The organism is Pseudovibrio sp. JE062 (assembly GCF_000156235.1).
In the GTDB taxonomy this organism is placed as follows: domain Bacteria; phylum Pseudomonadota; class Alphaproteobacteria; order Rhizobiales; family Stappiaceae; genus Pseudovibrio.
Map to the genome: position 1 here is coordinate 581,793 of NZ_DS996806.1, position 57,671 is coordinate 639,463.

Sequence of the window (57,671 nt, forward strand, 5' to 3'; positions counted from 1 at the left end):
CCGCCCGGCAGGCCGATCTGACCCAGCATAGAAGCCAGTGTGACCAGCATCCAGTGTGGCTGTTCGCCGTGGTGCTGACGTTGCAGGGACCAGCCGCTGGTGAGCATGGTGCGGTTGCCCATGAACAGGCGTGCCAGTTCCTTGATCTTATCAGCTGGAACACCGCAGATTTCTGAGGCCCATTCAGCAGATTTTGGTGTCTGATCTGTCTCACCAGTCAGATATGGGAGGAATTTGTCGAAACCTGCGGTGTATTCGTCCATGAAGTCGACGTCATACAGCTCTTCAACAAAGAGCGTGTGTGCCATGCCGAGCATCAATGCAACATCGGTCTGTGGTTTGACCTGTACCCATTCTGCATCCATGAACTCGGCGGTTTTGGATTTAAGTGGGTCGATGCAGATGACCTTTTTGCCAGTCTTCTTGAACTCTTCAAGATAGGTGTAGCTGTCGTGGTCTGCGATGAGCCAGTCGATCTGGTTGGTCTTGATTGGGTCTGCGCCCCAAACAACCAGCACTTCTGTATTCTCGACAACAACAGGCCAGACCGTCTGCTGTTCATAGACCTCCAGCGTGCCCATGACGTGCGGCATGATCACCTGAGAGGCGCCGGTTGAGTAGTCGCCGGTGTGGGTGACGTTTGGCATTTGCAGGCCGCGGTTGATCAGGCGGCGTAGCAGGCTGCGGCTGTTATGGATTTTGCCTGCGCTCTTCCAGCCGTATGTGCCGGTGAAGACGCTGCGTGGGCCATGCGTTGCCTTGGCGTATTTGAGTTCCTGAGCTACCAGATCCAACGCTTTGTCCCAGCTGACGCGGACAAAATCGTTGCTGCCACGGTCTTCAACGTCTGCACCACGACCTTTTTCAAGATAAGCGCGGCGAACCATCGGATACTTGATGCGTGATGGTGAGTAGACGGAGTCCATAACACCTGCCAGCTGGTGGCTAGGATGCGGATCCTGCTCCCAAGGTTTTACTTCTGTCCAGCGACCATCTTTGACCACTGCGCGGAAAGCACCCCAGTGACAACCGGAGAGAACTTCCCCGTTGACTGCTGCTTGCGCGAAGCGTGGTGAGAAGATGGATGGAGCCAGTACACCCAGAGCGCCCAGTGCGGAAGCGCCCTTCAGGAAGCTACGACGAGACGTATAGTTTGCAATGATTTTCGACATCTCTGCTGTCCCTTTATTTTGGCAGAACAAATCGATGAGTTGAGCAAGTAGCCCGATGAAAACAGCCTGTTTTCTCTGAGTGTTACCGTAATCACAGCGTGTAAACGTGGTTCGCGCGTTGATTGAACGGGATGTAAAATCGAGTAAACAGGTTGTAAATGGAGAGGGTCAGGTGGTCGTGCCTGCTTCGTTCAAACGTGCCAGATCCATGCTGAGCCAGGTGTTGAGGGCAGCAGCCAGCTGCTCATAAAAGCCCGAGGGATCAAAGCGTTTGCAGCCTTCGCAGAAGGAAGGCACCCAGTTGAGCAGATGGTTTGACAGGAACCAGATCTGATTTTCATGCAGTGATTGAGCTGATGCCTGATCGCCATTGGCTTCTGCCAGAGCTTCCCTGTCGATGTATTCCGCCAACACGTTGAGCTGTACACCCAGGTGGTCTGCTGGCTCTTTCAAAGAGCTTTCAATGGATATGCCGAGGTCCTGCAGGAGTTTGTTCATATCCGCTGTCGGCTTTTGGAAGAGCGTGCCTTTTTCGTTGTAATAGGCTGACTCGTAGGGAGGTGCAGAGTGTGAACCACCAGCACCTAGAAACAGGCGGGAGTAGGCGGTTGCCAGATCTAGCACCTGTGTCTGGTAATCTTCTTTTGGAAGCTGCGCCATTTGAGACAGCTGGTTGGTGAAAGAGGAGAGTTCAGGTGCCAATGCAAACACATCCAGCAGGGCTTTGCCCTCTGGAGAGCTGTAGCTCTCCAGAGTTTCGATTTTCACTTCGCTGGTGAAGAAGCTTGCCAGCCAGCGGTAGACCAGAGATCTGTCACTGTTGGAAAAGTTGATGGTTTCGTGCTTACCCATGAGCTTCGCTCCCACCTGTGTCTTTGGCATTGAGCTGCAGGTATTTCTGCAGGATGCGGTATTGCTCTTTGTCCAGTGAGATGAAGCGCTTCATAGCTTTGAGAGAGCCGATCCACTGGTTGGCGAGGAAATGCTCGGGATCACGCAGGCCATGACATGTGGAGCAGGCTGCGGTGTACATTTCCTTGGTGTATGCCCAGAGCTGATCACCCTGTGAGATCAGATTTTCCTTGGAAACCCAGGTGTCGATCTGAACCTGATGCCAGGTCAGTTCGGTGTCCGGATCCACTTCTGTCTTCAGGCGCTCGATCTTGTCGACGACCTTTTTCCCGACAGTTGCGGAGAAGATGCGCTGTCCTCTGAGAGCGTAGATCACGCGATCAACTTCATCCTGCTGCCAACCTGCAATGCGGACTTTCAGGAGATCACCACTGCGCTCAAGTACAGTTACATCCGTGCCACCCATCAGGCGCCCATCGCTCTTGCCGTTGCTTTCTGCTTTGGCCTGCTCAACGAAGAATGGCTTGCTGGTAATGGCGTAGAGATGATCGGAGGTTGCGCCTTCGTTTGCGGAGAGGGCCTGCAACTCGTCGTACATGGCTTTGTAGCCCTGAGACATATCCGGCAGTTTGTGGGCGATGCCTTTGTGGCAGGAGATGCAGGTCTCGCCATCCTTGAAGCCTTTCTGCATGGTTTCAGAGGCTTTTGGATGCTGTTTTGCGAAATCCATAGAGTCTTGCTTATGGCAGTTGCGGCATTGCTGGGAGTCGTTGGCTTCCATCTCAGCCCAGACACTCTTGGCCATGGTCAGGCGGTGTGCTTCAAACTTCTCTTTTGTTTCGATCTTACCGGTGAGCTTGGAGTAGACCTCTTTGGCTGCTTTGATTTTGCGGAGGATCTTTGGATAAGTTTCCTTGGGTACATGGCAATCTGAACAGACCGCCTGAACACCGGATGCGTTCGAGAAGTGCGGAGACTTCTTGTACTCCTCATAGACCGTGCTGCGCATTTCATGGCAGGAGACGCAGAAGTCCAACGTGTTGGTGTAATCCATCGCGGTGTGAAAGCCGCCCCAGAACACAATGCCACCCGCAAATGCGCCGATGAGTAATAAGCTTATTGGAAAAATTGCGGTTTTCGTCCGCAGGAGTCGCCAGATTTTCATCTTTTATCTCTTTTGCACTCTCGGACAAGCTGGTCCGTTTAATGCTCAGAGAATTAGACTAAGGTTGTAAATAGCGTTTGGAGGAAATATGAACGGGGTGTAGAATGGTGTAAACATGATGTAAACACACAAGCCGACAACAAGCATATGACAAACAAGGCACATATACTGGTCGTTGATGATGACCTGACCAGCCGCGTCGCTCTTTCCGGATATTTTGAGACTGAAGGATACCGTGTTTCTGAAGCAGAAGACGGGGCGCAGATGCGTTCGGTGTTTGCGGGTGGTGATGTTGACCTGATCATGCTTGATATCCGGCTGCCGGATGATGATGGCCTGACCTTGCTGAAGGAAGTGCGCAAGCAGTCCGATGTAGGGATCATCATGGTGACGGGCCGCACAGATGAAGTGGACCGTATTGTTGCGCTTGAAATGGAAGCGGACGATTATGTGATCAAGCCGTTCAGTCCGCGCGAGTTGCTGGCTCGTTCCAAGAACCTGCTGCGCCGGGTGAAAGCTGCGCGGGTACCGGTTGTTGCTGATGAGCGTGTGTTGAGCTTTGCGGGCTGGTCTCTTGACTTGGATAAACGTGGGCTGCAGTCGCCGGAAGGGGAGGATGTGCGCCTGACACGCGGCGAGTTTGAGCTTCTTTCCGCGTTGGTCGAGAACAAAGGCCGCGTGCTGACCCGAGATAACCTGCTGGATCACCTGAACCACCGGGAGTGGGACCCAAGTGATCGCACGGTTGACGTGCTGATTGGCCGGCTACGTCGGAAAATTGAGGTGACCCCCAAAGACCCGAGCTTGATCAGGACGGTGCATGGGGTTGGTTACGTGTTTACGGGTGCGCTCTGACGCCGAGCTTAGGCTGACGCTTCTGTGAGGCAGCTGAGCCAGGTTTCATTCAGCTTGTGTTTTGAGGCCGTGTAACTGACCTCCAGAGCGCTGAAAATCTCCATGACTTTATGCTTCTCTTCCTTTTGAGCGGCGTGTTCCAGCTGCTCGGAGAGCTTTGCGACATGAGTGAGGCCTACATTGTAAGAAGCTCCCTTCATGCTATGCGCTTTATCTCTGATCTTGGGCAGATTTTGTGTTGCGATGAGGTTGCGTAGCTCTGGAATGAAGTAGCGCGATGTTTGCATATATGCATCGACAATGCGTTTTGCGCGGTTTTCTCCCAACATGTCGAAATGACCACGTAACACTGCTGTATCAATGAGTTCTGTTGGTTGCTCCTGCAGGCTCTGTCGGGATTTGCGTGCGAACATGGCTCTGTCGGAAAGGCAGGAGGCAATGGCGTCTTCCAGATCTTCCTGAGAGTAGGGCTTGCCGAGGAAACCATCCGCGCCAGCGGTGAAGCTCTTTTCAATATCTGCCAGGAAGATACAGGCGCTTTGAACGATGACAGGAATGCTGGAGATATGGTGGTAGTGGGATGCGCGAATGCGGGCGATGGTGTCTGTCCCACTCAAGCCAGGCATGCGGTTGTCCATCAGTACCAAATCAAAGCGATGTTCATGCAGCTGGGACAGAGCCTCTTCACCGCTCGCGACGGTGAAGCAGGTGTGGCCTGCCTTCTCTAAGAAACCTTCTGTTACAAGCTGATTGACCTTGTTGTCTTCCACCAGAAGGATCTTCAGCTTCTTGGGCTTCCAGGTGTCCTGCTTATCCTCGATGATGCTAACAGTCTGATCTGCTTCGTAAAACGGTACTGTAAAGTGGAAGACTGCACCTTGCGTCTGGTTTGCTTTGCAGCCGATCTCACCACCCATGGCATTCACGAGGCGTTTCGATATGGCAAGGCCGAGGCCTGTTCCGCCATAAAGCCGGTTGGTGGCCGCGTTTTGTTGCACAAACGGTTCAAACAGGTAGCTGTGATCACCTTCCGGCAGCCCCACGCCTGTGTCTTTCACCATGATCTGCAAACAACGAGCACGCCTGATCTGGCTTATGGGGATGTGCACGCTGATTGTGATGGAGCCTTCATTGGTGAACTTGATGGCATTGCTGACGAAATTCAGCAGGACTTGCCGGATTTTGGTCGGATCGGCGCGCAGGATTTCAGGCACGTGTGGGTGGACGTCGATCAGCAGTTCAAGGCCTTTGTCTTCGGCCTGCTGTCTTGTCAGATCCACCACTTGCTTGATGACTTGCCGGATTTTGAAGTCGACCGTCTCCAGCTCCAGTGAGCCTGCTTCCACCTTGGAGTAGTCCAGTACATCGTTGAGAATGGAACGTAGCATCTCACTTGAGGATATAATGCCATCCAGGTAACGATGCTGCTCCGGCTTAAGGCCTGTATCCTTCAGGAGATCTGCCAGTCCAAGAACCCCATTCAAAGGTGTTCTGATTTCGTGGCTCATGGACGCGAGGAAGGTGGACTTGGCGCTGTTGGCCGCTTCGGCTTCTTCCTTTGCCTTTTTATGATCGGTGACATCGTTGAGGATGAGGATCATGCCGGGAAACTTGCGGCTGAAATCAACGATGTGCTGGGCACGGATGTCGAAGACGCGTGGACCAACGGCGGTGTCCAGCGTGACATCTGTGAAACAGCTTTCCAGTTCCTGAGGTAGGTAAGGCTGCAACTGATTGGTCAGCACATCGCGCGTTGCTTCGTTGACGTATTTGATCTTGGTATTCTGCAGACCGCAAAACACCGCCTGAGCTGCATAGTTGAGGTCGTTGACCTTGCCATTCTCATCCATCAACACGATAGGATCGCTCAGGCTCTCCAGAATGGTGAGGTACTTGTTTTTCTCATTGGTGATGCGACGGTTTTCTTCGTAGGCTTCATGCAGCTTTCTCTCTTCTGCAACGCCACTCCATTCGGTCGAAAAACCGAGTTCCATGAAATCAAAGTAGCGAAGCAGATAAGATCGGTACTGAGTTTTCTCAGTCTCTGAAAAGCTTTGAGATTCAATGAGATCCATATAAGCACTACGGTAGTACTTTGTCAGACCGAGGAAGTAACCTAATGTAACACCTCTGGATCGATGGCTTCTGGCTTGCTCCACGCCAAATGCCGCGAAGGGGTGGCTGGAGAAGTCTGAGCTGACATCTATTTCCGGAGGAGTGTCGTAGGCTTCCATTGCTTTCACAATGGATCTTGAAAGCCCCTCTACAGATACGCGCCATGCTTCCCGAAGTGTTGCGGTGTATTGGGTATAGCCCTGATTTTTAGCATAATAGAAGATGCGATCGATCAGGGTGTTTTCGTTTTCTAAAATCAGATCTCGCAGCACATGCATGGCGGCCTCCGCGTCCTGCTTTTAGGCATGATACGAAGGGCAGGGATGGTCAATCTGAAACCGCAGTGCTACGTGCTGGGTCGTACGCGGCACTGCCTATTCTGTGTGTGCTTAGTTGAGGTAACGGGAACCGAAGCGGTTGAGCGCGTCTCTCAGGGTTTCCTGTTCATCCAAATGGCGGTTACTTTCCATCTCGTGATGGTCCAGCTGTGGGCTTTCCTCCGTCATGCGCAGATGATCACCTGAGTTCTCCTGAAGCTCTTCCAGGATGTGTTCAAAGACTTGCAGTCGTTCTTTTAGTGAATGCTCACCGCTGTGTTCCAAATAGTCTTTCAGTTTGGCTAGCTCAGCCTGCAAAATGGTGTTGTCTCTAATCTCTGACTGATAGGTGCTCATGATCCCCTCAAGAGCATTGACGTCTTCACCAGCATTTGGATTTTCTAAGCTCATTACAGGCCTCCTCATTTGGGGGAGCGTATGTTTATGCCTTGGGCGTACTTGTAAATATTATCTACCCAAAAAATGCAGTTGTTGGCGTTGCCTCTTGAAGTTTGGGTAAGTCTGTACCTAAGCAGAACCTGAGAGTTCTCAGAGAGTTTTAGCGGTTTCCATTCCTATTACCGGCGTTCTCCTAGGGCTCTACTTTGAGTTCTTTAACCATGATCGGCGTCTTGCTGATACTTTGCCTCACGGAGCAGTCTAGCTCCCGTCTTTCCTCACATGATGTCTAATGCAGATACTGCGAGGAAGTTGACGTGAGAAAAACAATAGGAGCACATGAGCTGGATGCTGCCACGTTGGAGTTTGGGCTTCTTGTCGGTCTGTTGATCCCGGAGGGCAAAGACCCAAAAGAGTATAAGCTCAACAAAGACTGGCTAAAAGACCCCGTTGCGCAGCTTCGCAAGCAATTGAAAACAATCAATAAAGACCTCAATACCTGTTTGAAGGATGCCTTGCACGCGCTGAGAACAGATACTGGTAAGACCGTGGATGATCCTGCTGAAATACTCAGCGAATGGAACCCGCTTCTCTTTCCAGCGATCGGCTTTGGTGGCCATGTCGGCGATCTGGGAGAGGTGCCAGCCATCGACTGGCTGTCTCTCATCACGAACGGCGGAGATGTGCCTGAAACCATCGCAGACTGGATGCAAAAAGTGGCTGGCAATCGCAAGACCCTTATGGCCTGGGGCGCAGCACTCGTTGGGCTCGTCACCGGGAAAATTGATCACCCAACTGGGAAAGGAACTTCAGAGAATCCTTATCTTTTTGAGATCAGAGAGATTGGTTCACTTGGAACTCTCTATCTCTCACTGGCTGGGAAGAAGGACAAAGACGGCAACGCGACATTGGTTCCCGGCCTCTCGTTCGATAGCGAACCGATTGATTTGGATGATGAGAGATAGTGTGAGGGAAGCTGTTTGCGTTTGAAAAAGTACTAAGCCAGAAAAGTAAAAAACTCCCGGAGGAGGCTTTGAAATTCTCTTATAAAATCAAGAGCGAAGGTGGTGCCGGCAGCAGGGATCGAACCCGCGCCCCCCTGATTACAAGTTGCAATTTGCAACTCACGTCCACTTACACTCTACTACGATTCAGTACTATGAATCAATGAGTTGTAGAAAATTATTTGCTCCTGCCTACCTTGCATTTCGCCGTGAAACTCGTACATTTGCTTACAATATGCTGACAAGAAACGGTAGGCATAGCGCAAGCGATCTATAAGGGGATGAGGCCTTGTTTTGCACAGGGCCATGAGAGAAGCCCAAAAGGTCGTCACAAGCTGTCAGGCCGTCAGAAACAGCAGCATTCGGGAAATACTTTTAACTTCTATTTTCGCATGTGGGGCGGCTCTTGTCATGGGCCGTCAGCGGGAGAGTTTTGTCTGATGCCCAATGTCACAAAACGGACGGTCGATGCAGCCAAGCCAACAGCGAAGAAGTACTTCGTGTGGGATGGCAAACTCTCGGGATTTGGGCTGCAGGTGATGCCAACCGGGCGCAAAACCTTCATTGTTCAATATCGCACCCTAGAAGGGCGTTCGTGCCGTCTGACCCTTGGGAAGTACGGCGAGCTGACACCGGATCAGGCGAGGGGGCTGGCTGTCGATGTTCTGGCTAAGGTGCGTAATGGAGAAGACCCGACCGTTAATCGCAAGATCATCCGCAACGCGCCAACGGTTGATGATCTGCTGGATATGTATTTGAGCGAGCATGTCGAGGTGCATAACAAGCCAAAGTCAGCTGTTGAGATCCGGCGGATTCTTGAGCGCTGTGTGCGGAAGCCCTTAGGCAAGGCGAAACTAGCTTCTGTTACACGGCAGGATATCTCCAAGCTTCATCGCTCCATGCGCAGAACTCCGCGACAAGCAAACCATGTGCTGGCGATCATCTCCAAGGCGTTCAACTTGGCTGAAATATGGGGCTTGAGGCCTGAACACAGTAACCCGGTTCGGTTGGTGAAGCGCTATAAGGAGAACGAGCGCGATCGGTTTCTAACTGGAGATGAGTTGCAGCGCTTGGGTAAGACGCTGGAGCTTGCGGAGAAAGAGGGGCTTCCATGGATCATCAAGGCTAAGCCTGAGAACCGCAAGCACTTGCGTCATGATATTGAAAAGCGCCGGACACCTGTGAACCCCATGGCGCTTTATTGCCTCAAATTGCTGCTCTATACGGGTGCACGGCTCATGGAGATCGCCTCACTCGAATGGAAGCATGTGGACTTTGAAGAAGGGGCTATTGCCTTGCCTTCCAAGAAAGGGGATGGCCGCAAACCTCATCCGGTCAGTGGGAATGTGCTGGACATCCTCTCCGACATACCGCGCTTGGATGGTTCCCCCTATGTGCTTGCCCGCATCAATGATCCAACACGGCATATTACCAAGGAGCTGGTGGAGAACGCATGGCAACGGGTGCGCCACCACGCAGACATACCTGATGTGCGCATTCATGACCTGCGCCACACAGTTGGCACCTTTGCCGCACAGTCAGGAAGCAATGCATTTCTGATTAGCCACCTGTTACGCCATCGCAACGTGACAATTACAAACCGTTATGTGAACCACGATGCGCACCCTATACGGGTGTTGTCAGAGACAGTTGGGGAGCGGATCGAGGCGGGGTTGAAGGGAGAGTGATTGTGAGTTTAGTCAAATTTGCAATAATAGGTTGTGGATCGTGATTGGGTGCAATAATCTATATTATTGATTCATATTCAGTTTTTGGCGCTCATGATGTCACAGTCAAATTTTCTTCATCTAAAAGCACTCAACTCGGATCTTTGTCGTCTTGGTATGGTTGCCGAGCAAGTGTTTTCTCTGGATGCAAATACCTGCCTTATCAAAACACGGCAATATACAGAGTTTATGGTCAAGGATGTAGCAGCACGTGCTGCTGCCTATCGAGCAGAAGACAAAGAAACTGCTTTTGCGCTCCTTAACCGATTGAGCCGCGATGGGATTTTGCCCAAGCAAGTTGCTGATATTTTCCATGCCGTTCGAAAGCCTGGGAATGATGCTGCCCATGGCGTTGAGGGAACGTCTAGCCAAGCGCTCACTTCGCTTAAATTCTGTATGGTGCTAGGGGTCTGGTATCAACGCAGCTACGGGCCTGATGTAAATTTTGAGCCACCGCCATTCATCGTACCCAAAGCACCAAAGGTATTATCTGTCGAGCTTGCTGCAGAAATCGCCGACTATAAAGAACAATCGAAGCTGTTTGAGGATCGCCTAAAAAAATTGGCGAAGAGCGACGAAGAAAGAGCAGCGGAGCTTGATCAAGTTCGACAAGAGGCTGAGCGAGCGGTCAGGTCTCTTAGTGATCTTGAAAAGCAAAATTCTGAACTCGAAAAAGCTATTGCAAAGCTTCAAGCAGAAGCTGAAGAGCAAACCGAGCAACAGTTGCAAAAGCTTAAGACGCTTGCGCAGAACGCAGCTGCGAAGCTTGAGCTAAACGAGAATGATACACGCAAGTTGATTGATCGTCAGTTGCAGGATGCTGGCTGGGAAGCTGATACTTCTATTCTTCGCTATTCATCTGGTGCTCGACCAGAAAAAGGACGGAACCAAGCAATTGCTGAGTGGCCAACTGAGGGCGGGCGCGTTGATTATGCTTTATTCGTTGGCCTTGAATGCGTTGGGGTCATTGAGGCAAAACGGCAATCTGCTGATGTCCCCAGTGTATTACAACAGGCTGATGAATACGCGCACAAGATCAAACTAGAGGCCAAGCAACTGCTTATAGATGCGCCTTGGCAGCATGGGCTTGATGAACCCTACCGAGTGCCCTTCATCTTTGCGAGTAATGGTCGTCCTTTTGTCCGGCAGTTCAAGACTAAATCTGGTATCTGGTTTAGAGATGTTCGCTTGCACACCAATCATGCAAATGCGTTGCCTAGTTGGTTTTCACCCGACGATTTAGCCGGAAAGTTAAAGCAGGATACTGAGCAGGCTAATAATGCGCTCGCCGAAGAGGCTTTTGGGCAGACTAGCCTGCGCCCTTACCAAGAAGAAGCTATTGATGCGGTTGAGAAAGAAATAGCAGGTGGCAAACGCTCTGTGCTGGTTGCAATGGCAACAGGTACTGGCAAAACGCGAACCTGTATCGCGCTTATGTATCGCCTGCTGAAAACCAAGCGTTTCAAGCGTATACTTTTTCTGGTTGATCGCACCGCCTTGGGAGATCAGACGACTGACGCCCTCAATACAACAGAGTTCGAGGGCTTTTATAAGTTCTCTCAGATTTATAATGTGGCTGGGCTTGATCAAAAACTACCTGATGATGCCACTCAAATACACGTCGCTACGGTACAATCGCTTGTGGCTCGCATTAACAATACAGAAGACCCCAAGGAGCGCCTTACTCCGGGGATGTATGATTGCATTGTTATTGATGAAGCGCACAGAGGCTACACGCTGGATGCAGATCTGAAAGAGGGCGAGGAAAACTATCGTGATGTTTCTGCCTATGAATCTGCTTATCGTAATGTGCTCAGCTATTTTGATGCAGTGAAAATTGGCCTGACTGCAACACCAGCGTTGCATACGTTGCAGATATTTGACTGCGAAAAGCCCTCATATTCCTATGGGTATCGTCAGGCTGTGGTTGAAGGCTTCTTGATTGATCACCTACCACCCAAGCGCATCACCACTGCGCTAGCAGAAGCTGGCATTACGTTTAATGGTGGTGAAGACGTGGAAATTGTGGATCGTCACACGGGCGAAGTCACACTTCATAATCTACCTGATGAAGTTGAACTGGAGTACGATCTCGCCAAATTCAATCGCCGCGTTTACTCAGAGAATTTCAACCGGATTGTCTGCCAGACCATTGCCAATGAAATTGCCCCTGATGCACCGGGCAAAACATTGATTTTTGCCGCAACGGATACTCATGCCGATGACATTGTGCGATTGCTGAAAGAAGAATTACGCGAGGAATACGGCGACCTTCACAATGATATGGTGATGAAAATTACCGGCTCTGTGCGCGACGCTAAAGGGCTTATCAAGAAATTCCGTAATGATCCGCTGCCTAAATATGTCGTCACAGTAGATCTTCTCACCACTGGCGTTGATATCCCTGTTCTTGCTAATCTGGTGTTTGTGCGCCGGGTGAAAAGCCGCATTCTGTATGATCAGATGATTGGCCGCGCTACGCGCCTATGCCCTGAAATCGGCAAGCAGAACTTCCGCATATTTGATGCGGTGGATCTTTATGCCGAGCTACAGCAAATGAGTGATATGCGTCCGGTTGTTGTAAAACCCAACATGCCATTGGTTGAGCTGATTGCAGATTTGGATCGTGCACCCAATGCGGAAGAAGAGAACTGGGTTGCTGGGCAGGTTGTGGTGAAGATGCGCGCACTTGCAAAACGCATGGATGAAGCGGGGCGAGAGGCGTTAGATAGTGCTATGGGCGGTGACGCTGATACCGTTATTAATGACCTATCGCGTAAAACAGGCGCGGAGGTAAAAGACTGGCTGAGCAAACACCCTCGCGCATTGGAAAATCTCGTTCGTGCTCTGGCGAAGAAAGATCCGCTTAAGAATGGCGTTGCCATTTCTTATCATGAAGATCAGCTGCTTCATATTCGTGAAGTGTTTGGAGACAACGCTACACCGGAAAGCTATATCGAGAGCTTTGAAGAATTTGTGCGAGAGAATATGAACAGTATTCCAGCAATGGTGGCTGTCACGCAAAAACCGCGCAATCTCACGCGCAAGGAGCTGACAGACTTAGCAGCTCAATTGGATGAAGCGCATTTTTCTGAGGCTATGCTCAGGGCTGCTTATGGTCGTGCTCGCAATGCGGATATTGCTGCCCACATCATCGGGTATGTACGCCAAGCCGCGCTAGGTGATCCGTTGGTGCCATATGCTAGTCGGGTGGAAAACGCTATTGAGAAGATTATTGGCTCGCGAGATTGGAAATCTAACCAAATTCAGTGGTTGCGGCGCATTGGCAGAGCGCTGAAAGATAAGCCGGTTGCTGACCCGTCCTTGCTGAATCAGGGCGTGTTTCAGGATAAAGGCGGGTTTAAACGTATCTCGAAAGAATTTGACGGGAAACTTGGTGATGTCCTTGAAGAAATCAACGAGGCGATCTGGACTTCTTCGGCTGCATAATCAATCTGCATAGCAAAATAAAATACGCTCCAACTGGAAGCCATACCCTATGAATACCAATAGTATCGTCCAGAAGCTCTGGCGTTTGTGTTCCGTTCTGCGCAAAGACGGCATCACCTATCAGCAATATGTGACAGAGCTGACCTATCTTCTTTTCCTTAAAATGATGCAGGAAAAGGAGAAGGAGGAGGGAGCAATACCAAGTGGTATGCGTTGGAACGATCTGGTGAAAACGGATGGCTTGCCTCAACTGGAGCTTTACCGTGATCTGCTTACCACGCTTGGCACCACTTCTTCCCGGTTGGGCAAAGATGATGAGCTTCTTCGTAAGCCGCACGAAACAGCCGTAGATGCCGAAAAAGCTACTTATAAGGACGGTAAGAGAATCCCGAAGATGGTGCAGGATATTTTTGAGAATTCTGCCACCTTCCTGCGTGATCCGGTAAACCTGAATAAGCTGGTAACAGAGATTGATAAGCTGGACTGGTACGATATTGAGCGTGATCAGTTTGGTGACCTTTATGAAGGTCTTTTGCAAAAGAACGCGGAAGAGACCAAAAAAGGGGCTGGGCAGTATTTCACACCGCGTGTGCTTATTGATGTGATTGTTGACTTGATGCAGCCGCAACCGGGCGAGCGTATTCAGGACCCGGCTACAGGTACAGGTGGCTTTTTGATTGCCGCTGACCGCTACATGAAAGCTCGCACAGACGGTTATTATGATCTGGGTGAAGAGGGCGCGAAGTTTCAAAAAGAGCAGGCCTTCCACGGCATGGAAAACGTGCGAGACACCTATCGCCTTTTGCTCATGAACCTTTATCTGCACGACTTTGATACTAGCCATATTCTGGCAGGTGATACGCTTTCTCCCAAAGGCGAAGGTATGGAAAAGGTGGATGTGATCCTCACCAATCCACCGTTTGGTCCGGCTGGTGGCAAGCCGACACGGGATGATCTTTCTGAGACAGCCAATGTTTCCAGCTATCAGCTGCCGTTTGTGGAACACTGCATCAGAGGTTTAAAGCCCGGTGGTCGTGCGGCCATCGTTATTCCTGATAATGTGTTGTTTGAAGATGGTAGGGGCAAAGCCCTGCGCCAAAAAATGATGCGGGAATGTGACGTGCACACCATCCTGCGCCTGCCGACGGGTATCTTCTATGCCCAAGGGGTGAAGACCAATGTGATCTTTCTTAAGAAAAGCACGACGGTCGAGCTTGCCAGCCTGAAAACTGATGAGACGAAGAAGCTCTGGGTTTATGACCTGCGCAGCCAGATGCCTCAGTTTGGCAAAACCAGTCCGTTGACTGAAGAGCATTTTGCCGAGTTTGTGAAAGCCTATGGGGCTGATGCAAATGGTGGTGCAAAGCGCACGGATGAAGGCGAGGAAGGCCGTTTCCGTTACTTTTCCCGTGATGAAATTACAGCGCGTGGCGATAATCTGGATATCACATGGCTGCGGGATGATGAGGAAGAGCAGGAAGAAGGCCTGAGTGAGCCGGAAGATATTGCTGCTGCAATCCTCGGGCATCTCACGGCTGCTATGAGCGAAGTTGAAGCGCTTTCCGTTGAGCTGGAGGAAACTGCTGAAGCAGTGGAGGCAGAGCAATGAGTGAGCTTCCAGAGGGGTGGGTTGAGACTGAGATAGAAAATATCTATGAAGTTGCAAGAGGTGGATCTCCACGTCCGATCAAAAGTTATCTCACTGCAGATGATGATGGTTTAAATTGGATCAAGATCTCTGATGCGACATCTGGTGGATATCGTATTGAGTCAACAGAACAGAAAATAACATCTGAAGGTCTACATAAAACGAGGCTAATTTATCCAGGTGATTTGCTTCTTTCAAACTCGATGAGTTTTGGTAAGCCTTATATTTCTGCGATTGAAGGATGCATCCACGATGGTTGGTTAGTTCTTGGTGGCTTTGGAAAAAAATGTGTCGATACGAGGTATATGCATCTCGCCTTAAGTAGTGAAGGAGTTCAAAAACAGTTTGACGAAAAAGCTTCAGGCTCAACTGTAAGGAACTTAAACACGGGAATAGTCAACTCTGTTAGAGTTCCACTTGCTCCCCTTGCTGAGCAAAAGCGGATTGTGGCGAAGATCGAGAGCCTGACGGCAAAATCCCGTATAGCGCGGGAGAACCTTGCCCGCATCGACACCCTCACCAAACGCTACAAACAGGCCATCCTCAAAAAGGCGTTTAGCGGGGAGCTGACGGCTGATTGGCGTGAGAAAAGCAGTAAAGATTGCTTAATCGATCTCAACGATGTTCTAAAAGAGCACGAAGTGATCTGGCAAAATAATATAGCAAAAAAAGGCAAATATGCGCGACCTAATGTTAAGCCTGCTGATGATTTAAGATCTTGGCATGAACTTTCATTGGAAGGGCTGGCATACGTAGTCGATCCTCACCCTAGTCATCGGACGCCACCAAAGGAAATAGGCGGCATTCCTTACGTTGGAGTTGGCGATGTGAAACTCGATGGGAAACTAGATTTTGCCGGTGCGAGGAAAGTTTCTCCTAAGGTTTTGAAAGACCACTTAAAGCGATATAGCCTGAAACGTGGTGACTTTGCGTATGGTAAAATTGGAACCATTGGTCAACCTTTTTTGTTGCCAGAAGCTCAAGAGTACGCATTATCTGCAAACGTCATTCTGATCCAACCTCGAAGCAAGTTTGCTACTGCTGAGTTCCTATACTACTTTTTTTTGTCACCGGTCGTTACACAGAAGATTTTGGGAGCATCTGTAGCAACATCTCAGGCGGCATTTGGAATTAAGAAAATGCGAGAGGTTTTGACGCCTCTTCCCTCTCTCTCTGAACAAAATGAAATCGTCACTCGCATTGAAAAAGCCTTTGCCAAGATTGATAAGCTAGCTGAGGAAGCCAAGCGAGCGCTGCATTCGGTGGATAGATTGGATGAAAAAATCCTTGCCAAAGCGTTCCGCGGTGAACTTGTGCCGCAGGACCCTGATGACGAGCCAGCCTCTGTTCTTCTTGAGCGCATCAAAGCAGAGCGGGCTGCGCAGCCCAAGGTGAAGCGGGCACGTAAACCCAGAAAAGCAAAAGAGGTGGCCTGATGGCGGCAAAGCTGTTCTTCTCTTATTCTCACAAAGATGAAGCCTTGCGGGATGAACTGGAAGTTCAGCTTGCCATGATGAAGCGCAGAAGCGAAATTGAGAACTGGCATGATCGCTGTATCATGCCCGGTGCTTCTTTCGATAAAAGCATAGATGAGAACCTGAATGCAGCTGATATCATCCTGATGCTGGTCAGCCCGGATTTTCTCGCTTCTGATTATTGCTATGATATTGAAGTGCAACGGGCATTAGAACGCCATAATGAAGGTTCTGCCCACGCAGTGGCGGTTATTTTGCGCCCTTGTGACTGGCAGCACCCACCGCTTTCGCAGTATCTGGCATTGCCGCAGGATGGAAAGCCCGTCACCAAATGGGCGGATAGGGATGAGGTGCTGCTGCACATCGTGAAAGAGCTGCGGCGGTTGATTGACACTATGCCCGCCAAGAGCAGTGCTGCGGCAGAAATAGTCATTCCTGATGAGCTTGAGATTAAGAGTGCTGAAGCTGCCATTTTAGCCCCTTTGCGCTCAGCGCGTTCTTCCAATCTTCGCGTTGCAAAGACGTTTAGTGAAGCAGATATTGATGGGTTTGTAGATGAGGCTTTTGAGTATCTCTTAAGCTACTTTCAGAACTCCCTATCAGAGCTGGAGGCTCGCTATCCGCAGATAAGCTCTCGCTTGCGCCGCATTGATGCCAACGTGTTTACTGCAACGCTCTATGAAAACGGGCAAAAGGTATCTGCGTGTAGTATCTTCCGAAACAGTTTTATGGGCAACAAGACCATTGCGTTGAACAATAGCGACAATGGTGACAATTCTAGCCTAAACCATTGGTTTTCTGCACAAACAGATAAACACAATATTTATTTTCAGTCCTCCGGTTTCTCTGGTGGGCAAGCGCAGAAGTTAACCATGGAAGGCGTCGCGGAAGATTGTTGGGCCGGGCTAATAAGTGTGTTGCAGTAGAGCAGTTTAGAGTACTTATTGGATATTTTGTGGGGTTTTTAGGGGATGGCGCAGGAATTATACTATAAGGACTACTTGATTGAATTTGCGTCTGTTCGTGGACTGGGGGTCGCCCAAATTTCATTGGGATCCCAGAAGCTTAAAGAAGCAGGCATATTTAAGGCAAAAACAGCTGGAGAAGCCCGCGATCAGGCCCTGTCTTGGTTGAAGCAGCGCGAAGAAAAAAGACGTTCTATGCGTACGGAAGCGCATATCGCTAGTTCTGAAGAGTACGCTGAAGCGTTTGGGCTTTCTGGTTTCCTTAGCGACTATCAAAAGAACTACCTTATTGAACACGCCAAGATGGGACGTGTGCGCATCACTGATGTAGCAGAAGCTGTAAAAGGCGACCTGTCTCATCAAGATGCACCATGGGCACCTGTGAACGCTGCCTATGGAAAGCTTGGAGTGAAACTTCGTGATCGCTTTGGCCTTACTCCAAAACTACGAAATGATGATTCTAAGATTTTTATTTCGCATCTTTTGTCTTGGGATGGAGATTATAAGGAAAAGAGCGAGTTTTGCTGTGAGTTGCTGCCTGAGGTGTTGCAAGGCATGGTGTTGGCCGGGTTGATTGATGAAGAGCACAGCGGTCAGATAGCTAACAAAACTGCTGTGATAGAAGCAGAAAAAGAGCTGGAACTAGAAGGGCGTAAAGCTCTTGTTGCGAATTTTGGTCGGGGCAATTTCTTGTGGGATGAGTGTTTAGAACGCTCCGCTATTGAAACATTCCACAGTGAGGACCTGTTTCAGCCTTGGAAGGAGCAGGATGAAGCTGCTTTCTATCGAAACGCGCACAGTAAAAAACGTCGTGATGGGACATTTCCAAATAGAGGAACTGTCACACGCTGGTATCGCCATATGACGGTACTTTCTCAGAGCTGTGGGGAAATTTGGTTTCATACTGCAGATGATAACATCTGGTGGACGATTACCACGGAAGAGGAAGCCACCTATGAAAATTCGATAGATCCAGACGGTAACAGAATTGTCGTTTGCTATAAACCATGCAGACCATGGTCTTGTCATGCTTTGAACGGCAAGGAGTTATTGAAATCTGCACTCAGCGATGATGCACAAAACAAGCTCGTTTGTCAGGGCACACTTATCAGAATGAGAGAACAGAACCTCTCCATGGCTTATGCTTTGATTGAAGGCGCTGACCTTTCAGGTTGGTCTGGTTCTCCTAATGAGCAAAATACTGGTTCTAAATCGGCTGACCGAAATGAAAGTCGACGCGATTCTATATCAGAAATGGTTAAGAACACGCTGGAGACAGTAAAACACTCGAATGGCCAACAGGTCTCGCAAACGAAGAGAAACAAAGAACTTCGTATGTCGAGACAGGAGCTTGAAGAACATATTTCTGAGTTGATCGAGAAACAGGATGACAAATGCGCAATCAGCGATTTAGCGCTTCAATATAGGGGACAGGAAACAGACAAGAACATGCTGGCGTCTTTAGATCGTATTGATAGCGATGGGCATTATGAGAAAGGAAACCTGCAAGTTGTCTGCCGTTTTATTAACTTTTGGAAGAAAGATAGTGAAAACGAAGAATTCTGCCGCCTCCTAAAGCTCCTTCGAGGACAAGCGGAATCCTTTGTGAACGGCGAAATGCTATGACTATTCCTGACTACCAAACCCTAATGCTTCCAGTTCTTCGACTTGCTGCTAACGAGGCTGTTCGCGTCGTTGATCTGGTAAAGCCAATTGCTACTGAGTTTTTGCTGTCTGATGATGACCTCGAAGAGCTATTGCCGAGTGGAAAAGGCAAACGGCTGAATAATCGTATTCATTGGGCAAAAACGTATCTCAGTAAGGCCGGATTACTGGAAAATCCTAGCCGAGGGTATTTTCTGGCAACAGACGAGGGGCACAAAGTCCTCGTGAGTTCGCCAGAGCGTATCGATAATGCATTCTTAACCCGCTATGAGAAGTTTCAGGAGTTTCGGGCTGGGGGCAAAGAAACGGATGAAAGCATTGGGACCCTCCATCTCTCGGGTACTGATGATAAAGCCACACCTGAAGAGCAGATAGACAATGCTTATGAGACGCTGAGAGCATCTCTAGGTACCGACCTGCTTGAAAGAATTTCACAGAACTCTCCGAGTTTCTTCGAGGGGCTGATCATCGATCTGATGATGTCTATGGGGTACGGTGGCTCCCATGCATCCGCCGCGCGTCAGTTGGGCCGCTCTGGTGATGGTGGTGTTGATGGTGTGATTGATGAGGATCGGTTGGGGCTTGACCGTGTGTATCTTCAAGCCAAGCGCTACAAGGCAGAGAATGTCGTCGGACGTCCTGAGGTTCAGGGTTTCGTAGGCTCACTTGTCGGCCTTGGGGCGACTAAAGGCATTTTTGTCACCACATCCAGTTTTAGTAAACAGGCACGAGACTACGCTGAAGGTCTGGTTCAGCGGATTATTCTGATTGATGGTGCTTTGCTAACTAAGCTCATGGTTGAGCATGGCGTGGGTGTGCGTACCAGCCGGACTATTTCGATCCAACGGATTGATGAAGATTTCTTTGCTGAAGAGCTGTGAGAATTAGACTAGCCTTCAATGTAGCTCTTAGAGGTAAGGAGAAGGTGGTTGATGGATGAAGAGTGCCAAGAACTTTTGGGTCTGCACGACTTGTCTTTTAGACAGGCGTTTGTGAGATTTGTTTGCCAAGCACCTGAAGTTCTTGAAGCCGTAAACTCTGTTCAAGTTGAAGCGCCAAGCTTTGGGCCTAGCGCAGAAACAATCATTCGTTATTGGACCTATAACAAGCATCCAAGATGGCCTGTCATTGCTGAGCCTCGAAAATGGGCATTCGATTTAACACGTGAAATCAAAGCCAAGTATACTCGTGTAAGAGGTAAGACGCGGGTTGTTCGAAAAGCGCGGAAGGCATTCTCGCCAGAAATGCAAGAGTATTATTTGGCGGTGTTCGGGCGATATGAAACGCTTATCTCTCATTTGGCTACGGGCAAACTGATTGCGAAAGGGCGAGATAGGCCGATTGCTGAAGAGATACTCATTCCCCCGGACCTTTGGACCTATACTCATACCCGGGTTGGAATAGAGAGTTGCACCTTAGGCCGCATAAATACGTGCAAGTGGGTGCAGGTCGCAGAAGGTTTGAAGATCTATCATCCGAGTAAACTGAAGGATGAGGCGTGCTTGCCAAAACAGGCAGGTTCAGGGCGTCCCAAAAAGTATCTATGGGATGAAGCCTACGATGTTCTTGTTCTCAGACTTGGACAAGAAGGCTTTCCAGAAAATGGTACTGAACTTGTTTCTATGTTTCTTGACTGCTTTCAGTGTATGCGAGGCGCATCTGTTCCAGATGCGGAGCAAGCCAGAACATGGCTGAAGAAAAAGAAGACTCAACTCTGGCGCAGGGTAGTTGATGGAGATGGGTAAAATAGTTTTATCTCCTTTTAACTGCTAGGGCTGCTGATACCTCGTCATGATCCCATCATCGCAAATGAGCGGAGATGATGGTTATGAGGACGGAACTGAACAGCGTTGAGAACGCTTTGATTACAGAAGCGGCGGCAGCGGATTATCTTGGAATTTCTATAAGGACCATACAGGCGTGGCGGGTGCGTGGTGGTGGGCCTAGTTTTGTGAAGATGGGAAAATCGGTAAGGTATCGGCCATCTGATATTCAGGCTTGGATTGAATCTCATTTGGCCAGCTCCACGAGTGAAGTGGAGGCAAGGTCATGAGACGGATTCGTAGACCAAAGCCTAGCATAGATTTCCAGCGCATAGCCAGAGCTGCTTTATTGCATGGGGATACCATCTGCAGGCAGTGGCTCCCCGGTGGGCGACTTTGTGGCTGCGAGTATACCGTGAAAAACCCGCGCCGGATGGATCGGCGGGCCGGTTCCTTCAAGATCAACATTGCTTCGGGCTTGTGGTGTGATTTTGCCACCGGCGAGGGTGGGCGTGATTTTATCAGCCTTGGAGCCTACTTGTTTTCGCTTTCGCAGAAGCAAGCTGCATGCAATCTGGCGGATATGATTGGAGTGGATGCTTATGAGTGATCCGTTTGCGCCAATCAAAACAGACCAAGCTACCAAATCTAATCGAACGCTGCCACAAAAGGCGATTGTGATACCGGTGCCAGGTGGGGCACCGGAGCCACCTGCTTTCCATCCTAAGCTTGGGGTGCCGTCGCATCGATGGACCTACCGAGATACAAGTGGTGCAGTGCTTGGCTATATCTGCCGTTTTGATATCGAAGGGGAGGCTAAGAGCTTTCGCCCGCTGTGTTTGTTTCAAGTTGGAGAACAGTTGAAATGGCGGTGGGAAACGTGGCCTCAACCGAGGCCGCTGTATGGTTTGGATCTTCTGGCAAAGGCTCCAGATGCGCCCATTGTTATTGTTGAGGGGGAGAAGGTCGCAGATGCTGCAAGGCAGTTGTTTCTGAGACATGTTTGTATCAGCTCTCCCGGTGGATCGAATGCGGCCAAGAAAGCGGACTGGTCAGCTCTTGAAAGGCGTCATGTCGTCATCTGGCCTGATGCGGATGAGGCTGGGCTAAAATTTGCTAATGATGTTGTTGGTTGCCTTGAGGAGATCGGGGTTGCATCTTTAACGGTTCTTGCGCTGCCGGATGATGTTCCTAAAGGCTGGGATGCGGCTGACGCCTTGGCGGATGGATGGACGCTAGAACAAGCTGAGGCCTTCGTGTTGTCTTCTCAGGCAGTGGACGCGCCGGAACCGGAAGCCAAGCCACGTGCGCGTGGTGTAAACTTGCTTTCAGTTGCGGAGGATCTGGAGCTTTGGCATTCGCCGCAAAAGGACGCCTTTGCCACCGTGTTGGTGAATGATCACTATGAGCATTGGCTGGTTGAGAGCCAAAGTTTCAAACGTTGGTTGGTGGGGCGGTATTATGAGAAGACCGGGCTTGCACCTTCAACACAGAACCTAGGTGACGCTTTGCGGGTGTTTGAGGTGCGGGCGTTGGAGCAAGGTGCCTGTCATGTGCCGTATATGCGGACTGGCTGGCAGGACGGAGAAAGCTGGCTCGATCTGGCAGATGAGAACTGGCGAGCAGTCCGTATCACCCGTGACGGTTGGGAGGTGGTGGGCAATCCTCCCGTAAAATTCATCCGCAAGCAGACTATGTCGCCGTTACCCGTGCCTGAAAAAGGGCACCAGATTGAGGAGATGCACCATCTTATCAATGCCGAGGAAGAAGACTGTAAGCTTATCCTTGGCTGGATGGTGGCGTCGTTGTGGGGGCGTAGTCGGAGTTATCCGGTTTTAGCGCTTGGTGGAGAGCAAGGCAGCGGCAAGAGTACTATGGCGCGACTGTTGCGGTCTATTACTGATCCCTGCGCGGTTTCGGCGTCCTCGCTTCCCAAAGATGAACGCGACCTGATGGTGATGGCACAAAACGGGCATGTGCTTAATTTCGATAATGTCTCTAAAATGGAAGGCTGGCTCTCTGATGCGATCTGCCGGATGGCGACGGGGAGTGGGTTTATCTCTCGCAAGCTGCACACGGATGGTGATGCCTATTGGTTTCAAGGGGCGCGGCCTGTGCTGCTTAATGGCATTCCTGCGCTAACTGAGCGGGCTGATCTGGCAGAGCGTGCGCTTTCTGTTCGTCTCAAGCGTATTGATGAGGTAGGCCGTCAGCCTGAAGAGTTGTTCTGGCAAGAGTGGGAGCAGCTCAAACCGCGTATGCTTGGTGCTCTACTAGATGCATTGAGCACAGCTATCCGCAACATTGAGAGTGTGCATCTGGATCGTCATCCACGCATGGCGGACTTTGCGCGGTTGATGGTGGCTGCGTCTTCTGGTCTTGGCTGGGAAGAGGGCGAGTTTCTGGAGGCTTATGAAAGCAATCGTAGGGGCACAGCAGAAGCTGTGTTTGAGGGTGATCCGGTTGCGGTGGCTCTTCATGAGTTTCTCATGGTTCGGCAAGGTGGTGAGAGCTGGGTGGGGACCGCAACTGAGTTGTTGGCAGAGCTGAACATGATTGTGAGTGATCAGATCAGGTCCTCACGGTTCTGGCCAACAAAGGTGAATGCGTTTGGCAATGCGGTAGATCGGGCAGCACCGCTGCTGAGGCAGAAGCGAATACAGGTAACCAAGAAAGCAACAGGTTCAAGGCGGTTGATTTATCTGGATGTGATTTGATCTGGGAAGCTAGCTGACATCATTGTAAGAATTGCTCTGATCTGTTGATTGCACGCTAGAGGTTTCACGAGTGATTTTAGAAGTTCAAAACCGTCCTAAGCAAAATATAGAGAGTTTTGTTGATGTGGATGGCGCAGTAAGGGCGCTGAAGAGCTATGGCCCTCATTCATATTTGTCTCTGACAAAAGCAAACGGCGACTATTTGCAAGTGGCAGGTGGAGGTCAAACTTGTGTGCTTGAGTGGGGTAAACAAGTTCCCAAATCACATCAACGTGCTGTGTTGGCCAAAGCGCGTGTTCCGTTTGTAGGGACGCAAACACTTATGTTTGGCGGCGGTGAACTCAAAGTTGAGCCAGAAGAGTTTTTGTCGACAACAGATGTTTTAAGCGTGTTGCATGCCTTTTGGGAGGGTGCTGAGTTTCCCTCTAATTTAAGTTGGCGCGATATGTCGAATGTCATTGGCTAAGTTCAGTGATACATGAAACCTATCGGTATCTCTGATCTAACAAGTTCTTTCGTGCTCGAAGGTCTGTGGGTCCTTCGCAGGCCTTTGTCTGCCTACGGGTAGTTCGGGACCACGGTGCAAGCGGCTATGTGATTTTCGCGAGGGCTTGATGTTTATGTTCATGTTGTTGTTCTCCCTTTTTAGCCCCGCTAATCCCATGGGTTTGTGGAGGAATTCGGTTTCCTTGCATTGACACCTTGCGTTGTTCATCGCATGGTCAGTTTGAGGCGTCAGAACCTCTTTTCAAGTAGCGGTCACCGCAGCCGTTAGTCAGCGGTCTTTTGTGTTTGGGGGTAAGTCTTCAAACGCAAACTCTCGCTTATGGGCGGGAGGGCGGTGAATACAATACCCTTTGCGGGGGAATAAACCCGCCTGTCTACTTGCAGGTTCTGAACCTCCCGCTCACCAGTGGGCCGTCAGAAGCCTTCTGCTGAGTGGTTCTTCAAAACCTAAAGTAGAGGGCTTGAAATGACTGATACTGGTAAAGAGAAATGTGCCCATACATCCCTTCGCAATGAAGTGGGTCAACTTAGCCTTTCCAGCAACCACCTCAAAAATCTGGTTTATTCTATGAGTGTGGTTCTGAGCGAGCGCATGGAGCACACACAGGAATATGAAGCGTTGCTGACGCTGTTTGATACTGTGCGCAATCACATTGAAGACGTGCAGGGTAGTAGCGAGAAGATTTCTGAGCTGCTTGATCCTTGTGCGCTGGAAATCTCAAAAGACGAATAGTATGGAATGAAGAGAGGCTTTGCCTCTCACGGAATATTCTGGCTTGGGAAGCGTGATGCTTCTCAGGCCTTTTTTTGGGGGGAGATGCAGGTCCAATAGATTTGGTTAAAGGACGAGTAAGGAGGTAATTTATGTTTTGCTCGAAGCCCGACATGCATCATCATTGGATTGGGAGGACTATTTTTCAGATACTACTATAGTGTTAAGGTGCTGCGACTGAGTGTAATGTTTCGAGTTGCTAGGGCGGAATATTTGCCGATTAGTGGCAGATTTCACCTCCCATATATACACCTGATAGTGTTTTCTTTTAGGGTTTTCTGGACTTGGTGCTGTGCGCCGTGTGTGAAGCTTATGAGGAAACTCAAAGTCTTGCATCTTCTCAAAGAGGCTTCGAAGTATAGGGATTCTTGAACTCACAGTTGGGACTAATGAAGTGGCGTGAATAATGTTGTTATCGATCCTTAATAGCGGCCTCTTCATAGTAGGTGAGTTAGCGTCAGTAAAATCCTTACGATCAAAAATTTGGTCTAAACGTTCCTTCTTGCCAGCCAATAGAAAGAAGCATCTTGCTTGATTGTGATGAGCTATCAGCTCTAATCTAATCAGATCCCATAAAATGTCCTTAGTTGATGGAAGAGTGCGGCCTGCCCATTTGGTCTCTACTGCTATAGGAAGCTCATCCGCTCTGCCTTTAACATAGAAGTCTACTTCTGGCCGCCTTCCTGGACCTTGGCCTGTGTTTGATAGGACTGGATGTTTCCACTCAGCTTCCGTGCGATTCCCGCTTCTTGCGCTTAGAATTTGTCCGACCGGTGCCGTAAGATATTTCTCATTGAAAAGTCCGCTCCTGTTGCACGCAGTCTCAAAATGTAACCAAGAAGAGACGCCATAAGAAAGTATTTTTGCTAAATCCATTTCTGGTTTATTCCCTAACGATTGACTTTAACAAGCTAGAGGCATCGCCTGTTGTTGGTGGTGACAAAATTGGTACAATCAAACCATGGATGCTAGCTTTGTTAATAGTCTTTTTGTCTAGAGAGCGATTGCAAGTTGACCTTTTTCACCGAGTGAAAGCTGGTCATGACAACCTCTGACAACTGACTGTCAGCTCCAACCTCTCCAACCCCCGCAGAAAGCCTAGTCTCTGACAGCTAGTGACGGCATTCACAGCTTTTCCAGTATTAAGTTGAAAGAGAATTTAGAGGGGGTGGGAGGGGCGAAATCCTGCTTACCAAAACGCCCATTTGCTTACCATATGCTGACAAAAGCCAGAAAAGCAAAAAGCCTCCCGGAGGAGGCTTTGAAATTCTCTTGTAAAATCAAGAGCGAAGGTGGTGCCGGCAGCAGGGATCGAACCCGCGACCCCCTGATTACAAGTCAGGTGCTCTACCATCTGAGCTATACCGGCGTCGCCTTCGTTGGAGGGGTATTTACGGGCGCTGGCGGGGTTTGTAAATCCCAAAAATGCAAAAATTTGGAAGAATTCACAGGGGATGGAATTTTTCGGGCTAATTTGGGCTTGATCTGGTGGATTTGAGAGTTCTTTTCCACATGTGGCGGGTGCAGCCTATTGATATTGATAGAAAAATTAGTGGGATGCGCGTTTGCGTTGTTTTGTGCGTTTGTTTGCGTTGATTGCGATTTTTCTGCGTTTGTGTGTGAGGGACCTCTGAATTTTGGTGCGTGTTCGGCTGAAGCTGGAGGGAGTGGTTTGCTGAAGGGGAGCTGTGCACTTATTCCCCTGTGGTGCAGGTGGAGCGGTGTCAGTGTTCAGTGCCGACTATTGCCTTTCAAGAGTAGGGGGCATGCATATGCGAAATCGTAATGCCGGATTGATTGAGCGAGATTGCCGCTTAGACGGGATTGTCGTTAGCCGGGAACAGCGTTTGGATGAGGTCGCCGGTTGGTAGGGAGTATCATTTGATTGGAGACGGGGTGTTGCTGTGATGGTGGGTTCATGTCTTTCGGATTTAAGTGTGGCGCTGTGGTGATTGGCGCAAGTCTTTTAGGTGTGGGGGTATTGCAGCGGGGCGGCTCCAGTCTTTCGAGTGTGAGAGTGTTGCAGTGGTGGTCGGCCAAGTCTTGCGGATGTGTGTTTTGCTGCGGTGGTCTGCTCAGGTCTGACTGACGTGAGTGGGGTAGTCCGGGGCTTTTTTGTGAGGCGGTATGGCAGTGGAGTTCACGGAGTTGGGGGGAATGCAATACTGCGGTGTTGCTGGTGAAGTTTTAGTGGGATGCGGCATGCTTAGCTGGGCTGAAAAGGGATGTCGCTTTGATGGTGGTGCGGTGAGATAGGTCTTGACGGGGCGGGTGGCCTGTTGGATTGCAAGCTCGATAGCTCGATAGCTCGATAGCTCGATAGCTCGATAGCTCGATAGCTCGATAGCTCGATAGCTCGATAGCTCGATAGCTCGATAGCTCGATAGCTCGATAGCTCGATAGCTCGATAGCTCGATAGCTCGATAGCTCGATAGCTCGATAGCTCGATAGCTCGATAGCTCGATAGCTCGATAGCTCGATAGCTCGATAGCTCGATAGCTCGATAGCTCGATAGCTCGATAGCTCGATAGCTCGATAGCTCGATAGCTCGATAGCTCGATAGCTCGATAGCTCGATAGCTCGATAGCTCGATAGCTCGATAGCTCGATAGCTCGATAGCTCGATAGCTCGATAGCTCGATAGCTCGATAGCTCGATAGCTCGATAGCTCGATAGCTCGATAGCTCGATAGCTCGATGAGTTTCTTCTTCTTAAATACTCCAGCTTCTTTCAGCGTGAGAGGGCTTGCCTTGTGGCGTGTGGTCAGCCGCGGGTCAGAGGTATGAAATGCTCGTCTGTACAGGAAGATACTTACAAGTTATATTTCCGAGTGAATTTGATTAAATATGGCATAATTAAGATTATTCATCTTATATGCTCTGTATAAGTTATATGAATTCAAATATTATTGGGATTAGTGTGTAGATATATATATTATCTAAAATGCAATTAAAAAACTTTCATAGAGACATGTTCTTTGAGTCAAGTAATGGCTCTGACTATACTTGAAGACTCTCCGGGACTCCGAGTATGTCCGCCAGATATATCAGAAAATGATATGCTTGGCGGAGAATAGAATATGACTAATGAAACTGGTACACCGGATGAGTTTGAGCCGACTGTACTTGAAAATCACCCTGATGGTTGCGGTTGTTCATGCTGTTCTGAGAATGTTTCAGAAAATGAAGATGGTGCGACTGGCTCAGGGACTGCCAGAGTCAAAAGAGCTGGCACACTGAATGAGCTTTCCGATTTTTTGGAGAGAGGCTATTGGGGAACGCCCAATTACTTCAACTTAAGCGATACTGGCGATAACGCTAAGTCTGGCAGACTCACTTACAATGTAACGGGCAACTTTAAAGATGCAGACGGCTTGGGTGAGCTGGCTGCAGAGCGGGTTCGCGAAGCGATGGACTATGTCGCGTCCGTAACCGGTATTGAAATTGTTGAAACAACAGATCAGGTTGCTGAATTCAACTTTAAAGATAATGGCAAAGGTGCAGGTGCAGGCCACGGCGGGTATGCGTATCAGCGCGACCTTGATGCCTGGTACTCGGATTATACGGTCATCAACCTGCCTGCAGGCAACGGGCATGGACGACATGATAGTGATACAGGGCATTTCGTTCATACAGTCCTTCATGAGATCGGCCACGCGCTTGGCTTGGGTCATCAGGGTCCGTACAATGGAGCGAGACCTAACTATCCAAATGGTGTGAGGTTCCTGAATGACTCCCGGCATGTTTCTGTCATGTCCTATCTCGCTCAGGAGAAGAACTACACATCAGGCGCTTCAAACGCGTATCCGCAAACTTTTGCTGCTGCTGACCTGTTGGCGCTGGATAAGATTTACGGTGATCAAAGCTATAACGGCAAAACCTTTGGCACCCACAATGCGTTCCTTGGTGATACCGTCTACGGCTTTAACACCAACATCTCAGATGAAAACAACTTCCGAATGGTCAATCTGGCCAAGTATGGAGATAACAACTCCTACACGCTTGTAGATGGAGGTGGCAATGACACCTTGGATCTGTCTGGCTTCAGAAAGGCAACGATAGATCTGCGCGTCACTCAGGCCGATGACACCATGCCATATTCCTCCTCTGTTGACGGAGAGCGAAAGAACATCAGCATTGCGGTGGGCACTGTCATTGAAAATGCAGTAGGAACCCGCGGTAATGACAAGATTACCGGCAACCATGCGGATAACCATCTGTGGGGTGGTCGCGGTAATAACAAGATGTATGGCCTTGAGGGGGATGATCACTTCTACCTTGAAGCTGGCAACGATGTCATGGACGGCGGCGAAGGCTCTGACTGGCTGCATATCGATACTGATAGGGATATGACCATCGACCTTAATAAGGAGGAACTGGTCTCTTCATTCGGTCGTGACAAGATCATCAGCATCGAGAATGTTGATAGTGGGTCCGGTGATGACCGTATTATCGGCAATGAGGCTGCCAACGAGCTGGAAGGCAATGATGGCGATGATACCCTTTATGGTAATGGCGGCAACGACTACCTGAAGGGCGGCAACGGCAATGATGAGCTGCATGGTGGTGCCGGCAATGATCGTTTTGATCTGGATGCGGGTGATGATCAGATTCACGGCGGTGAAGGAACGGATACCATCTACTTCTATGGTCGTCAGGATGCGCGTGTTGATCTGACTGAAAACACCATCGAAACTGCGTATGGCAACGACACAATCTCCGGGATTGAGAGCATTTCTGCTGGTCATGGCAATGACTATCTTCGTGGCAATGCAGAGGACAACAGCATTCGCGGTAACGGCGGTGATGACATCATCCTTGGTGAAGCCGGTGATGATTATCTCAGCGGCTCCCATGGCAATGATGAGCTTTACGGCGGAACCGGGAACGACACCTTGAACGAAGGTTCTGGTGATGATCTGGTTGAAGCTGGTGAGGGCAATGACCGCATTATCCTTGGAGATGGCAATGACATTCTCGATGGTGGTGCTGGTAATGACCGGATTACCATCAATAGCAAGAAAGGTGCTCGTATCGATCTGGCTGTGACGGATGCGCAGGATACCGGCTACGGTATGGACAAGATCACCAATGTGGAGAACATTACCGGCAACAAGCATGATGATGTGTTTGCAGGCACAGATGGTTCCAACTCTCTGCGTGGCATGGGCGGCGATGATGTGATCGATGGCCGTGGCGGCGATGATAAGCTGGAAGGCAATGACGGGAACGACAAAATCAACGGCGGTGCCGGAGATGATATCATCTTTGGTGGTTCGGGCGATGATGAGCTGACCGGTGGGGATGGCAAAGACCTGCTTTATGGCGGCAGCGGTGATGATGTCTTCATTATAGGGCAGGGCAAAGACCTGCTGGACGGTGGCGCTGGACATGACATTGTGCGGGCGTCCAATGATGAAGCTCTGGTCGTTGATCTGAAACATACCCGTCTTGTCACAGCTTCTGGCGTTAAAATCCTGCGCGGCATTGAGGGCTTTGAAGCTGGCGGTGGTGATGACCGGCTGATCGGTACAGAGGGTGATAACACTCTGATCGGTAATGCAGGCAATGATGTGCTGTCCGGTCTGGGTGGCAATGACCTTCTTGATGGCGGTGAGGGTGACGACAAGCTCTACGGCGGTGCTGGTGACGACACCCTTGTTGGCGGTGCTGGGGATGACATTCTTGAAGCTGCGGAAGGCAATAATGTGCTGCATGGAGATGCGGGCAATGATCTGCTGACCACAGGCGATGGGGATGATGAGCTGCATGGCGGCGCCGGTGAAGACAAGCTGACCTCAGGTGCAGGCAACGACAGGCTGTTTGGTGATAATGGTTCTGATGAACTGCGCGCCGGTGCGGGGGATGATGAGCTGCACGGCGGGGCTGGTGAAGATCAGCTTTATGGCGAAGATGGAAATGACACGCTGCATGGCGGGGATGGCGACGACATTCTGCGCGGTGAAGCTGGAGATGATGAGCTGCATGGTGATGCAGGCAATGACAACCTGATCGACACTGAAGGGAACAACGCCCTGTTTGGTGGTGATGGGGATGATTATCTTGAAGCTGGTGACGGCAAAGACATTCTTGATGGTGGTGCCGGCAATGACACCATTCTTCTCTCCCGAGGCCGCGACACCATTCGTGGTGGCGACGGGGTTGATCATCTGATTGCTGATTATGAAGAGAACCTGTCGATTAATCTGTCTTACACATCTGCGCGGAACACCGGGATTGGACAGGCATCTATTACTGGCATTGAGAACGTCACCACGTCTTCTGGTCGGGATCGGGTGACTGGTAATGACGCAGACAACATCATCAAAACCCATGCCGGTGAAGACACTCTTAATGGTGGTGCCGGCAATGATAGCCTGTGGGGTGGTGATGACCGTGACTTGCTAAATGGCGGTGATGGTAATGACCTTCTGGAAGGTGAAGCCGACAATGATACGCTGAATGGCGGTGCTGGTGATGATGTGGTCAATGCGGGTGACGGCAATGACAAAATTACCCTTGATGAGGGCAATGACATCATCCGTGGTGGTGAAGGTGAAGACAGGCTGATTGTATCCGGCTCAAAAGCTGCCCGTATTGATCTGAATGCGAGTGGTGCTCAGCAAACCGGTTACGGCCTTGATGTGATCTCTGGCATTGAAAACATCAGTGGCGGTGATGGAGATGATCATCTGACCGGTAATGACCTTCGCAATGAGTTCCATGGCGGAAACGGCGATGATGTGCTGATCGGTGCCGGTGGTGATGACTACCTGCAGGGTGGTGATGGAAATGACACCCTCCTTGGCGGTCTTGGTAATGATAACCTGATTGGTGGAGCTGGTGATGACACTGTCAATGGTGATGACGGTTCTGACTTGATCACGCTCGGCTCTGGCACGGATATCATTGATGGTGGCGATGGCCGGGATACTCTCAGATACGATGGTTCTGAAAGTTTAACGGTGAATCTGTCCCGTACGGACTTCCAGAACACTGGTATTGGCCAGCTGAAGGTTTCCAATGTTGAAGTGGTTGAGGGTGGTTCTGGTGATGATGTGCTGATCGGTGATGAGGTTGCCAACACGCTGCGAGGCGGAAGTGGAGCTGATACACTGCAAGGTGGCGGTGGCCGGGACTATATTGTTCTAGGCAATGATGATGCGGTTGACCGTGTGGTCTACACATCCGTTTCTGACGTTACCCTTGAAGGTGCTGCTGAGCTGGTTAGCGGATTTGACAAGGGGGAAGATCTTTTCGACTTCCGTCAGATTGACGCCAATACCGACAATGATGGTGATCAGGCCTTCCTGTTTAGTGACGATGGCGCCGCTGCGAACTCCGTGTGGGTCACCGCTTATCGCTCCACTCAGTATGTTTATGCGGATGTGGATGGGGATGCCCAGGCTGACTTCAAGATTGCAGTCAGCAAAGCAGATGCGCTGAGCGCTGAGGACTTCCTCCTCTAAGCATCAGCCTTGATACAAAAGAACCGCCGCGGCTTTCTGCATTTTGCGGGAGCTGCGGCGGTTTTGTTTTGAGATGATCTGTTCTGACTTTATGCCGGGCTGAGATGTCAGCGGCAGATCGTCAGGACAGGCCCATTTTCATGCGGGCGACATAGAGGGAGAGGATCGCGGCGTTGGAGACGTTGAGCGATTTGATCTCTCCAGGCATGTCGAGGCGGGCGAGGGTATCGCAGCTTTTGCGCACGCCTTCGCGCACACCTTTTCCTTCAGAGCCAAGTACGAGCAGGGTCTTATCTGTAAAAGCGGTGTTTTCGACAGCTTCCGGGCCTTCACTGTCCAGAGCGATGGCCTGATAGCCCTTGTCGCGCATTTCTTCCACGAAGCGGGACATATTCTGAATGCGCACGTGTTTGATCATGTCCAGCGCGCCGCTTGCGGTTTTAGCAAGAACCGGACCTTCTTCAGGTGCGTGGCGGCGGGTGGTGACAACGGCGTCGGCATTCAGCGCAACGGCGGAGCGCAGGATCGCGCCTACATTGTGCGGGTCGGTGACTTGATCCAGTGCGAGGACCAGCTGACCGTCCTTGAGTTCTTCCGGGCCGTACTCGGGCAGGGCGTCGACCAGAAGGGCGGCGCCCTGGTGGACGGCGTCTTTGCCGACGAGCTTGTCGATATCGCGCGGGCTGGCGTCTTCAACCGGAACATCAATCTTCAGATTGCGCTCTTCCAGTCGGCGCAGGGCATTTTGCGTCACAACGAGCTTGTGGCGTTTGCGCTCCGGGTTTTTGAAGGCTGCTTCAATGGTGTGGAGGCCATATATATAGAATGGGCCGTCTTCAGCAGCTGATTTCTTCTGCCAGGGCTTGCCTTTTGAAAAGCTGCCGCCAGAGGATTTTCCGTCCGGGCGCTTTTTCTTATAGGGCCGGTCGTTGCCCTGTGTCGGGCTCCAACGGCTGCCGCCTGTGCTCTTTTGATTTTTAAAGTTGCTCATAGGCTCTCGATACTCTGGTCAAGATCAGGCTTCAAGGGAATAAAGAGGGGAGACTAAACATTCCTTTTTTATGCCTTTGAGAAAAAGAAAGTGCGCGGCCTTTTAAATGGGTTGAAGAACGGGGTGATCAGATCGTTTTCCAGAAAAAAGAATTTACGTCAAAATTGCCGGGTTCACTGTGAAGAGCTGTGATTTAGCAAGGTTCTACGTAAAATCCGTCGGTTAGTTTTCCGACAAAAAAGGGGGAAAACTATCTGCCTTGTTGATTTTGCACAGGCACTTGCAAAAGAGGCGTTGACAGATGGCGTTCTCAGCGGCATAAACCGCGCCACAGGACGCGGCGCAACTGCTTGTCAGTTAAGCGGCGTGTTTCGCAAAACGAGTTTCAAAAAGTTCTCTTTTGGAGAATTTTTCGTCGATCTCGGAGGAGTGCCCGAGTGGCTAAAGGGGGCGGACTGTAAATCCGCTGGCTATGCCTACGTTGGTTCGAATCCAACCTCCTCCACCATCGACAGGAAATTGGTATTGCGGGTGTAGCTCAATGGTAGAGCAGAAGCCTTCCAAGCTTACGACGAGGGTTCGATTCCCTTCACCCGCTCCAAGATCTCGAAAGTCGCTTTGAGAATTTATCCTAAAGAATCCTTGGGGTCCTCATTTGGGTGGCTCCGAGCCTTGATCGACGGAACTACGATTAAATAGAGAGCTACGCCCATGGCGAAGGAAAAATTTGAACGTAATAAGCCGCACGTCAACATCGGCACAATCGGCCACGTTGATCACGGCAAGACTACGCTGACTGCTGCTATCACCAAACAGTTTGGTGACTTTAAAGCATATGACGAAATCGACGGTGCTCCTGAAGAGCGCGCACGTGGTATCACCATTTCCACAGCGCACGTTGAGTACGAAACCGACGCTCGTCACTACGCACACGTTGACTGCCCAGGCCACGCTGACTATGTGAAAAACATGATCACCGGTGCTGCGCAGATGGACGGCGCGATCCTCGTTGTTAACGCTGCTGATGGCCCAATGCCACAGACTCGTGAGCACATCCTGCTTGCACGCCAGGTTGGCGTTCCTGCACTGGTTGTCTTCATGAACAAAGTTGACCAGGTTGACGATGAAGAGCTTCTCGAGCTTGTAGAAATGGAAGTTCGTGAACTTCTGTCTTCCTACGAATTCCCAGGCGACGATATTCCAATCATTGCTGGTTCTGCTCTTGCAGCTCTGGAAGATCGCGATGCAAACATTGGTTCCGAGAAAATCGCTGAACTGATGGCTGCAGTAGATGAGTACATCCCAACTCCAGACCGTCCACGCGATCAGGCATTCCTTATGCCAATCGAAGACGTGTTCTCCATCTCCGGTCGTGGTACCGTTGTTACCGGTCGCGTTGAGCGCGGTATCATCCACGTTGGTGATGAAGTTGAGATCGTCGGCATCAAAGAAACAGCTAAAACCACTGTTACCGGTGTTGAAATGTTCCGCAAGCTGCTCGATCAGGGTGAAGCAGGCGACAACATTGGTGCACTGATCCGTGGTGTTGGTCGTGAAGAAGTTGAGCGTGGCCAGGTTCTGTGTAAGCCAGGTTCCGTTACTCCTCACACCAAGTTCAAGGCTGAGGCATACATCCTCACCAAAGAAGAAGGTGGTCGTCACACCCCATTCTTCACCAACTACCGTCCACAGTTCTACTTCCGTACAACTGACGTGACTGGTGTTGTTTCTCTGCCAGAAGGCACAGAAATGGTGATGCCTGGTGATAACGTTGCTGTCTCCGTTGAGCTGATCGTTCCGATCGCTATGGAAGATGGTCTGCGCTTCGCTATCCGTGAAGGCGGTCGTACCGTCGGCGCTGGTGTGGTAGCTGAAATCATCGAATAAAGACTTTTTAAGTCTTTACATATCGTGCCGCGGTGTGTATTGCGGCACGGTTCCTTCCGGCGAAACGCTTTGTTGGTAGGAAAAGGTTTTTGTCCCGAACGGGACATTGTAGGGGTATAGCTCAGTTGGTAGAGCGACGGTCTCCAAAACCGTAGGTCGCGGGTTCGAGCCCTGCTGCCCCTGCCATCTCTTCTTATCGAGAAAAATCTTGATTAATCGAAGTTGGTGGCATATGAAGAGTTTTTCAGGGATAGGGCGCGTGGAAGAATCTACGCGCCCACCTGTCGTGTAATGGGCCGGGACCGGATGGCAAAAACCAATCCTTTTACATTTATCCAGCAAGTTCGTTCGGAAACTGCGAAGGTAACTTGGCCGACGCGTAAGGAAACTGGTGTGACCACGCTGATGGTTTTCATCATGGTTTTCCTGGCGGCGATGTTCTTTCTTGCTGCTGACCAGCTGATGAGCTGGGGTATCAGCCTAGTGCTTGGCTTTTAATAGCATTTCAGGCAATTCTAGTAGGAACAGGATTTAAGATGGCTAAGCGCTGGTATATTGTTCACGCTTATTCGAATTTCGAGCGTAAAGTTGCTGAAGCGATTAAAGAAAGAGCTCAGCAGCAGGGGCTTGAAGATTCATTTGACGAAGTTCTGGTTCCGACCGAGAAATTCGTAGAAGTACGTCGCGGTCGCAAGGTTGATTCCGAGCGCAAGTTCTTCCCAGGCTACGTTCTGGTGAAGATGGAAATGAGCGACGATGCTTATCACCTGATCAACGATACGCCGAAAGTTTCCGGCTTCCTTGGTAACGACAAGAAGCCAATGCCGATTTCTGAGGCTGAGGCGCAGCGTATTCTTAATCAGGTTCAGGAAGGTGTCGAAACTCCGAAACCTTCTGTCAGCTTTGAAGTTGGTGAACAGGTTCGCGTCAGCGATGGCCCGTTTGCTTCCTTCTCTGGTCTCGTCGAGGAAGTCGATGAGGAGCGGGCACGTCTGAAAGTGACTGTGTCCATCTTCGGCCGGGCTACACCGGTTGAGCTTGAATACGGACAGGTCGACAAAGTCGGTTAAGTCCGGGTTGGGGCGGCAGGTGAGGCGCACTTTCGTCAGTGCACCGGAAGCCAGACCGCCCGCTCTCTTATCCAGTGAAGCGCCTTTGGTGACTTCACAGATCCATTCTGGAGAGAATTATGGCGAAAAAGATTGAAGGCTATCTAAAGCTTCAGGTGCCAGCAGGTTCTGCTACACCATCCCCACCAATTGGTCCTGCGCTGGGTCAGCGCGGTCTGAACATCATGGAATTCTGTAAGGCGTTTAACGCTAAGACCCAGGATGTTGAGAAGGGTGCTCCTTGCCCAACCACCATCACTTATTATTCCGATAAGTCTTTCACATTTGAGATCAAGACTGCTCCAGCTTCTTTCTTCATCAAGAAAGCTGCTAAGATCAAGTCTGGCTCTCAGACACCTGGTCGCGGTACTGTTGCGTCCATCACTAAAGCTCAGGTTCGTGAGATCGCTGAAGCTAAGATGAAAGACCTCAACGCTAACGACGTCGAAGCAGCAATGCTGATGATCGAAGGCTCCGCCCGTTCCATGGGTGTGGAAGTTACGGAGTAATAGATCATGGCTAAAGTAGGTAAGCGCATTAAAGCTGCTCGCGAAGGTGTAGATCGCAACAAAGAGTACGCAGTTAGCGAAGCTCTCGAGCTGATCAAATCCAACTCCACTGCGAAGTTTGACGAGACTGTTGAAGTTGCAATCAACCTTGGTGTTGACCCACGTCACGCTGACCAGATGGTTCGTGGTGCATGTGTTCTGCCAAACGGTACCGGTAAAACTGTACGCGTTGCAGTATTTGCTCGTGATGCGAAAGCTGACGAAGCTAAAGCTGCTGGCGCTGACATTGTTGGTGCAGAAGAGCTGGTTAAAGAAGTTCAGGGTGGTACCATCAACTTCGATACCGTGATCGCAACACCTGACATGATGCCACTGGTTGGTCGTCTTGGTAAGGTTCTTGGCCCACGCGGCATGATGCCAAACCCTAAGGTTGGCACTGTGACCCCAGACGTGACCAAGGCTGTTAAAGACGCTAAAGGTGGTTCTGTACAGTTCCGCGTTGAAAAAGCTGGTATCATCCACGCTGGCGTTGGCAAAGCTTCCTTTGAAGCTTCCAAGCTGGAAGAGAACGTAAAAGCTCTCGTTGATGCAGTGATCAAAGCTAAGCCATCTGGTGCGAAAGGTACCTACGTTAAGCGCGTAGCACTTTCATCCACGATGGGACCAGGCGTAAAGGTTGAACTCGGCTCCATTACCGAGTAAACACCTCGCCTATAAGAGTTACCTCCCGCTTTTATGTGGGAGGTTTTACCGCTGAAAGACTGTTATGGTCCTTCGGCATCCCTGTCCGAGACTGCAGGTGCCAACATTCGTTGGTTTAAGTTTTCGCTAAGAAAGGCCTGCATAGATGGAGAAGAACTGATTTGGTTGATATGCACACTTGCACTTCAACCTTGCGGTTCGAACCAAATTGCCTTGCTGCGTCTCTCCGGCGCGTAAGGGGACAGGACCCTAATCGTCGTTGTCGAGGTTGGGTTTAACCCAATTTTGATGCGGCAAAGGCAAACCGGCGGCAATGAGAATTGCTGCCAACTGGAGAAGGCAAGTGGAAAGAGCGGATAAGCAAAAGTTCGTCAGCGATTTCAACGAAGTGTTGTCTAACACTGGTGTTGCTGTCGTTGCGCACTATGCGGGCCTTTCAGTTTCTCAGATGACTCAGCTGCGTGCTGATGCTCGTGAAGCTGGCGGCACCGTAAAGGTTGCTAAAAACCGTCTTGTCAAGCTTGCCCTTCAAGGCACTGAACTTGAGCACATCAGCGACCTGTTCAAAGGCCCAACTGTCATCGTTTATTCCGATGATCCAGTTGCTGCGCCTAAGGCTGCTGCTAACTTCGCTAAGGCTAACGAAGACTTCGTAATCCTTGGTGGTGCTCTTGGTTCAACTAACCTGGACACTGCTGGTGTTAACGCACTGGCAACGATGCCGTCTCTGGACGAGCTTCGTGGCAAGCTGGTTGGAATGATCCAGACCCCAGCTTCCCGTATCGCTCAGGTTACAAGCGCACCGGCCGGGCAGCTTGCTCGCGTCTTCAATGCGTACGCCGAGAAGGACCAAGCCGCGTAAGGCGGAACCACACAATTTTTGTCAAAACCGAAAACGGTTCGAACAACAAGGTAATGAAAAATGGCTGATCTCGCAAAGATCGTAGAAGAACTCTCTGCACTGACCGTTATGGAAGCTGCTGAGCTGTCCAAAATGCTCGAAGAAGAGTGGGGCGTTTCCGCTGCTGCTCCTGTAGCTGTTGCTGCTGTTGCTGGCGGCGAAGCTGCTGCTGCTGAAGAAAAGACTGAATTCGACGTTGTCCTGGCTGACGCTGGCGCGAAGAAGATCAACGTAATTAAAGAAGTACGTGCTATCACCGGTCTTGGCCTGAAAGAAGCTAAAGAGCTCGTAGAAGGCGCTCCAAAGCCAGTTAAAGAAGGCGTAGCAAAAGACGAAGCTGAAGAGCTGAAAAAGAAGCTCGAAGAAGCTGGTGCAAAAGTAGAACTCAAGTAATCCTGAGTTCTTCAGATATTGGTCCCGGAGCGATCCGGGACCTTTTCCGTACCCTGGCGGGTTTCCCGGCCGGGGTAAACGTCCCGACGGGGGAGGGTGCCGCAAGGTGCCTTTAGTGGACGGTTCTGAGAAGCTACGTTTTCTGCCAGGTGCAGGGCGTCGTTTTTCTGAACCGTCACCTTGAGTGATACGAGGAGCGACAATGACGCAGACGTTCAACGGTCGCAAGCGGGTCCGTAAATACTTCGGATCCATCCGCGATGTAGCGGCTATGCCAAATCTTATCGAAGTGCAGAAGGCGTCTTATGACCAATTCTTGCAAGTTGATAAGGTAGAAGATAGCCGCGTTGACGAAGGCCTAGAGGCCGTATTTAAGTCCGTATTCCCCATTTCGGATTTTGCAGGCAATTCCCTTCTTGAATTCGTAGATTACGAATTTGAAGCACCAAAGTATGATGTGGAAGAGTGCCGCCAGCGTGATATGACTTACGCTGCGCCACTGAAGCTGACGCTTCGCCTCATCGTGTTTGATGTGGATGAAGATACTGGCGCAAAATCGGTTAAAGACATCAAAGAACAAGATGTCTACATGGGCGATATTCCGTTCATGACCGATAACGGTACCTTTGTGATCAATGGTACAGAGCGCGTTATCGTGTCTCAGATGCACCGTTCCCCGGGTGTATTCTTCGACCATGACAAAGGTAAGACCCACTCTTCCGGTAAACTGCTGTTTGCCGCACGTGTGATTCCTTACCGTGGTTCCTGGCTCGACATCGAATTCGATGCGAAGGACATTGTCCACGCACGTATCGACCGCCGTCGTAAGATCCCAGTGACATCCCTGCTGATGGCGCTTGGTCTGGACAGCGAAGACATCCTGAACACCTTCTACAAGCGTATCGATTACGTTCGCTCCGGCGAGAACAGCTGGTCTGTTCCGTTTGATGGCGCTCGTCTGAAGGGCACCAAAGCCGTCAACGACATGGTTGATGCTGCTTCCGGTGAAGTGGTTGTAGAAGCTGGTAAGAAAATTACCGCTCGTACAATCCGTCAGCTGACTGAAAAGGGCGTTAAGTCCCTGAAGGGCACTGATGAGGATCTGTACGGCCAGTACCTTGCTGAAGACATTGTCGACATGGGTACCGGTGAGATCTACGCTGAAGCTGGTGAAGAGCTGACTGAAAAGCTGCTCCACGAGCTGATCGAGCGTGGCTACCACGATCTTCCTGTTCTGGATATCGACTACGTTAACGTTGGTCCTTACATCCGCAACACACTTGCAGCCGACAAGAACGACAGCCGCGAAGGTGCTCTGTTTGACATCTACCGCGTGATGCGTCCTGGTGAGCCGCCAACCCTCGAAACAGCTGAGGCTATGTTCCAGTCTCTGTTCTTCGATGCTGAGCGCTACGACCTGTCTGCTGTTGGTCGCGTGAAGATGAACATGCGTCTTGACCTTGAGTGTGAAGACACTGTTCGTGTTCTGCGTAAGGAAGACATCCTATCTGTTATCGGCCTGCTGCTTGACCTGCGTGATGGTCGCGGCGAAATCGATGACATCGACAACCTTGGCAACCGTCGTGTTCGTTCTGTTGGCGAACTGATGGAAAACCAGTACCGTGTTGGCCTGCTGCGCATGGAACGTGCGATCAAGGAGCGTATGAGCTCTGTTGAGATCGACACTGTGATGCCTCAGGATCTGATCAACGCAAAACCTGCTGCGGCTGCTGTGCGCGAGTTCTTCGGTTCTTCCCAGCTGTCCCAGTTCATGGACCAGACCAACCCACTCTCTGAAGTCACGCATAAGCGTCGTCTCTCAGCGCTTGGCCCAGGTGGTTTGACCCGTGAGCGCGCAGGCTTTGAGGTTCGCGACGTTCACCCAACTCACTACGGTCGTATCTGTCCGATTGAGACACCGGAAGGTCCGAACATTGGTCTGATCAACTCACTGGCGACTTTTGCGCGTGTGAACAAGTATGGCTTCATTGAAAGCCCATACCGCCGCGTGATTGACGGTAAAGTGACCAAGGACGTTGTCTATCTCTCCGCTATGGAAGAGAGCAAGTACTACGTTTCTCAGGCAAACGCTGAGATGAACGAAGATGGTAGCTTCGTGAACGACCTGGTTCAGTGTCGTCACGCAGGTGAAAACATCTTGGTCACCTCTGACCGCGTTGATCTGATGGATGTGTCTCCTAAGCAGCTGGTTTCCGTTGCTGCGTCGCTCATTCCGTTCCTTGAGAACGATGATGCGAACCGCGCACTGATGGGTTCCAACATGATGCGTCAGGCTGTGCCGCTCGTTCGTGCGCAGGCTCCATTTGTTGGTACCGGTATGGAACCAATCGTTGCTCGTGACTCTGGTGCTGCTATCGGCGCACGTCGCGGCGGTGTGGTTGACCAGGTTGACGCAACACGTATCGTTATTCGTGCAACGGAAGATCTGGATCCTTCCAAGTCCGGCGTAGACATCTACCGCCTGATGAAGTTCCAGCGTTCCAACCAGGACACCTGTATCAACCAGCGTCCGCTGGTGAACGTGGGTGACCGGGTTCGCAAGGGCGATATCATTGCAGACGGTCCTTCGACTGATCTGGGTGATCTGGCGCTTGGCCGTAACGTTATGGTCGCATTCATGCCTTGGAACGGCTACAACTTCGAGGATTCCATCCTTCTGTCCGAGCGCATCGTTCGCGATGACGTATTCACCTCTATCCACCTCGAAGAATTCGAAGTGATGGCGCGTGATACGAAGCTTGGCCCTGAAGAAATCACTCGCGATATTCCTAACGTTTCTGAAGAAGCGCTGAAGAACCTCGATGAAGCTGGCATCGTGTATGTTGGTGCTGAGGTGAAACCAGGCGACATTCTCGTTGGTAAGATCACTCCAAAGGGCGAAAGCCCAATGACACCAGAAGAAAAACTTCTGCGTGCGATCTTCGGTGAGAAAGCTTCTGATGTTCGTGACACATCCCTGCGTCTGTCTCCAGGTGTTGTCGGTACTGTTGTTGAAGTTCGTGTATTCAACCGCCACGGTGTTGAAAAAGACGAACGCGCAATGGCTATCGAGCGCGAAGAGATTGAACGTCTTGCGAAAGACCGTGACGACGAACAGGCAATTCTTGACCGTAACGTCTATGGCCGTCTGGCTGAGATGATCATGGGTCATGTGGCTGTTGGTGGTCCGAAGAACTTCCGCAAGGGTGTTGAGATCGACGGAAACGTTCTGAACGAGTTCCCACGTTCTCAGTGGTGGCAGTTTGCTGTCGAAGACGAGCAGCTGATGAGCGAGCTGGAAGCGCTTCGTGGTTCTTATGACGAGAGCCGTAAGCGTCTTGAGCAGCGCTTCATCGACAAGGTTGAGAAGCTGCAGCGTGGTGATGAATTGCCACCTGGCGTAATGAAGATGGTTAAGGTCTTCGTTGCGGTTAAGCGTAAGATTCAGCCAGGCGATAAGATGGCTGGTCGTCACGGTAACAAAGGTGTGGTCTCCAAGATCAATCCATGTGAAGACATGCCATTCCTCGAGGATGGTCAGCACGTGGACATTGTTCTGAACCCACTGGGCGTGCCGTCCCGCATGAACGTTGGTCAGATTCTTGAAACGCACCTTGGCTGGGCTTGTGCCGGCATGGGCCAGAAGATCGGCGAGCTTTACGATGAATATCGTAAGTCTGGCGAGATCGAACAGCTCCGCGGCAAAGTTGTCGAAATCTACGGCGATAACCTGAAGGGTGAGCCGGTTAAAGAATACGACGACGAAGGCATTGCGAAACTTGGTGAGCAGCTGCGTCATGGCGTTTCCATCGCGACTCCGGTCTTCGATGGTGCACGTGAGCCAGACGTTGTTGACATGCTGAACATCGCTGAGATGAAGCCATCCGGTCAGTCAACTCTGTTTGACGGACGTACCGGTGAGCAGTTCGACCGTCAGGTCACTGTTGGTTACATCTACATGCTCAAGCTTCACCACCTGGTTGACGACAAGATCCACGCGCGTTCTATCGGACCTTACTCTCTTGTTACTCAGCAGCCGCTGGGTGGTAAGGCACAGTTCGGTGGTCAGCGCTTCGGTGAGATGGAAGTGTGGGCGCTTGAAGCTTATGGCGCAGCGTACACCTTGCAGGAAATGCTCACAGTTAAGTCTGATGACGTGGCTGGTCGTACCAAGGTTTACGAAGCAATCGTCCGGGGTGACGACACATTCGAGGCGGGCATTCCGGAGAGCTTCAACGTTCTCGTCAAGGAAATGCGTTCCCTGGGCCTCAATGTCGAGTTGCAGGATAAGGAACCGCGTCATTCGACCAATGATGACGCTGAAGCAATCGATGCCGCGGAATAAGACCTTTCAAGGTATTTCGCTGTAAGTCATGTATTCATGCCGGAAGAGGGGAGCCTGCTAACTAGCACGCTCCCCAAACCGCGCATTTTAGGAGAGAGCTGATGTCGCAAGAGGTCATGAACCTGTTCAATCAACAGGCTCCCGCACAGACCTTCGATCATATCCGCATCTCGATCGCCAGCCCGGAGAAAATTCTGTCCTGGTCGTTCGGTGAGATCAAAAAGCCGGAGACGATCAACTACAGAACTTTCAAGCCAGAGCGCGACGGGCTGTTCTGTGCTCGGATTTTCGGTCCTATCAAGGACTATGAGTGCTTGTGCGGTAAGTATAAGCGCATGAAATATAAAGGCGTTATCTGTGAGAAGTGTGGCGTTGAAGTCACCTTGTCCCGTGTACGCCGTGAACGTATGGGCCACATTGAGCTTGCTGCTCCTGTTGCGCATATCTGGTTCCTGAAGTCGCTGCCATCCCGTATCGGCATGCTGCTGGATATGACGCTTAAGGATCTTGAGCGCATCCTGTACTTCGAGAACTACGTTGTTATTGAGCCAGGCCTTACTCCTTTGAAGCTGCGTCAGCTGCTTTCTGAAGAAGAGTATGTTGCTGCTCAGGACGAATACGGTGAAGACAGCTTCACTGCTATGATCGGTGCTGAAGCGATCCGCGAGATCCTTGCAAGCATGGATCTTCAGCGTGAATCTGAAAAGATCCGTCAGGAAATCGCAGAAGCGACTACTGAGCTGAAGCCTAAGAAACTGGCTAAGCGTCTGAAGGTTGTTGAGGCGTTCATCGAGTCCGGAAACCGTCCTGAATGGATGATCCTGACTGTTGTTCCAGTCATTCCACCGGATCTTCGTCCGCTGGTTCCACTGGACGGTGGCCGTTTTGCGACGTCTGACCTGAACGATCTTTATCGTCGTGTGATCAACCGTAACAACCGTCTGAAGCGTCTCATTGAACTGCGTGCGCCGGATATCATTATCCGTAACGAAAAGCGTATGCTTCAGGAGTCCGTGGATGCGCTGTTCGACAACGGTCGTCGTGGCCGTGTGATCCAGGGTGCAAACAAGCGTCCTCTGAAGTCCCTCTCAGACATGCTGAAGGGTAAGCAGGGTCGTTTCCGTCAGAACCTTCTTGGTAAGCGCGTGGACTACTCCGGTCGTTCCGTTATTACCGTGGGTCCTGAACTGAAGCTGCACCAGTGTGGTCTGCCTAAGAAGATGGCGCTTGAGCTGTTCAAGCCGTTCATCTACTCCCGTCTTGACGCGAAGGGCTATTCTTCCACTGTTAAACAGGCGAAGAAGCTCGTTGAAAAAGAGCGTCCGGAAGTTTGGGATATCCTTGATGAAGTGATCCGTGAGCACCCAGTTCTTCTGAACCGTGCGCCTACGCTTCACCGTCTTGGTATTCAGGCATTCGAACCAACCCTGATCGAAGGTAAGGCAATCCAGCTGCACCCGCTCGTCTGTTCCGCGTTTAACGCTGACTTCGACGGTGACCAGATGGCTGTTCACGTTCCGCTTTCACTGGAAGCGCAGCTTGAAGCCCGTACTCTCATGATGTCTACCAACAACATTCTGCACCCGGCGAACGGTGGTCCGATCATCGTACCGTCTCAGGATATTGTTCTTGGTCTCTACTATCTGTCCATCATGGCAGAAGGTGAGCCAGGAGAAGGCATGGCCTTCGGTAACATGGGTGAGCTGCATCACGCGCTTGAGAACGGTGTTATCACTGTTCACTCCAAGATCCGTGGCCGCTTCAAGACTGTTGATGAGCTGGGCAACCCAACCTCTGAAATCTATGAGACCACTCCAGGTCGTCTGATGATTGCAGAGCTGCTGCCTAAGCACTTCGAAGTTCCGTTTGACGTCTGTAACAAGCTGATGACGAAGAAAGAAATCTCTAAGATGATCGACACGGTTTACCGTGCTTGTGGTCAGAAAGAGACAGTCATCTTCTGTGACCGCGTTATGCAGCTGGGCTTCAAGAACGCATGTCGCGCTGGTATCTCCTTCGGTAAGGATGACATGGTTATCCCTGGCACCAAGGCGAAGCTGGTTGATGACACCGCGGCGATGGTTGCTGAATACGAGCAGCAGTACAATGACGGTCTGATCACCCAGGGCGAGAAATACAACAAGGTTGTTGACGCCTGGGCGAAATGTACCGACAAAGTTGCTGATGAAATGATGGGCCGCATCTCTGCGACCGAGTTCGAAGAGGACACAGGTCGTCAGAAGCAGATGAACTCTGTTTACATGATGGCTCACTCCGGTGCTCGTGGTTCTCCAGCACAGATGAAGCAGCTAGGTGGTATGCGTGGTCTGATGGCGAAGCCGGACGGCTCCATCATCGAAAACCCGATTATCGCGAACTTTAAAGAAGGTCTGTCGGTTCTCGAGTACTTCAACTCCACCCACGGTGCCCGTAAGGGTCTTGCCGATACGGCGTTGAAGACTGCGAACTCCGGTTATCTGACCCGTCGTCTGGTTGACGTGGCACAGGACAGCATCATTCTTGAAGTTGACTGTGGTTCCGAAGGTGGCATCACTGTTCAGCCGATCGTTGATGCTGGTAACGTGATCGCGACCCTTGGTATGCGTGTTCTGGGCCGTACGGCTGCAGAAGACGTGGTCAACAACAAGACCGGTGAAGTGATCGTTCCTAAGGGACGTTTGATTGACGAGAAGGACGTTGAGCAGATTGAAGCTGCCAAGGTTCAGATGGTCAAGATCCGCTCCGTGCTGACCTGTGAAACCAAGACCGGTGTATGTGCGACCTGTTATGGCCGTGACCTTGCACGCGGTACTCCGGTGAATATCGGTGAGGCTGTTGGTGTTATCGCTGCGCAGTCCATTGGTGAGCCTGGTACTCAGCTGACCATGCGTACGTTCCACATTGGTGGTACGGCACAGGTTGTTGACAGCTCCTTCATCGAATCCAACTTCGAAGGTACTGTGACAATCCGTAACCGCAACGTGGTTCGCGACTCTGACGGCAACAACATCGTCATGGCACGTAACATGTCTGTTGTGATTGTCGACAGTGACGGCAACGAGCGTTCTTCTCACCGTCTAACTTACGGTGGTAAGGTCTTCGTTGACGAAGGCGACACCATCAAGCGTGGTGACCGTATTTCCGAATGGGATCCATACACCCGTCCGATCCTGACCGAAGTTTCCGGTCGTGTGGGCTTCGAAGATCTGGTGGATGGTGCGTCTGTTCAGGAAACCGCCGATGAGGCGACCGGTATCACCAAGCGTGTGGTCATTGACTGGCGTTCTGCTCAGCGTAGTGCTGATCTGAAACCTGCGATGGTTGTTCAGGACGAAAACGGTAAGATCAAGAAGCTGGCTCGCGGTGGCGATGCACGTTCTCTGCTCTCCGTTGACGCAATTCTGTCCGTTCAGCCGGGCGACATGGTTTCTGCCGGTGACGTTCTTGCACGTATTCCTCTGGAATCTGCGAAGACGAAAGACATTACCGGTGGTCTGCCACGTGTTGCGGAACTGTTCGAAGCACGTCGTCCGAAGGATCACGCGATTATCGCTGAAACCGACGGTACGATCCGCTTTGGCCGAGACTACAAAAACAAGCGCCGTATCATCATCGATCCTACCGATGAGAGCCTGGAGCCTGTTGAGTACCTCATTCCGAAGAACAAACACTTCCACCTGCAGGAAGGTGACACCATCGAGAAGGGTGAATACCTGATCGACGGTAATCCGGCACCGCATGACATTCTGGCGATTAAGGGCGTTGAGGCACTGGCTGCCTTCCTCGTCAACGAGATCCAGGAAGTTTACCGTCTGCAGGGCGTGGGCATTAACGACAAGCACATCGAAGTGATTGTTCGTCAGATGCTCCAGAAAGTTGAGATCACCGATCCGGGCGAAACAGAGTTCTTCTCTGGTGAGCAGGTTGATAAGATCGACTTCGAAGAAGCAAACCAGCGTGCAATCGATAATGCACGTGACCCTGCTAAGGGTGTTCCAGTTCTGCTGGGTATCACCAAAGCAAGCTTGCAGACTCGTTCGTTCTTCTCTGCTGCATCGTTCCAGGAGACAACTCGCGTTCTGACCGAGGCAGCTGTCTTCGGTAAGATCGATCCTCTGGATGGTCTGAAAGAGAACGTGATCGTTGGTCGTCTGATCCCAGCGGGTACAGGCGGAGCGATGAACCGCACTCGCAAGATCGCGACCCTGCGTGATGATCTCATTCAGGATGCCCGCCGTGCAGCTTCAACTGCAAACACTGCGGACTCCATGCTGGAAGATTTCAGCCGCGGCGAACAGTTCTAATGGTTCGGTAAAATACAATTCCGGTGAAGCCGCCCTTCGGGGCGGCTTTTCCATTTTGATGCGTGATTGGTGATTTAGATGAGTATGCCGATCCGCGATGAAGGAAATAAGATGTCTGATCTGAACGAAATCGAAAACGGCGAAGACACTCCTCCAGTTGTCTACCTGATCATGGGTCGTGCCTGGAAAGAGGAAGACGGCGAAGAAGAAGATGGTGTTCCATTCCATGTCATGGTGACTGCGCCGGATGATGATGGTGCCGTTCGCCGTGCAGTGGAAGCGCTGGGTGAACAGGGTTATGCGGATGCAGCTCTGGATCAGCTCGGATATATCACTGAGGTTCCGGAGGAAGAGTTCTTCGTGCAGCCTTACAAAGATGCGCTGGCTGGCAACGTCTCCGTCATCACCTTCTAAGGTGTGTCGGCATTACGCTTTAAAGTGATGTGAGTGATCCGATTTTGGATTTTTGAAAAGGAGAGGGCGACCTCTCCTTTTTTGTGTTTGGGGGAGAGGGGACAAGGCGGTGTGTTGCCGGTGCAGTATTTGCACTTAAGTGGCTAATTGAAATCCGGTTAAAGCCATAAGAATCAAATGGCTTGGGCAGGTGACGATGAGTCAGAGTAGGGATGTGCTTAACTTCCTTTTAATCTTCAGAGTCAAACTGAAATGAACACTTAAGCGCTTCCAAATTTTGGGGTCTTTTGCGAGGAAATAGCTGAAATTGCCTGAATCTTGGGATACACCGCATGAATCTGAGAGTCTTCGGCCAAGAATCTCTTGGAAGGGACTTGACGAACAGTGTCTTGATGAGTAGTTTCCGCGCAACCTTATGGCAGGCAGTAAGCAATGTCCTTCTCCTGAGGCGCCTCGCCTCGGAGTACTGAAGCTTAAACGCTGTCGGGTTCAAAGGCGAATACAAGTCGAATGCAAGACCGCGGACCTGTCCGTGGTCCTCTGGTTTCGCAGCGCCCTCCGCGGATGTTTTGTTCGTGGACTTGGTGCGCGTGCGTATGTCTACCAGAAACTGCGTCCGGTCGAAGAGCAAAAGTAGTTAAAGGGCAAATTATGCCAACGATCAACCAGTTGATCCGCAAGCCGCGCCAGGTGCCGGCGAAGCGGAACAAAGTTCCAGCGATGGAAGCATGCCCGCAGAAGCGCGGCGTGTGTACTCGCGTTTATACCACCACTCCTAAGAAGCCAAACTCAGCGCTTCGTAAAGTGGCTAAGATCCGTCTCACCAACGGTTTCGAAGTTATTGGTTACATTCCGGGTGAAGGTCACAACCTGCAAGAGCACTCCGTTGTCATGATCCGTGGTGGTCGTGTAAAGGATTTGCCAGGTGTTCGTTACCACATCATCCGCGGCGTTCTTGACACCCAGGGTGTTAAAGATCGTAAACAGCGTCGTTCCAAGTATGGCGCTAAGCGTCCGAAATAATAGGATATAGACCGATATGTCCCGCCGTCACGCCGCTGAAAAGCGCCAAGTTATTCCGGATCCAAAGTTCGGAGACATCATCGTTACTAAGTTCATGAACGCAGTAATGCTCGATGGTAAAAAATCCACCGCAGAACGCATCGTATACGGTGCATTCGACGCGATCGAAGCTAAAGCTAAGGCTAACCCACTCGAGATGTTCCATCAGGCGCTCGAAAACGTTATGCCACAGGTAGAAGTTCGCTCCCGTCGTGTTGGTGGTGCAACCTATCAGGTTCCAGTCGAAGTTCGTGCAGAGCGTCGTCAGGCACTTGCTATCCGCTGGCTGATTTCTGCAGCTCGCGGTCGTAACGAAACCACAATGGTTGGTCGTCTTTCCGGCGAACTGCTTGATGCAGCTAACAACCGTGGTAACTCCGTTAAGAAGCGCGAAGACACCCACCGGATGGCTGAAGCTAACCGTGCGTTCTCGCACTACCGTTGGTAATCTGTCTAGATAGAGGCTGACGCTATGTCACGTACGCACAAAATCGAGGACTACCGTAACTTCGGCATCATGGCACACATTGATGCTGGTAAGACGACTACTACAGAACGTATTCTGTACTACACAGGTAAGTCCCACAAGATCGGTGAAGTTCATGATGGTGCTGCTACCATGGACTGGATGGAGCAGGAGCAGGAGCGTGGTATTACCATTACCTCTGCTGCTACCACTGCGTTCTGGAACGACAAGCGCCTGAACATCATTGACACCCCAGGTCACGTTGACTTCACTATTGAAGTTGAACGTTCCCTGCGTGTGCTCGATGGCGCTGTTGCTCTTCTGGATGCGAACGCTGGTGTTGAACCTCAGACTGAGACCGTATGGCGTCAGGCTGACAAGTACAACGTTCCACGCATGATCTTCGTCAACAAGATGGACAAGCTCGGTGCTGATTTCTTCCGCTGTGTAGAAATGATCGAGAAGCGTCTTGGCGCAACCCCACTCTGCCTGCAGCTGCCAATCGGCGCTGAGTCCGAGTTCCAGGGCGTTGTTGACCTGATGAAGATGAAGGCACTGGTTTGGAATGGTGAAGCTCTCGGCGCAAGCTGGGATGAGCTGGACATTCCTGCGGACCTTGCTGACCAGGCTGCTGAATACCGCGACAAGCTGGTTGAGACTGCAGTTGAAGTCGACGAAGAAGCAATGGAAGCTTACCTGGAAGGCGAAGAGCCATCCTTTGAAAAGCTTCAGGAGCTGATCCGTAAAGGTACCATCGCTGGTGAATTCGTTCCTGTGCTTTGCGGTACCGCATTTAAGAACAAAGGTGTTCAGCCTCTGCTCGACGCAGTTGTTGACTACCTGCCTTCTCCAGTTGAAGTTCCTGCTATTAAAGGCATCGATGCTAAGACTGAAGAAGAAACCGTACGTGAATCTTCTGACGAAGAGCCACTCGGTATGCTCGCATTTAAGGTAATGAACGACCCGTTCGTTGGTTCCTTGACATTCGCTCGTATTTACTCTGGTGTTCTGACAAAAGGTTCTTCTGTCATGAATACCGTTAAAGGTAAGCGTGAGCGCGTCGGTCGTATGATGCAGATGCACTCGAATTCCCGCGATGACATTGATGTAGCTTACGCAGGCGACATCGTGGCTATCGCAGGCCTGAAGGACACCACCACTGGTGATACTCTTTGTGATCCTCTCAAGCCGGTTATCCTGGAGCGCATGGAGTTCCCTGATCCGGTTATCGAGATCGCTGTAGAGCCTAAAACCAAAGGTGACCAGGAGAAGATGGGTATCGCCCTGAACCGCCTGGCTGCTGAGGATCCGTCCTTCCGCGTTAAGACAGATGAAGAATCCGGCCAGACCATCATTGCTGGTATGGGTGAACTTCACCTGGATATCCTTGTTGATCGCATGAAGCGTGAATTCAAGGTTGAGGCAAACATCGGTGCACCTCAGGTTGCTTACCGTGAGACCATCACCAAGCCTGCAGATGTGGATTATACCCACAAGAAGCAGTCCGGTGGTACTGGTCAGTTTGCTCGCATCAAACTCTCAATCGAGCCGAATGAAATCGGTGCTGGTTTTGCGTTTGATAACACGATCGTTGGCGGTAACGTTCCTAAGGAATACATCCCTGGTGTTTCCAAAGGTATCGAATCCGTCATGTCTTCCGGTCCACTCGCTGGCTTCCCGATGGTCGACATTAAAGCGGTACTCACCGATGGTGCTTACCACGATGTTGACTCTTCTGTGCTCGCGTTTGAGATCGCAGGTCGTGCAGGTTTCCGCGAAGCTGTGGCTAAAGCAGGTCCAAAGCTTCTCGAGCCTATCATGAAGGTTGAGGTTGTCACTCCAGAAGACTATATGGGTGACGTGATTGGTGATCTGAATTCCCGTCGTGGACAGATTGCTGGTACCGAAAACCGCGGTGTCGTGACCGTTATCACTGCTATGGTTCCGCTGGCTAACATGTTTGGCTACGTAAACAACCTACGTTCCATGTCCCAAGGACGTGCGCAGTATTCCATGGTGTTCGATCATTACGACCAAGTCCCGCAGGCTGTTGCTGACGAGGTTATGGCGAAATACGCCTAACCTCACCACAATTAGTCAAAGGGATTCAAGAGAGAACGGAGAGATCCGATGGCAAAAGAAAAATTTGAGCGTAATAAGCCGCACGTCAACATCGGCACAATTGGCCACGTTGACCACGGCAAAACTACTCTGACCGCTGCGATCACCAAACAGTTCGGTGACTTCAAAGCATATGACGAAATCGATGGTGCTCCTGAAGAGCGCGCACGTGGTATCACCATTTCCACAGCGCACGTTGAGTACGAAACCGACGCTCGTCACTACGCACACGTTGACTGCCCAGGCCACGCTGACTATGTGAAAAACATGATCACCGGTGCTGCGCAGATGGACGGCGCGATCCTCGTTGTTAACGCTGCTGATGGCCCAATGCCACAGACTCGTGAGCACATCCTGCTTGCACGCCAGGTTGGCGTTCCTGCACTGGTTGTCTTCATGAACAAAGTTGACCAGGTTGACGATGAAGAGCTTCTCGAGCTCGTAGAAATGGAAGTTCGTGAACTTCTGTCTTCCTACGAATTCCCAGGCGACGATATTCCAATCATCGCTGGTTCTGCTCTTGCAGCTCTGGAAGATCGCGATGCAAACATTGGTTCCGAGAAAATCGCTGAACTGATGGCTGCAGTAGACGAGTACATCCCAACTCCAGACCGTCCACGCGATCAGGCATTCCTTATGCCAATCGAAGACGTGTTCTCCATCTCCGGTCGTGGTACCGTTGTTACCGGTCGCGTTGAGCGCGGTATCATCCACGTTGGTGATGAAGTTGAGATCGTCGGCATCAAAGAAACAGCTAAAACCACTGTTACCGGTGTTGAAATGTTCCGCAAGCTGCTCGATCAGGGTGAAGCTGGCGACAACATTGGTGCACTGATCCGTGGTGTTGGTCGTGAAGAAGTTGAGCGTGGCCAGGTTCTGTGTAAGCCAGGTTCCGTTACTCCTCACACCAAGTTCAAAGCTGAGGCATACATCCTCACCAAAGAAGAAGGTGGTCGTCACACCCCATTCTTCACCAACTACCGTCCACAGTTCTACTTCCGTACAACTGACGTGACTGGTGTTGTTTCTCTGCCAGAAGGCACAGAAATGGTGATGCCTGGTGATAACGTTGCTGTTTCAGTTGAACTTATCGTGCCAATCGCTATGGAAGATGGTCTGCGCTTCGCTATCCGCGAAGGCGGTCGTACCGTCGGCGCTGGCGTTGTAGCTGAAATCATCGAATAAGAATTGAGTTTGGGCTGCGGTTCGACTTTATGTTGAACCGCAGTCGCCTTACTCAGTTAAGGATTAGTCATGAACGGTCAGAATATTCGGATCCGCCTGAAGGCGTTTGATCACCGTGTTCTTGACGCTTCCACTAAGGAAATCGTGAACACGGCGAAACGGACCGGCGCGCAAGTGCGTGGGCCAGTTCCGTTGCCGACGCGGATTGAGAAGTACACCGTACTTCGCGGACCGCATGTTGATAAAAAGAGCCGCGATCAGTTCGAAATGCGCACTCATAAGCGCCTTCTCGACATCGTCGATCCAACACCACAGACAGTAGATGCTTTGATGAAGCTCGACCTGGCTGCTGGCGTTGACGTCGAGATCAAGCTCTAAGTGCGGCAAGGGGACACAGTAATGCGTTCTGGAGTGATCGCACAGAAGGTGGGTATGACCCGTATCTATAACGAGGCAGGTGAACACGTGCCCGTTACAGTACTGCGTCTAGACAACTGTCAGGTTGTTGCTCACCGGACGGCAGAAAAGAACGGCTACACTGCGCTTCAGTTGGGCGTAGGTGCAGCAAAAGTTAAGAACACGAACCGCGCAATGCGTGGCCACTTTGCAGTTGCAAAGGTTGAGCCTAAGCGCAAACTCGCTGAGTTCCGTGTTTCTGAAGAAAACATGATCGAAGTTGGTGCTGAGCTTACTGCTGACCACTTCCTTAACGGTCAGTTTGTGGATGTAACCGGCACCTCTATCGGTAAGGGCTTTGCTGGTGCGATGAAGCGTCACAACTTCGGTGGTGGTCGCGCTTCTCATGGTGTGTCTATTTCACACCGTGCGCACGGTTCTACCGGTCAGTGTCAGGATCCAGGTAAGGTGTTCAAAGGCAAGAAAATGGCCGGTCACCTTGGTGCAGAACGCGTCACCACTCAGAACCTGAAAGTTGTACGTACTGACGTAGAACGTGGTCTGATCATGGTTGAAGGTTCCGTTCCTGGTTCTAAAGGCGGTTGGATCCTGGTTCGTGATGCAATTAAGAAGTCTCTGCCAGAGAACGCTCCTGTACCAGGTGCATTCCGTCAGAACTCTGCTGTTGCAGCGGCTGAAGCTGGGAAGGAAGGTGAGTGATGGAACTCGAGGTTAAAACCCTCGGCGGCAAAGCTGCGGGTTCGATCACAGTGTCTGACGAGATCTTCGGTCTCGAGCCACGTATTGACCTGATCCAGCGCGTTGTTCGCTGGCAGCTTGCAAAGCGCCAGGCTGGTACTCATAAATCTCTGGGTCGCTCAGAGGTAAACGGTACCACCAAAAAATTCGTACGCCAGAAAGGCTCTGGCGGCGCACGTCACGGTAACCGTAAAGCTCCTCAGTTCCGTGGTGGTGGTAAGGCATTTGGTCCAGTTGTGCGTGAACACGCTCACGATCTTCCTAAGAAGGTTCGTGCTCTGGGTCTGAAACATGCCCTGTCTGCAAAAGCAGCTTCCGGCAATCTCTATATTGTTGAAGATGCAAAAGCAGCAGAAGCCAAAACCAAGGCTCTGAAAGAACAGCTCGGTTCTCTCGGTTTGACCAGTGCGTTGTTCGTGGACGGTGCAGAAGTAGATGCAAACTTCGGTTTGGCTACTCGCAACATTCCACTCGTAGATGTACTGCCAGTTCAGGGTATCAACGTTTACGACATTCTTCGTCGTGATACGCTTGTCCTGACCAAAGCGGCAGTTGCAGCTTTGGAGGAGCGCTTCTAATGAGCAAGCTCGTTCACTACGACAAAATCGTATCTCCGGTGATCACTGAGAAAGCTACTTTTGCTTCTGAAGAGAACAAGGTTGTTTTCAAAGTTGCTCTCACCGCAACTAAACCGGAAATCAAAGCAGCTGTTGAGTCTCTGTTTGGCGTTAAAGTCAAAGCAGTCAACACACTGGTTCGCAAGGGTAAAACCAAGCGCTTCAAAGGTGTTGTCGGCAAGCAGAACGACTTCAAAAAAGCTGTGGTCACTCTGGAAGATGGTCAGTCCATCGACGTGACGACCGGTCTTTAAGGGGTAGGACAAAATGGCACTTAAGACATTTAATCCGACATCTCCTGGCCGTCGTCAGCTGGTCCAGGTAGACCGTTCTGATCTTTGGAAAGGCAAGCCAGTCAAGAAATTGACTGAAGGTCTGTCCAAGTCCGGTGGTCGTAACAACTACGGTCGTAAGACTGCAAACAACATTGGTGGTGGTCACAAGCGTACCTACCGCCTGATCGACTTCAAGCGTCGTAAATTCGACGTTGTCGGTACTGTTGAGCGTCTGGAATACGATCCAAACCGTACCGCTTTCATCGCTCTCATCACTTATGATGATGGTGAGCAGGCATACATCCTGGCTCCACAGCGTCTTGCTGCTGGCGACAAGATCATTGCTGGTGAAGCTGTGGACATCAAGCCGGGCAACGCTATGCCACTGGCTTCTATCCCAGTCGGTACGATCATTCACAACATCGAGATGAAGCCAGGTAAAGGCGCGCAGATCGCTCGCTCCGCTGGTGCTTACGCTCAGATCGTTGGTCGTGACGCTGGTTACACTGTAATCCGTCTTCTGTCTGGTGAGCAGCGCCGTGTACTCGGCACCTGCATGGCCACAGTTGGTGCAGTATCAAACCAGGATCACGCTAACATCAACCTGGGTAAAGCAGGTCGTTCTCGTTGGCTGGGCCGTCGCCCACACGTTCGCGGTGTTGCTATGAACCCGATCGACCACCCGCACGGTGGTGGTGAAGGTCGTACTTCCGGTGGACGTCATCCGGTTACTCCTTGGGGTAAACCGACCAAAGGTAAGCGCACACGACGTAATAAAGCTAGCGATAAGTTTATCGTACGCTCACGTCATGCGCGGAAGAAGTAAGGGGAACGGATCGTGGCACGTTCGATCTGGAAAGGGCCGTTCATTGACGGTTACCTCCTGAAGAAAGCGGAAAAGGTTCGCGAGTCCGGCCGTAACGAGGTCATCAAGACCTGGAGCCGCCGCTCCACCATTCTTCCGCACTTTGTGGGGTTGACTTTTGGCGTCTACAACGGTCAAAAGCACATTCCTGTTTTGATCAGCGAAGACATGGTAGGTCACAAGCTGGGCGAGTTCGCTCCAAGCCGCACCTACTACGGTCATGGCGCTGACAAAAAGGCGAAGAGGAAATAAAGATGGGCAAGCAGAAGCATGAGCGGACGCTCGCCGACAATGAGGCTAAAGCAGTAGCTCGTATGCTGCGCGTTTCTCCACAGAAACTCAATCTCGTTGCTGCATCGATCCGCGGTAAGAAGGTTGGTACTGCTCTTGCTGACCTGACCTTCTCACGCAAGCGTATCTCTGGCGATGTCAAGAAATGCCTGATGTCTGCTATTGCAAACGCTGAAAACAACCATGATCTCGACGTCGACAACCTTGTCGTCGCCGAGGCATTCGTTGGCAAGGCGCTTGTAATGAAGCGTTTCCAGCCACGTGCCCGTGGTCGTGTAGGACGGATTCTGAAGCCGTTCTCCAACCTGACCATCGTGGTTCGTGAAGTTGAGGAGGCAGCCTGATGGGTCAGAAGATTAATCCAATCGGCCTTCGTCTTGGCATTAACCGGACCTGGGATTCCCGCTGGTTCGCGAGCAAGAACGAATATGGCGATCTTCTTCATGAAGATTTCCGCATTCGCGAGTACCTGCTCAAAGAACTGAAGCAGGCTGCTGTTTCTAAGGTTGTCATCGAACGTCCGCACAAAAAGTGCCGCGTAACTATCCACTCTGGTCGTCCAGGTGTTGTTATCGGTAAAAAAGGTGCAGACATCGAGCGTCTTCGTAAGAAGCTGTCCGCGATGACTAACTCCGAAGTACACCTCAACATTGTTGAAGTGCGCAAGCCGGAAACAGATGCAGCGCTTGTTGCAGCATCTATCGCTCAGCAGCTCGAGCGTCGTGTAGCATTCCGTCGTGCCATGAAGCGTGCAGTTCAGTCTGCAATGCGTCTTGGCGCTCAGGGCATCCGTATTAACTGCGGTGGTCGTCTGGGCGGAGCGGAAATCGCACGTATCGAATGGTACCGTGAAGGTCGCGTGCCACTGCACACTCTTCGTGCAGACATCGACTATGGTACCGCGACTGCACACACCGCTTACGGTGCTTGCGGCGTGAAAGTCTGGATCTTCAAGGGCGAAATCCTTGAGCATGATCCAATGGCTTCCGAACGTCGTGCGACCGAAGGTGGTGGCAAGAGCGAACGCCAAGGTGGCGGTCGTCGTGAGCGCGCAGCATAAGCTGCGCCTCCAACGGCTAAACTAGTTAAGCGAGAGAAAAGCTATGCTGCAACCAAAGCGTACTAAGTTCCGCAAGCAGCACAAGGGCCGCATCCATGGCAACGCCAAGGGTGGTACGGACCTCAATTTCGGCGCCTACGGCCTTAAGGCCATGGAGCCAGAGCGTATCACCGCTCGTCAGATTGAGGCTGCCCGTCGTGCAATGACCCGTTACATGAAGCGTGCGGGTCGCGTGTGGATCAGAATCTTCCCGGATGTTCCTGTATCCTCCAAGCCGGCTGAAGTCCGTATGGGTAAGGGTAAAGGTTCTCCTGAGTACTGGGCGTGCCGGGTTAAACCTGGTCGCATCATGTTCGAAATGGACGGTGTGTCTGAAGAAATTGCTCGTGAAGCAATGCGTCTGGCCGCTGCAAAACTCCCAATTAAGTGCCGGTTCGTCCAGCGCATTGGCGAGTAATCGGACATCGAAAGGAAAAGGCCATGAAGGCTACCGATGTAAGAGCTAAGACCTCTGATGAGCTCAAGGCAAACCTGGAAGAACTGAAAAAAGAACAGTTCAACCTGCGTTTCCAGCGGGCCACCGGTCAGCTCGAAAACACCGCTCGTGTTCGTCAGGTTCGCCGGGACATCGCGCGGATCCAGACAGTACTGCGCGAGAAGCGCGTGTCTGACAACGCATAAGGAGCTAATGATGCCAAAGCGTATTTTGCAGGGTGTCGTTGTTAGCGATGCGAACGAAAAGACAGTAACGGTTAAGGTAGAGCGTCGCTTTACCCACCCATTGCTGAAAAAAGTTGTGCGCCGTACGAAGAAGTATCGTGCACATGACGAAAATAATTCTTACAAGGTTGGCGACACAGTTCAGATTGAAGAGTGTGCTCCAATCTCTAAGAATAAGAAATGGACCGTTGTTTCTTCGGAAGCAGCGAGCTAGTGAACGCATCCAGCATTTCTAATTTTTAGATTGCTGAGAAAGAACAAGGC

At 51.0% G+C, this 57,671-nt stretch carries 47 protein-coding genes and 4 tRNA genes (1 of these 51 only partly in view); 44 read left to right on the forward strand and 7 right to left on the reverse strand.

Going from position 1 to position 57,671, the window contains the following annotated elements; genetic code table 11:
- The 3 genes from torA to PJE062_RS07025 form a co-directional block, all read right to left on the reverse strand.
- Positions 1 to 1,172, reverse strand: partial view of a trimethylamine-N-oxide reductase TorA gene (torA, locus tag PJE062_RS07015; RefSeq protein WP_008548116.1) — the start only. Its footprint begins 1,264 nt before the window's first position; 1,172 of the gene's 2,436 nt are visible here — the first part of the coding sequence; the start codon lies at positions 1,170 to 1,172; its stop codon lies beyond the left edge, outside the window.
- A gap of 168 nt (positions 1,173 to 1,340) precedes the next feature.
- Positions 1,341 to 2,024 (reverse strand): molecular chaperone TorD, encoded by a 684-nt coding sequence (gene torD, locus PJE062_RS07020; RefSeq protein ID WP_008547684.1) that lies wholly within the window; start codon positions 2,022 to 2,024, stop codon positions 1,341 to 1,343.
- Positions 2,017 to 3,189: a NapC/NirT family cytochrome c gene (locus PJE062_RS07025; protein ID WP_008547530.1), complete on the reverse strand. Its 1,173-nt coding sequence runs from the start codon at positions 3,187 to 3,189 to the stop codon at positions 2,017 to 2,019. The genes torD and PJE062_RS07025 overlap by 8 nt, the downstream gene beginning before the upstream one ends.
- 147 nt (positions 3,190 to 3,336) lie before the next feature.
- Between PJE062_RS07025 and PJE062_RS07030 the strand changes: the two genes are divergently transcribed.
- Positions 3,337 to 4,044: a response regulator gene (locus PJE062_RS07030; protein ID WP_008547738.1), complete on the forward strand. Its 708-nt coding sequence runs from the start codon at positions 3,337 to 3,339 to the stop codon at positions 4,042 to 4,044.
- Positions 4,045 to 4,052: 8 nt separating this feature from the next.
- Here the strand turns inward: PJE062_RS07030 and PJE062_RS07035 are convergent, their stop codons facing one another.
- Together PJE062_RS07035 and PJE062_RS07040 are read right to left on the reverse strand one after the other, a co-directional pair.
- Entirely contained in the window at positions 4,053 to 6,437 is a 2,385-nt protein-coding gene (locus tag PJE062_RS07035; protein WP_008548169.1) for an ATP-binding protein, read from the reverse strand.
- Positions 6,438 to 6,548: 111 nt separating this feature from the next.
- Positions 6,549 to 6,887: a hypothetical protein gene (locus PJE062_RS07040; protein WP_008547559.1), complete on the reverse strand. Its 339-nt coding sequence runs from the start codon at positions 6,885 to 6,887 to the stop codon at positions 6,549 to 6,551.
- 305 nt (positions 6,888 to 7,192) lie between these two features.
- Between PJE062_RS07040 and PJE062_RS07045 the strand changes: the two genes are divergently transcribed.
- The 14 genes from PJE062_RS07045 (at position 7,193) to PJE062_RS07110 (ending at position 24,529) form a co-directional block, all read left to right on the forward strand.
- Complete coding sequence (locus PJE062_RS07045) at positions 7,193 to 7,840, forward strand: hypothetical protein (protein WP_008547770.1); 648 nt, start codon at positions 7,193 to 7,195, stop codon at positions 7,838 to 7,840.
- Positions 7,841 to 8,319: 479 nt separating this feature from the next.
- Complete coding sequence (locus tag PJE062_RS07050; RefSeq protein ID WP_008548164.1) at positions 8,320 to 9,567, forward strand: site-specific integrase; 1,248 nt, start codon at positions 8,320 to 8,322, stop codon at positions 9,565 to 9,567.
- A 96-nt stretch (positions 9,568 to 9,663) separates the two neighbouring features.
- Entirely contained in the window at positions 9,664 to 13,056 is a 3,393-nt protein-coding gene (gene hsdR, locus PJE062_RS07055; RefSeq protein ID WP_198136826.1) for a type I restriction-modification system endonuclease, read from the forward strand.
- A gap of 49 nt (positions 13,057 to 13,105) precedes the next feature.
- The gene (locus PJE062_RS07060; protein WP_008547745.1) at positions 13,106 to 14,665 is read left to right on the forward strand and encodes an N-6 DNA methylase; all 1,560 of its coding nucleotides are present in this window, start codon (positions 13,106 to 13,108) and stop codon (positions 14,663 to 14,665) included.
- A complete protein-coding gene (locus PJE062_RS25755; protein WP_008547531.1) occupies positions 14,662 to 16,140 on the forward strand; it encodes a restriction endonuclease subunit S in 1,479 nt (492 codons plus the stop codon). Before PJE062_RS07060 ends, PJE062_RS25755 begins: the two co-directional genes overlap by 4 nt.
- Positions 16,140 to 17,105: a toll/interleukin-1 receptor domain-containing protein gene (locus PJE062_RS07070; RefSeq protein ID WP_008547593.1), complete on the forward strand. Its 966-nt coding sequence runs from the start codon at positions 16,140 to 16,142 to the stop codon at positions 17,103 to 17,105. Before PJE062_RS25755 ends, PJE062_RS07070 begins: the two co-directional genes overlap by 1 nt.
- 45 nt (positions 17,106 to 17,150) lie before the next feature.
- Positions 17,151 to 18,770, forward strand: coding sequence for a hypothetical protein (locus PJE062_RS26500; protein WP_008547553.1), 1,620 nt, complete (start codon positions 17,151 to 17,153; stop codon positions 18,768 to 18,770).
- Entirely contained in the window at positions 18,767 to 19,690 is a 924-nt protein-coding gene (locus PJE062_RS07080; RefSeq protein WP_008548120.1) for a restriction endonuclease, read from the forward strand. The genes PJE062_RS26500 and PJE062_RS07080 overlap by 4 nt, the downstream gene beginning before the upstream one ends.
- A gap of 51 nt (positions 19,691 to 19,741) precedes the next feature.
- Positions 19,742 to 20,554: a hypothetical protein gene (locus PJE062_RS07085; RefSeq protein ID WP_008548032.1), complete on the forward strand. Its 813-nt coding sequence runs from the start codon at positions 19,742 to 19,744 to the stop codon at positions 20,552 to 20,554.
- Positions 20,555 to 20,637: 83 nt separating this feature from the next.
- Positions 20,638 to 20,862 (forward strand): AlpA family transcriptional regulator, encoded by a 225-nt coding sequence (locus tag PJE062_RS07090; protein ID WP_198136827.1) that lies wholly within the window; start codon positions 20,638 to 20,640, stop codon positions 20,860 to 20,862.
- Positions 20,863 to 20,987: 125 nt separating this feature from the next.
- On the forward strand, positions 20,988 to 21,182 hold the full coding sequence (locus PJE062_RS27065) for a hypothetical protein (RefSeq protein WP_008548163.1): 195 nt from the start codon (positions 20,988 to 20,990) through the stop codon (positions 21,180 to 21,182).
- Complete coding sequence (locus tag PJE062_RS07100) at positions 21,175 to 23,289, forward strand: DUF6371 domain-containing protein (protein WP_008547568.1); 2,115 nt, start codon at positions 21,175 to 21,177, stop codon at positions 23,287 to 23,289. The genes PJE062_RS27065 and PJE062_RS07100 overlap by 8 nt, the downstream gene beginning before the upstream one ends.
- 70 nt (positions 23,290 to 23,359) lie before the next feature.
- On the forward strand, positions 23,360 to 23,755 hold the full coding sequence (locus PJE062_RS07105; RefSeq protein ID WP_008547750.1) for a hypothetical protein: 396 nt from the start codon (positions 23,360 to 23,362) through the stop codon (positions 23,753 to 23,755).
- Between the two features lie 507 nt (positions 23,756 to 24,262).
- Positions 24,263 to 24,529: a hypothetical protein gene (locus PJE062_RS07110; RefSeq protein ID WP_008547537.1), complete on the forward strand. Its 267-nt coding sequence runs from the start codon at positions 24,263 to 24,265 to the stop codon at positions 24,527 to 24,529.
- 1,332 nt (positions 24,530 to 25,861) lie between these two features.
- On the opposite strand, the gene PJE062_RS07120 is transcribed toward PJE062_RS07110, so the two are convergent.
- Positions 25,862 to 25,937 (reverse strand) — tRNA-Thr (locus PJE062_RS07120).
- 1,709 nt (positions 25,938 to 27,646) lie between these two features.
- Here PJE062_RS07120 and PJE062_RS26880 point away from each other — a divergent pair.
- The gene (locus PJE062_RS26880) at positions 27,647 to 32,035 is read left to right on the forward strand and encodes a M10 family metallopeptidase C-terminal domain-containing protein (protein ID WP_247643105.1); all 4,389 of its coding nucleotides are present in this window, start codon (positions 27,647 to 27,649) and stop codon (positions 32,033 to 32,035) included.
- Positions 32,036 to 32,156: 121 nt separating this feature from the next.
- Here PJE062_RS26880 and PJE062_RS07130 read toward each other — a convergent pair whose 3' ends face one another.
- The gene (locus PJE062_RS07130; RefSeq protein ID WP_008547945.1) at positions 32,157 to 33,026 is read right to left on the reverse strand and encodes an RNA methyltransferase; all 870 of its coding nucleotides are present in this window, start codon (positions 33,024 to 33,026) and stop codon (positions 32,157 to 32,159) included.
- A 423-nt stretch (positions 33,027 to 33,449) separates the two neighbouring features.
- On the opposite strand from PJE062_RS07130, the gene PJE062_RS07135 reads away from it, so the two are divergent.
- The 28 genes from PJE062_RS07135 (at position 33,450) to rpsQ (ending at position 57,621) form a co-directional block, all read left to right on the forward strand.
- Positions 33,450 to 33,534 (forward strand) — tRNA-Tyr (locus tag PJE062_RS07135).
- Positions 33,535 to 33,553: 19 nt separating this feature from the next.
- Positions 33,554 to 33,627, forward strand: a tRNA-Gly gene (locus PJE062_RS07140).
- 110 nt (positions 33,628 to 33,737) lie between these two features.
- Positions 33,738 to 34,913, forward strand: coding sequence for an elongation factor Tu (gene tuf, locus PJE062_RS07145; RefSeq protein ID WP_008547473.1), 1,176 nt, complete (start codon positions 33,738 to 33,740; stop codon positions 34,911 to 34,913).
- Between the two features lie 110 nt (positions 34,914 to 35,023).
- Positions 35,024 to 35,099: transfer RNA gene (locus PJE062_RS07150), tRNA-Trp, on the forward strand.
- A gap of 120 nt (positions 35,100 to 35,219) precedes the next feature.
- Positions 35,220 to 35,411: a preprotein translocase subunit SecE gene (secE, locus tag PJE062_RS07155; protein WP_008547777.1), complete on the forward strand. Its 192-nt coding sequence runs from the start codon at positions 35,220 to 35,222 to the stop codon at positions 35,409 to 35,411.
- Between the two features lie 38 nt (positions 35,412 to 35,449).
- Entirely contained in the window at positions 35,450 to 35,983 is a 534-nt protein-coding gene (gene nusG, locus PJE062_RS07160; protein WP_008548007.1) for a transcription termination/antitermination protein NusG, read from the forward strand.
- Between the two features lie 119 nt (positions 35,984 to 36,102).
- A complete protein-coding gene (rplK, locus tag PJE062_RS07165) occupies positions 36,103 to 36,531 on the forward strand; it encodes a 50S ribosomal protein L11 (protein WP_008547769.1) in 429 nt (142 codons plus the stop codon).
- Positions 36,532 to 36,537: 6 nt separating this feature from the next.
- On the forward strand, positions 36,538 to 37,233 hold the full coding sequence (gene rplA, locus PJE062_RS07170; protein WP_008547898.1) for a 50S ribosomal protein L1: 696 nt from the start codon (positions 36,538 to 36,540) through the stop codon (positions 37,231 to 37,233).
- A gap of 343 nt (positions 37,234 to 37,576) precedes the next feature.
- Positions 37,577 to 38,095: a 50S ribosomal protein L10 gene (gene rplJ / locus PJE062_RS07175; RefSeq protein WP_014286303.1), complete on the forward strand. Its 519-nt coding sequence runs from the start codon at positions 37,577 to 37,579 to the stop codon at positions 38,093 to 38,095.
- A gap of 60 nt (positions 38,096 to 38,155) precedes the next feature.
- Entirely contained in the window at positions 38,156 to 38,527 is a 372-nt protein-coding gene (rplL, locus tag PJE062_RS07180) for a 50S ribosomal protein L7/L12 (protein ID WP_008547926.1), read from the forward strand.
- A gap of 202 nt (positions 38,528 to 38,729) precedes the next feature.
- Positions 38,730 to 42,872: a DNA-directed RNA polymerase subunit beta gene (gene rpoB, locus PJE062_RS07185; protein WP_008547999.1), complete on the forward strand. Its 4,143-nt coding sequence runs from the start codon at positions 38,730 to 38,732 to the stop codon at positions 42,870 to 42,872.
- 101 nt (positions 42,873 to 42,973) lie between these two features.
- Positions 42,974 to 47,176 (forward strand): DNA-directed RNA polymerase subunit beta', encoded by a 4,203-nt coding sequence (gene rpoC, locus PJE062_RS07190; RefSeq protein WP_008547643.1) that lies wholly within the window; start codon positions 42,974 to 42,976, stop codon positions 47,174 to 47,176.
- A 78-nt stretch (positions 47,177 to 47,254) separates the two neighbouring features.
- On the forward strand, positions 47,255 to 47,590 hold the full coding sequence (locus tag PJE062_RS07195; protein WP_244421324.1) for a regulator: 336 nt from the start codon (positions 47,255 to 47,257) through the stop codon (positions 47,588 to 47,590).
- 651 nt (positions 47,591 to 48,241) lie between these two features.
- Positions 48,242 to 48,613 (forward strand): 30S ribosomal protein S12, encoded by a 372-nt coding sequence (rpsL, locus tag PJE062_RS07200; RefSeq protein WP_008548005.1) that lies wholly within the window; start codon positions 48,242 to 48,244, stop codon positions 48,611 to 48,613.
- Positions 48,614 to 48,629: 16 nt separating this feature from the next.
- Complete coding sequence (gene rpsG, locus PJE062_RS07205; protein ID WP_008547975.1) at positions 48,630 to 49,100, forward strand: 30S ribosomal protein S7; 471 nt, start codon at positions 48,630 to 48,632, stop codon at positions 49,098 to 49,100.
- A 24-nt stretch (positions 49,101 to 49,124) separates the two neighbouring features.
- Complete coding sequence (gene fusA, locus PJE062_RS07210; RefSeq protein ID WP_008547931.1) at positions 49,125 to 51,200, forward strand: elongation factor G; 2,076 nt, start codon at positions 49,125 to 49,127, stop codon at positions 51,198 to 51,200.
- Between the two features lie 48 nt (positions 51,201 to 51,248).
- Complete coding sequence (gene tuf / locus PJE062_RS07215; protein WP_008547473.1) at positions 51,249 to 52,424, forward strand: elongation factor Tu; 1,176 nt, start codon at positions 51,249 to 51,251, stop codon at positions 52,422 to 52,424.
- A 69-nt stretch (positions 52,425 to 52,493) separates the two neighbouring features.
- On the forward strand, positions 52,494 to 52,802 hold the full coding sequence (gene rpsJ, locus PJE062_RS07220; RefSeq protein WP_008547405.1) for a 30S ribosomal protein S10: 309 nt from the start codon (positions 52,494 to 52,496) through the stop codon (positions 52,800 to 52,802).
- A 21-nt stretch (positions 52,803 to 52,823) separates the two neighbouring features.
- On the forward strand, positions 52,824 to 53,540 hold the full coding sequence (rplC, locus tag PJE062_RS07225; protein WP_014286298.1) for a 50S ribosomal protein L3: 717 nt from the start codon (positions 52,824 to 52,826) through the stop codon (positions 53,538 to 53,540).
- The gene (gene rplD, locus PJE062_RS07230) at positions 53,540 to 54,157 is read left to right on the forward strand and encodes a 50S ribosomal protein L4 (RefSeq protein WP_008547526.1); all 618 of its coding nucleotides are present in this window, start codon (positions 53,540 to 53,542) and stop codon (positions 54,155 to 54,157) included. Before rplC ends, rplD begins: the two co-directional genes overlap by 1 nt.
- A complete protein-coding gene (locus tag PJE062_RS07235) occupies positions 54,157 to 54,450 on the forward strand; it encodes a 50S ribosomal protein L23 (RefSeq protein ID WP_008547868.1) in 294 nt (97 codons plus the stop codon). The genes rplD and PJE062_RS07235 overlap by 1 nt, the downstream gene beginning before the upstream one ends.
- A 13-nt stretch (positions 54,451 to 54,463) precedes the next feature.
- Positions 54,464 to 55,297: a 50S ribosomal protein L2 gene (rplB, locus tag PJE062_RS07240; protein WP_008547462.1), complete on the forward strand. Its 834-nt coding sequence runs from the start codon at positions 54,464 to 54,466 to the stop codon at positions 55,295 to 55,297.
- A gap of 12 nt (positions 55,298 to 55,309) precedes the next feature.
- The gene (gene rpsS, locus PJE062_RS07245; RefSeq protein WP_008547370.1) at positions 55,310 to 55,588 is read left to right on the forward strand and encodes a 30S ribosomal protein S19; all 279 of its coding nucleotides are present in this window, start codon (positions 55,310 to 55,312) and stop codon (positions 55,586 to 55,588) included.
- A gap of 2 nt (positions 55,589 to 55,590) precedes the next feature.
- The gene (gene rplV, locus PJE062_RS07250; protein ID WP_008547759.1) at positions 55,591 to 55,971 is read left to right on the forward strand and encodes a 50S ribosomal protein L22; all 381 of its coding nucleotides are present in this window, start codon (positions 55,591 to 55,593) and stop codon (positions 55,969 to 55,971) included.
- Positions 55,971 to 56,687 (forward strand): 30S ribosomal protein S3, encoded by a 717-nt coding sequence (gene rpsC / locus PJE062_RS07255; protein ID WP_008548029.1) that lies wholly within the window; start codon positions 55,971 to 55,973, stop codon positions 56,685 to 56,687. The genes rplV and rpsC overlap by 1 nt, the downstream gene beginning before the upstream one ends.
- A 43-nt stretch (positions 56,688 to 56,730) precedes the next feature.
- Complete coding sequence (gene rplP, locus PJE062_RS07260) at positions 56,731 to 57,144, forward strand: 50S ribosomal protein L16 (RefSeq protein ID WP_008547866.1); 414 nt, start codon at positions 56,731 to 56,733, stop codon at positions 57,142 to 57,144.
- A 23-nt stretch (positions 57,145 to 57,167) separates the two neighbouring features.
- Positions 57,168 to 57,368, forward strand: a complete 201-nt coding sequence (gene rpmC, locus PJE062_RS07265) for a 50S ribosomal protein L29 (RefSeq protein ID WP_008547599.1) — start codon at positions 57,168 to 57,170, stop codon at positions 57,366 to 57,368.
- Positions 57,369 to 57,378: 10 nt separating this feature from the next.
- Positions 57,379 to 57,621: a 30S ribosomal protein S17 gene (gene rpsQ, locus PJE062_RS07270; protein WP_037036314.1), complete on the forward strand. Its 243-nt coding sequence runs from the start codon at positions 57,379 to 57,381 to the stop codon at positions 57,619 to 57,621.
- The last annotated feature ends 50 nt before the right edge of the window (positions 57,622 to 57,671 follow it).

Coding starts and splice junctions, on each gene's coding strand:
- torD (WP_008547684.1), bottom strand. CDS start 2,024: ATGGGTAAGCACGAAACCATCAACTTTTCCAACAGTGACAGATCTCTG.
- PJE062_RS07025 (WP_008547530.1), bottom strand. CDS start 3,189: ATGAAAATCTGGCGACTCCTGCGGACGAAAACCGCAATTTTTCCAATA.
- PJE062_RS07030 (WP_008547738.1), top strand. CDS start 3,337: ATGACAAACAAGGCACATATACTGGTCGTTGATGATGACCTGACCAGC.
- PJE062_RS07035 (WP_008548169.1), bottom strand. CDS start 6,437: ATGCATGTGCTGCGAGATCTGATTTTAGAAAACGAAAACACCCTGATC.
- PJE062_RS07040 (WP_008547559.1), bottom strand. CDS start 6,887: ATGAGCTTAGAAAATCCAAATGCTGGTGAAGACGTCAATGCTCTTGAG.
- PJE062_RS07050 (WP_008548164.1), top strand. CDS start 8,320: ATGCCCAATGTCACAAAACGGACGGTCGATGCAGCCAAGCCAACAGCG.
- hsdR (WP_198136826.1), top strand. CDS start 9,664: ATGTCACAGTCAAATTTTCTTCATCTAAAAGCACTCAACTCGGATCTT.
- PJE062_RS07060 (WP_008547745.1), top strand. CDS start 13,106: ATGAATACCAATAGTATCGTCCAGAAGCTCTGGCGTTTGTGTTCCGTT.
- PJE062_RS25755 (WP_008547531.1), top strand. CDS start 14,662: ATGAGTGAGCTTCCAGAGGGGTGGGTTGAGACTGAGATAGAAAATATC.
- PJE062_RS07070 (WP_008547593.1), top strand. CDS start 16,140: ATGGCGGCAAAGCTGTTCTTCTCTTATTCTCACAAAGATGAAGCCTTG.
- PJE062_RS26500 (WP_008547553.1), top strand. CDS start 17,151: ATGGCGCAGGAATTATACTATAAGGACTACTTGATTGAATTTGCGTCT.
- PJE062_RS07080 (WP_008548120.1), top strand. CDS start 18,767: ATGACTATTCCTGACTACCAAACCCTAATGCTTCCAGTTCTTCGACTT.
- PJE062_RS07085 (WP_008548032.1), top strand. CDS start 19,742: ATGGATGAAGAGTGCCAAGAACTTTTGGGTCTGCACGACTTGTCTTTT.
- PJE062_RS07090 (WP_198136827.1), top strand. CDS start 20,638: ATGAGGACGGAACTGAACAGCGTTGAGAACGCTTTGATTACAGAAGCG.
- PJE062_RS07100 (WP_008547568.1), top strand. CDS start 21,175: ATGAGTGATCCGTTTGCGCCAATCAAAACAGACCAAGCTACCAAATCT.
- PJE062_RS07110 (WP_008547537.1), top strand. CDS start 24,263: ATGACTGATACTGGTAAAGAGAAATGTGCCCATACATCCCTTCGCAAT.
- PJE062_RS26880 (WP_247643105.1), top strand. CDS start 27,647: ATGACTAATGAAACTGGTACACCGGATGAGTTTGAGCCGACTGTACTT.
- PJE062_RS07130 (WP_008547945.1), bottom strand. CDS start 33,026: ATGAGCAACTTTAAAAATCAAAAGAGCACAGGCGGCAGCCGTTGGAGC.
- tuf (WP_008547473.1), top strand. CDS start 33,738: ATGGCGAAGGAAAAATTTGAACGTAATAAGCCGCACGTCAACATCGGC.
- secE (WP_008547777.1), top strand. CDS start 35,220: ATGGCAAAAACCAATCCTTTTACATTTATCCAGCAAGTTCGTTCGGAA.
- nusG (WP_008548007.1), top strand. CDS start 35,450: ATGGCTAAGCGCTGGTATATTGTTCACGCTTATTCGAATTTCGAGCGT.
- rplK (WP_008547769.1), top strand. CDS start 36,103: ATGGCGAAAAAGATTGAAGGCTATCTAAAGCTTCAGGTGCCAGCAGGT.
- rplA (WP_008547898.1), top strand. CDS start 36,538: ATGGCTAAAGTAGGTAAGCGCATTAAAGCTGCTCGCGAAGGTGTAGAT.
- rplL (WP_008547926.1), top strand. CDS start 38,156: ATGGCTGATCTCGCAAAGATCGTAGAAGAACTCTCTGCACTGACCGTT.
- rpoB (WP_008547999.1), top strand. CDS start 38,730: ATGACGCAGACGTTCAACGGTCGCAAGCGGGTCCGTAAATACTTCGGA.
- rpoC (WP_008547643.1), top strand. CDS start 42,974: ATGTCGCAAGAGGTCATGAACCTGTTCAATCAACAGGCTCCCGCACAG.
- PJE062_RS07195 (WP_244421324.1), top strand. CDS start 47,255: ATGAGTATGCCGATCCGCGATGAAGGAAATAAGATGTCTGATCTGAAC.
- rpsL (WP_008548005.1), top strand. CDS start 48,242: ATGCCAACGATCAACCAGTTGATCCGCAAGCCGCGCCAGGTGCCGGCG.
- rpsG (WP_008547975.1), top strand. CDS start 48,630: ATGTCCCGCCGTCACGCCGCTGAAAAGCGCCAAGTTATTCCGGATCCA.
- fusA (WP_008547931.1), top strand. CDS start 49,125: ATGTCACGTACGCACAAAATCGAGGACTACCGTAACTTCGGCATCATG.
- tuf (WP_008547473.1), top strand. CDS start 51,249: ATGGCAAAAGAAAAATTTGAGCGTAATAAGCCGCACGTCAACATCGGC.
- rpsJ (WP_008547405.1), top strand. CDS start 52,494: ATGAACGGTCAGAATATTCGGATCCGCCTGAAGGCGTTTGATCACCGT.
- rplC (WP_014286298.1), top strand. CDS start 52,824: ATGCGTTCTGGAGTGATCGCACAGAAGGTGGGTATGACCCGTATCTAT.
- rplD (WP_008547526.1), top strand. CDS start 53,540: ATGGAACTCGAGGTTAAAACCCTCGGCGGCAAAGCTGCGGGTTCGATC.
- PJE062_RS07235 (WP_008547868.1), top strand. CDS start 54,157: ATGAGCAAGCTCGTTCACTACGACAAAATCGTATCTCCGGTGATCACT.
- rplB (WP_008547462.1), top strand. CDS start 54,464: ATGGCACTTAAGACATTTAATCCGACATCTCCTGGCCGTCGTCAGCTG.
- rplV (WP_008547759.1), top strand. CDS start 55,591: ATGGGCAAGCAGAAGCATGAGCGGACGCTCGCCGACAATGAGGCTAAA.
- rpsC (WP_008548029.1), top strand. CDS start 55,971: ATGGGTCAGAAGATTAATCCAATCGGCCTTCGTCTTGGCATTAACCGG.
- rplP (WP_008547866.1), top strand. CDS start 56,731: ATGCTGCAACCAAAGCGTACTAAGTTCCGCAAGCAGCACAAGGGCCGC.
- rpmC (WP_008547599.1), top strand. CDS start 57,168: ATGAAGGCTACCGATGTAAGAGCTAAGACCTCTGATGAGCTCAAGGCA.
- rpsQ (WP_037036314.1), top strand. CDS start 57,379: ATGCCAAAGCGTATTTTGCAGGGTGTCGTTGTTAGCGATGCGAACGAA.